Source organism: Mesorhizobium sp. M0040 (assembly GCF_040323505.1).
Lineage (GTDB): Bacteria > Pseudomonadota > Alphaproteobacteria > Rhizobiales > Rhizobiaceae > Mesorhizobium.
This window is the reverse complement of the sequence record NZ_JAMYVA010000011.1, coordinates 115,344-162,710: the sequence shown is the minus strand read 5'-3', so window position 1 is coordinate 162,710 and position 47,367 is coordinate 115,344. Positions and strand designations below refer to the sequence as shown.

The following is a 47,367-nucleotide window of genomic DNA, read 5'->3' as shown; positions in this document are numbered from 1 at the left end:
AGCCCGTTCTTCATCCTATCGGAGGACAGCCAGCCGGCCAGATGTTCGAACATCGCCGCCACATCTCAGGTGGCCACCGCTTCCGCGATTACTTCATGTTCGTGCATGCGGCGCAAAGCGGTCACTTTAGGGTATGTTCCGAAGTGATGTCACACCATCGATCGCCATCAAGGTAACGTTCAGGTCGATAGCCAGCGTTCGTTACAGAAAAGCCTTGGGTCTAAAGCTCGATCTGACACGGCGCGTTCAACAAGCGGTTCTGTTGTTCGCTCAACCGCTCGCCCCGTGGTCGCTCAGACAGGAGGGACCCTGAGCGCGCTCAGGATTTGAACCTGCGACCCCATCGTCCCGAACGATGTGCGCTACCGGCAAAGCCGCAGGTTCCTGGGTTCCTTCGTCACGCTCGCTCCGCAATGATTGCATTTCCTTTCGGGCTTTGTGTGGGGAACCTGTGGTGCGATCGGGCCAAGTTCACGTTTTCATCGTCACCTATCCTGAGCGAGGTTTTCGTCGCCTTGGCGGCGACGTGCTTCTTCGCGATCTTCTCGGCGGCGTCTGCCTGGAAGTCGGGATGATGGTGACCATAAGTATCGACCAGAACATCCACGGTGATGCCGAGAAAGCCCGCGGCCTGCCACATGTCGGCGCCGGCCCGCATCAGCCAGGTCGCAGCGGTGTGGCGAAGCGTGTGCGAAGTGACGTCGGGACCGAGGCCGGCAGCGTCGCGAGCTCTCCTAAAGCTCTTCTTGACCGACCCCACCGGCTTTCCATTCCACTCCACCACAAAGTCTTGCGATATCTTGCGACCAATATTTGCGCTCTTGCCGCGCGCCTTGGTCCTGATATCGAGATCTGTGCACGCCCAGCGGCGGAGATGCGCCAACAGCCTGTCCGGCAAGCGCACAGGCGGCTGGCGTTTTTTGGTCTTCTTTGCGCTATCGGCGCGGCGGTAAAAGATGCCGCGGTCGAGGTCCACATAACCACGCCCTTTGGTGGGACGGATGGCGGCACCGCAAACTGCGGCAGAGCGCGTTCCTGTATAAAGCGCGACAAGCATGAAGCGGGCGAGGTGTCGCCCGGTACGCCGGTCGCTCTCCTGGCCCTTCCATTTCTGCTTCATACGCCACGCGGCCCAGATAAGGGCGGCCGCCTCACTGCGCGTCAACCAGCGCTCGCGCGCACCGGCCTTGTCAGGCAGGACAATCGTCGGTGCGGCAGTCGTGTGGCCTTCCCTGCGGTAGTAGTTGATGGCCGCACGAAGATCCTCGAGTTGGCGGCGCGCAACGGCTTCGGTGGGACAGAACGCGACGTAGTCGCGGCAAAGCTTGCCGTTGATAGCGGCGAGCGTCTTTTCACCAAAGAAATCGAGGATGTTGTCCAGCCGAGCCGCCGTCTCTTCCGGCGCGGCATGCTTCGGTGCAACCTCTCTCAGGTAGACGCTGACGACATCGGCTATCAAGACATCTTCGGCACCGCGCGCTCGGTGGTACTTGCCGGCGATGTAGACCGCGAGCGCCTTTTCAGCTTCAGGTCCTGGATGGCCTTTTTCGCCGCTGCCAGCGCTGATGAACGTTGTTCGATCGCGGATAAACCATCCAGCTTTGTTTCGCAGTGTTCCGTCCTTTTTCCAGCTTTCGCCGCGCCAGACGAGGCGTGGCCCTTTCGACGCCCGCGGCATAGTTCCCTCATTCTGGTGATCGCCAGCAAGGTGACGTACTCCTTTCCTGCGATTAGCTCGGTTTCAAGTCGGCCGGCGTCACGTTCCTTGCGTAGGCCTGCTGCGCACATCGAGCCATCGGGAAAGGCAATTCGCGCTGCAATCGCGACGCGCAGGGGCGTGGTCTCGTCGAATTGGTCGGGGATTTTCAAAACGGAGCCCTCAGCCAATCTCTATGGTCCGATAGTTTCGCTCGGAAACAGACGGATCGCGGGTCGCATTGAGCACACTTTCTCTCTCGCCATTCCGGATGCCCTGCCACACGATCTTTTCTCTGAATATACGGCTGCGAAAAGCGCCGGCTGGAGCACCTGCGGCAAAGATGCTCCTTTGACCTGCTAATCGGAACGGTTGCGCCGACGCGCACTCCACGAGCCTTTCGGCTGGCTCCCCGTTTCCGTGGCCGGTGAAACCGCTCCCGACTGGGCTTCGGCTGCGCGGCTTACTCACTGGCCGGCTCCCTTGGGCCGGAACTCCCGCGCGCCGCTTTAGTGGGTTCGGCTGATCGCGTCACGCACCAGTACAAGCACGCCTCGATCGCCATGTTCGAGGGCTATGCGGGCTCGACGCAGGCCGACTTCCGCCTCGCCGTCGAGCGTGAGCGCGCACTCGGCCCGCTCGACGATATCGTCGCCCATTACGAGGCGTTTCTTCGCGATGAGGGTCCAGCGGGACCGGGCGCCACGCGGTTGCGACGCGAGTTCGCGCGTGTGCAGAACGAGCTTGGCGATCTCCCGGGCCGCATCATGGATCGCAAGCGACTGCGCACCATGCTCGCCCATCTTGGCCGGACCTTACACGTTGGCTTTCTCAGTGATTGCCTCTTCGATGCCGCGACCGCGCTCTGCCTGGCCGCCTCGCCGGAGACCGAGCGACCAGCGCCGGCCTTGTCCCGATGCAGCCCTGATCGATGCCCGAACGCCTGTCTGACTACCCGGCATCGCGAGCCCTGGCAGGCCTCGATCGCAGAAGGCGAAGCGCTGCTTGCCGATCGTCGCCTGTCACTGCTTCAGCGCACAGCGATCACGAAGGACAACGAACGCAAGCGCCGGCTGATCGCGCCTCTCATGGACGATGATGCATGACCGCGTCCGGTCCGAAGAGCGAAGCCGCGTTGAGGGCGGCCATGGCAAGGCTGCTCGACGGCCGGCCCGAGCGCACCGACGGCGCGCTCACCGTCGCCAACCTGGCGCGCGAGGCCGGCGTCAGCCGGGCAACAGCGAACCGTGCGGTCGATCTTCTCGCCGCGTTCCGTGCTGCCGAAGCCCGCCACCGGCGATCATCTCCTCAAGCATTGAAGGACCGCGTCCGCTCCCTCGAAGCCGAGCTCCGGGCCATGCGCGGTGCCGAGATGGCCGAACTGCGCGCGCTCACCCGCACGCTCGCGCAGCACATCCAGGTGCTGACGTTGCGGGTTGCCGAGTGTGACGCGGTGATTGCCGGCTTGCAGGATGAACTGGCGCGACCGAATGAGGCCAAGGTCGTTCCGCTGCGGCGCCGGCCGCGAGACGGCGCTGGCTGAGAGCCACGCAATTCCTCACCGCCGGCCGGTCCTGCGGCCATCGTTCATGGCCGACGTCTCCTGAGCTCGCCCGTCGAGGCAGGGGCTCGGTTGTGGCAGACGCTGCCGGCCCGTCAACCCTGTTCCGCACCAGTAGCCGAGAACAGGGTGTGACGGCCCGGCTCGCCGCGTCTGCCCCTGCCCGCTTCGCCCTCGACGGAGAGGGCGAGCACAGGAGGCATCCATGACCATCGATCGCAACAGCCAGGCCCGGACCGTCAACGATATCTACGAGCGCGTCACCAACCAGATCATCGCCGCCATCGAGGCCGGCGCAGGAGAGTACCGCATGCCCTGGCATCACGACGGGTCGGCCATCACCACGCCCGTTAACGTCGCCTCACGCAAGACCTATCGCGGCGTCAACGTCATCACCCTCTGGGTTGCGGCGAATGCGGCCGATTATCCCGCCGGCATCTGGGGCACCTATCGCCAATGGCACGAACTCGGCGCTCAGGTTCGCAAGGGCGAGCGCGGCCAGCTCGTCGTATTCTGGAAGACGAGCGATCGCAGCGCCGACACAGATCGTCAGGACGATGACGAAGATCACGACAAGCCCGCACGGCGCCTGTTTGCCCGTGGCTACACCGTCTTCAATGCCGCCCAGGTCGACGGATACACACCGCCCGAGATGCCGCTGCTCCCGATGGCCGAGCGGATCGAGCACGCCGAGCGATTCTGCGCCGCCCTTGGCATCGATGTCCGCCACGGCGGATCGCAGGCCTGTTACATCCCATCCAGGGATCATGTGCAGATGCCCGAGTTCGCCTGCTTCCGGGATGCCGTCGCCTACTACGCCGTGCTGCTCCACGAATGCGGACACGCCTCCGGCGCCAAGCATCGCCTCGACCGCGATCTCGCCGGCCGGTTTGGCTCGGCCGCCTACGCAATGGAGGAATGCACGGTCGAGCTCTTGAGCGCCATGATCTGCGCCGACTTGAACCTCAGCGTCGAGCCGAGGCCCGATCACGCCCGCTACATCGCCTCCTGGCTCGAGGCGCTGCGGTCCGACAAGCGCGCCATCTTCACGGCAGCTAGCAAGGCACAAGAGATCGCCGACTGGATGCACGCCCGACAGGCCGATGCTCAGCACGACAAGATCCGGGGCGCCGCATAGGCGCCCCAAGCTGGGCATTTCAGGGAGTCCGACCGGGCGCAATCAGTTGACCGCACGCTCCCGGAACAGCGTCTCGATCAACGGGCATTCCGGCAACGTGCCGTCTGCGCATTGCGCGACCACGTCCTTCAACACCCGCTCCATGCGTTTCAGATCGGCAATCTTTGCCCGCACGTCGTCGAGGTGCGCGGCAGCGACGGCGCGCGCCTCGGCGCAGGGCCGGTCACGCTCGTCGACGAGACGCAACAGTTCACGGATTTCATCGAGAGAGAAGCCGAGCTCGCGCGCCCGCAGCACGAAGCGGAGGCGCCGTTCGTGCGTGGAGTCGTAACTGCGATAGCCGCTCGTCGTGCGCGGCGGCTCGGGCAGAAGGCCAACCTTCTCGTAATAGCGCACGGTCTCCAGATTGCAGCCCGTCCGCCGGGCGAGCTCGGCCCGCTGCAGGCCCGTCACCACGGCGTGATCGCGCATCGCAAATTATCCCTTGACCCTGTAGGAACTACAGACCGCATGGTACGGCACAGTGAGGATTTCGGCAAGGAAAGAGAGAGCAGACATGGTTGCATCGCGATCCGGAACGGCGGGGATCACAACGGCTTCGACAGACTTGCCCGCCTCTGAGCGGGGCGAAGCTGGCCGGCAGCGTCTGATCGCCGTTGGCGGTATTCTCGGCGCGCTTGCCGCCTCGTCTTGCTGCATCGTGCCGCTGATCCTGTTCAGCCTCGGTATTGGCGGCGCCTGGATCGGCAACCTGACGGCGCTTGCGCCCTACAAGCCCTTCTTCGTCACCGGCACGGCAGGCCTTCTCGGCTACGGCTTCTACCTCGTCTACTGGAAGCCCAGACGCGCCTGCGCCGATGGCGCAGCCTGTGCCCGCCCGATCCCTAGCCGCTTCGTTCAACTCGCGCTCTGGATCGCGACGGTGCTCGTATTGGCCGCCTTCGCCTTCGACTACATCGCGCCGCTGCTGCTTCGCGCCTGAGACAAAGGAGTTTCATCCATGACCAAGTATTTGAGCGCGCTCACCCTGATCGGCTCCGTTATCGTGGCTCCGGCCGCGTGGGCCGGCGAGCGTACCGTCACCTTCGCCGTCGACAACATGACCTGCGCCTCATGTCCCTATATCGTGCAGAACTCAATGGCGGCGGTCCCCGGCGTTGCGAAGGTGGCTGTCTCTTTCGAAGCCAAGACCGCGACCGTGACCTTCGACGACGCTAAGACGAACCCGGATACTATCGCGACCGCCAGCATGAATGCCGGCTATCCGGCCCATCCGACACAGCAAGGCAGTTGAGATGAGCGACCGCGCCCTGGTCCGCGCCGGCGTGGCCGGCGCCATCCTCGCCGCGATCTGCTGCGCGGCGCCGCTCCTCGCCGTGGGTCTGCCCCTGGCCGGCCTTGGCGCGTGGTTGGCAGGCGCCGGTCTGGTGGTGCTTCCCCTGATCGGCGCGGGCCTCGGCCTCGTCGCGTGGGGCGTCCATCATCGCCGGGCAACGGTCGCGGGCTGCGAGACGAAGATTCACAAGGAAGGCGTGAAGCCATGAACGATTGCTGCGCATCCCCCTTGCCTGGGGACAAGGCTGCGGCCTCCACATCCGCGGCACCGCCGAGCTACCCCGTGCGGCCAGGCGTGACGTTTCCGGACTGGTCCGTGGTCACATCGCCGGTGGTCCAGGATGCCCTGCTGACAATGGTCGGCTCCGAATACGTGTTCGATCGCTGGAGCGGCTACGAGGCCACCACGGACTGCGTGCGTGTTGCGTTGCTTCAGCTCTACACCGAACATGGTCGAGCCCCGACGCTGGGCGCGCTCGCCAAGCGTGCGGGACTGAGTGCAACGGCCGTCCGGCCTCTGCTCGACGAGCTTCGCAGTCGCGATCTTGTCGTGCTCGACGGCGACGGGATCGTCGGCGCCTATCCCTTCACCGACCGGGACACCGGCCACCACGTCACGCTGGATGGATGCACGCTCAATGCCATGTGCGCGGTCGACGCGCTGGGCATCGGCGCCATGACCGATCGCGACATCAAGGTCGCATCGCTCTGCCGCCACTGTGGCATGCCGATCCGGATCGCCACGCGGGATCGGGGCCGGGGTCTGGCCGGCGTTGCACCGGAGGCGGCGGTCGTGTGGCTCAGCGTCCATTACGAAGGCGCGTGCGCGGCGAACTCACTATGCGCGACAACGGCGTTCTTCTGTTCGGAAGACCATCTATCCGCCTGGCGCCGCGAGCGCAACGCGGACGAGCCCGGTTTTCGGCTGTCGATCGAAGAAGGACTGGAGGCGGGTCGGGCTCTCTTCGGACCCAGCCTCGCTGGCCTCGAGATGGTACCACACGCGTCGATCGGCTCGACATCGAAGAGCGCTGCAGCAACAGACCGCCCCGTCCGCGCGAACGGTCGCAATGGTGGCGCCTACGATCTCGTCGTCATCGGCGCGGGCTCGGCCGGCTTCTCGGCTTCGATCACGGCCGCCGATCAGGGTGCGCAAGTCGCCCTCATCGGCCACGGCACCATCGGCGGCACCTGCGTCAATATCGGTTGCGTCCCATCGAAGACGCTGATCCGCGCCGCCGAGACACTTCACAACGCTCGCGTGGCAGCACGTTTCGCCGGCATCATGGCCGAAGCCGAACTGACCGATTGGCGCGGAACCGTCCGCCAGAAGGACTCGCTGGTTTCCGATCTGCGCCAGGCCAAGTACATTGACCTGCTGCCGGCCTATAACGGCATCGCCTATCGCGAGGGCGCGGCGCGGCTCGTGGAAGGTGGTGTCGAGGTAGACGGCGCGCGCATTCCCGCCGGCAAGATCATCATCACGACCGGCGCGCGACCGGCGGTGCCCGCCATCCCTGGCATCGAGACCGTACCCTATCTGACCAGCACGACCGCGCTCGACCTTGAGGAACTCCCGCGATCGTTGCTCGTCATCGGCGGCGGCTATATCGGGGCGGAACTCGCCCAGATGTTCGCTCGGGCCGGCGTCGGGGTGACGCTCGTGTGCCGGTCTCGCCTGCTACCCGAGGCCGAGCCCGAGATCAGCGCAGCGCTGACAAGGTATTTCGAGGCCGAAGGGATCGCCGTGATCTCTGGCATCGCCTACCGTGCGATCCGCAAGACCGAGGACGGCATTTCGCTCGACGGCCAGAACACGACGATCGACGCCGATCAGGTGCTGATCACCACCGGTCGCACGCCCAACATCGGAGGCCTTGGGCTCGCCGAACACGGGATCGCCGTTTCACCAAAGGGCGGCATCGTCGTCGACGAGCGCATGCGCACCACCCGGGCCGGCATCTATGCCGCCGGCGACGTCACCGGTCGCGACCAGTTCGTCTACATGGCTGCCTATGGCGCCAAGCTCGCCGCCAAAAACGCCCTCAATGGCGACAGCCTGCGCTACGACAACAGCGCCATGCCTGCCATCGTGTTCACTGACCCGCAGGTGGCGAGCGTCGGCCTGACCGAGGCGGCGGCGCGCGCGGCCGGGCATGCCGTCCGCGTCTCGACAATCGGTCTCGACCAGGTGCCGCGCGCGCTCGCAGCTCGCGATACCCGTGGGCTCATCAAGCTCGTCGCCGACGCCGGCAGCGGCCGGCTGCTCGGGGCGCATATTCTCGCGCCGGAAGGCGCCGACAGCATCCAGACCGCGGCACTCGCGATTCGGCAGGGCCTCACCATCAACGATCTCGCAGATACGATCTTTCCGTATCTTACTACAGTCGAAGGTTTGAAGCTCGCGGCGCTCTCGTTCGACAAGGACGTCGCCAAGCTGTCCTGCTGCGCCGGTTGAGCGAGCACGATCAGGACAACCACCGTGATCAGACTGTCTCAACGATGTCGCCAGACCTTGAGCGCGCTGACGAGCAGGATCGTCGCCAATAGCGGCAGCAGCACCGAACTCGGCGCGATGCCGAGCAATCGCGCGCCGATGAAGCTGCCGACGATCGACCCGGCCGCCATCACGAGCACGAACCGCTTGTTGCGGCCGAGCACCGTAAAGCTCCGGTCGCGGCTGTAGCGTGTGAAGCCCATCAGCATCGTCGGCAGGCTCACTGCGAGCGAGAGGCTCCCGGCTAGCTTAATGTCGCAGCCGAACAGGAGGACGAGCGTCGGGATCAGCAGTTCGCCTCCGGCCACTCCGAGGAGAGCCGCGACCACCCCGATCACCGCGCCGGCAGCGACACCGGCGATGAACTGGGCAGGCCCTTCGAGCAACGGATGGCCGCCACCATGCGGATCGTGCCCGACCAGGAGCACCAACGCGATCAAGACCAGCAGGACCGCGATGATCCGGTAGAGTGTGCCGGATCTCAGCCGCGTCGCCCATCCCGCACCGAACCACGCTCCGGCCAGGCTTCCTGCCAGCAGGTTGGCGATGATCGTCCAATTTGCCGCGACGGCCTCCCAGGGAACGGCCGCCGTTCGGAACGGCAGCGCCGAAGCGACCACAACCAAACTCATCGCCTTGTTGAGGATCACCGCTTCCAATGCAACGAACCGGAACGCACCGATCAGTAAAGGAAGCCGGAACTCAGCTCCGCCGAGCCCGATCAGTCCACCGAGGGCGCCAATGCCAGCGCCTCCGCTAAAGGCACCGAGGATGCTTCGCTGCGCAGCGGCAGATTGCGTTCCGACGTTATCTGCTGGCGTGGCGGCTTCGTCCATCTGCATCCTGGCTTCCAATCTCGATGTAGCCACACGACTATAGCCGGACAGTGTCGAAAGTGTCTCACGGTAACGCCCGACCGAACTAACGCGTGGAATCAGCGAGCTCGCAGCTATGGCGCTGTAATGAGACAGCTTGACTGTTCAGATAACGCGCCGAGATATGTGCGGCTTTCTGCTGCGCCTCGCTGGGCATCACGCCGACCGTGCGTCACGCCGACTATATCGGCTCGTGGCTGGAGGTGCTGCGCGAGGATAACCGTGCGATCGTTCGCGCCGCCTCTCTGGCAAGCAGGGCTGCGGATTATCTCTTGGGGTTCTTGCCCGACAAAGTGGCCGCTGACGACGATCGGCGGGAGGCAGCGTAATGGCCGCCCGCTTCCAGTTCGGCGTCTTCCTGCGGATGCGTTCATGACCGAAGTCTGCCTCGATGCCGGACCCCGCTGCGGCGAAGTCGTTGCAGAGCGCCAGGACCGACCTGCTGCTCCGCGACAAGTGTCGCGTGGCTGCCGAGCACATCAGGGGGCGAGGAGTGACGGAATTCTCATGACGGGTTTGGAGGTCGAGAGAGAGGCTCTCGGCCGCCCGTCGCGGAGTACATCCCGATGGCTACTGCCGTTCAGAAGATCACCCTGTCGTCCTCGCGCGACATTCCGTTCAACAAGCTAGTGCTCTCCCAGTCCAATGTCCGGCGCGTCAAGGTCGGCATCTCGATCGAGGATCTTGCGGCCTCGATCGCCCGCCGCGGCTTGATCCAGAGCCTCAGCGTCTTGCCCGTCGTCGACAGCGACGGCAACGAGACTGGCATGTTTGAGGTACCTGCCGGAGGCCGGCGCTTCCGCGCGCTTGAGCTGCTGGTGAAGCAAAAGCGCCTCGCCAAGACCGCCCTCGTGCCCTGTGTCGTGCGCGCCCGTCACAGCGCGATCGTTGCCGAGGAGGTGTCGCTCGCCGAGAACATTGAGCGAGCGCCGCTGCACCCGCTCGATCAGTTTCGCGCCTTCCAGGACATGCGCCAAAAAGGCATGAGCGAGGAGGAGATTGCCGCAGCCTTTTTCGTGCCGGTCAACGTTGTTAAGCAACGGCTTAGGCTGGCTTCTGTCTCCCCAGTGCTGCTCGATGTGTATGCCGATGACGGGATGACGCTGGAGCAACTCATGGCTGTGCGGCGTGAAGCTGCGTAAGTGATTGTTTTGCTTGTCGTCTAACGGCGACTCGACAAAACCTGCCGTTCCTCCGGCAGTAGCCTAGGGATGCAGGCATGACGGGAGACTGCTGTGTCTGAAGCCATCCTGACAATGTACTCCGATCCTGAAAGGGTGAAGCAGAACCCGTGAGGGCGAACGCGAAGCTGCAAGCATTATGTGGCAGGAGGCTAGGCTTGGAAGTAAGGTGAACATATGTGAATCGGCGTTAAACCTCGTTAGTTGTAACGTGCCAAAGATGCTGTCAGGCACGAACCAAAATGGTAAGTGGGTTGGACTTCGGATTTGCCATTTCCGAAGCGAGGACTTCGAACCCACCGGGGAAAAGCCGGCACCTAACCTTCCATCGTCACTTACGTGGAACACGATAAGCCCGTATCTCTGCCTAGCAGTGGGCAGGCCGACCGCAAGGAACGCTGTTGGGGGTGCGGGTATGGGAGGTCGGAGAAAGCAAATGCCGCGCTGTAATGGCGTGGATAGGGGTTGCGGTTCGCCAACATCACCCCGCCCGAAAGGGAGCAGACTTCCGACTGGTCTCTCGTCGCGAGAGAGTTTGTAGAACCCTCGACAGGAGGACAGGCAAATGACGGTCATATCCATGACTGGTGCGGCCTCCGGCGGTGAGGTCGACTGGCACCAGATCGACTGGGCTAGCGCGCACCGAACCGCTCGGCGGCTGCAGATGCGTATCGCGAAGGCAGTTCGGGAAGGCCGCTGGGGCAAGGTGAAAGCTTTGCAATGGCTGCTGACCCACTCGCGTAGCGGCAAAGCCATTGCCGTGAAGCGTGTCACCGAAAACCAAGGAAAGAAGACACCCGGTGTTGACGGAGAAATCTGGGATACACCGGGTAAACGTGCCAGAGGAATGTTGTCGCTCGCACGGCGAGGCTATCAGCCACAGCCGTTGAGACGGGTGTTCATCCCGAAAGCGAACGGAAAGATGCGTCCATTGGGCATCCCGACGATGCGGGACCGGGCGATGCAGGCACTCCACCTGCTCGCATTGGAACCGATCTCGGAGTCCACGGCGGACCCGAACTCCTACGGCTTCCGGCCGGAGCGAGCGAGCCGCGACGCGGCGGAACAGTGCTTCCAGGCACTGCGCCAACGTGTATCGGCCCAGTGGGTTCTCGACGCGGATATATCCGGTTGCTTCGACAACATCGGTCATGACTGGCTCATCGCCAACGTCCCCACGGACAAGGTGGTGCTTCAGAAATGGCTGAAATCCGGGTTCGTGCAGAATGGCGAACTGTTCGCGACGGAAGCGGGAACGCCGCAAGGCGGCATTATCTCACCGACGCTCGCGAACATGACCTTGGACGGGATGGAAAGGGTGTTGCGCAAGCGCTTCGCTCCCAGCCATCCGCAATGTCGAAAGAACAAGGTCAATCTGATCCGCTATGCGGACGACTTCGTCATCACCGGCGCCTCGAAAGAGCTGCTGGAGGAGGCAAGGTCGTTGATGGAGGACTTCCTGCAACAGAGGGGGCTCGCCCTCTCGGAGGAGAAGACCAAAATCGTGCATATCGAGGAAGGCTTCGACTTCCTCGGCTGGAACGTGCGCAAATATGATGGGAAGCTTCTCATCAAGCCTGCCAAGAAAAGCGTTCAGGCTTTCTTGCGCAAGGTCCGGGCGATCATCAGGGACGCCAGAACCGCGAAACAGGAATATGTGATAGGCCGCCTCAATCCGGTCATCCGGGGATGGGCGAATTATCACCGCAATCAGGTGGCGGCGCAGACCTTCCAAAAGGTCGATCACCTCATCTGGAAGCAACTCTGGCAGTGGGCTTGCCGCAGGCACCCGCATAAGCCGCTAACTTGGGTGAAGGATCGTTACTTCGCTCGGGAAGGCACGCGAAACTGGGTGTTCCGGGCAGAGGTGAATGACGACGAAGCGAACAGCAAGTTCGTGCGGCTCGTAAAAGCCGCCGACGTTTCTATCCGGCGTCATCGCAAGATCAGAGCCGAGGCCAACCCGTTCGACCCGTCATGGGATAGGTACTTTGCCGACAGGCATGGTCAGCTCATGGATCGGCAAGGGCGGAACTTGGCGCCCAAGCTCTGGAAGGCGCAGGGTGGTATCTGCCCTATCTGTCGAGAATACATTACGGTGAACACCGGGTGGGAAATCCACCACGTCGTTCCCCGTGGTCTCGGCGGATCGGAAGCAAGATCCAACCTCACGCTGTTGCACACCAACTGCCACTGGCAGGCTCATAGCTATACTTGGAACGGTGAACTGGCGGCTCCGGTAAAAGGGAGTTTTGTAGAGGCTTGAGCCGTATGCGGGGAAACTCGCACGTATGGTTCTTAGGGGGGAATGGCCCAGCAATGTGCTGTTCCTACCCGACTTCACGGTCTCTGAAGACCGCGCTCGCCAGGAGCAGATCTGGGAGGCAATCAGGGATGCCTGGTCGAAAGAGCCCTATCAAATCCGGCGCATGCTGACCGAAACGACGGTGCACGCCTCCGACAAGCGCGCCGTCTTCGTGGGGACCGACGCCTATGAGGCCGCGGGTGGTATCGTCATGCACGACCTGTTCCAGTCGGATGACGGGGGCTGGCTGCAGGATGCAGCGCTGCTGGACCGCCTAGTGATAGAGAAGCTCAAGGCGGCTGCCCAGGAAGTTGCAGCCGAGGGCTGGAAGTGGGTCGAGGTCGCTGTCAGCTTCCCCTACGACGCAACGCGTGGGCTGTATCAGCTGCAGAGTGACCCGCTCGATCTCTCTGCCGAGGAGCAGGCTTCCATCGATGCCCTCAACGCCGAGCATGCCAAGCTTGAAACCGAATATGAGGGTGCTGACGAGCTGCCCGAAGACGTCGATCAGCGACTCGGTGAAATCGAGACCGCGCTCGCCAATTTCGACAAGCGCCCAAAGCAGTTCGATCCGGCCGACATCGCCATCGCCGGCGCGTTCGTCAGCATCGACACTGACGGCTCGCTCTCGGTCGACCGCGGCTTTCTCCGGCCTGAGGACGTGCCGCCGATGTCATTTGACGGCGCGAATGAATCGAAAAGGGACGGCGGGTCCGGGGCTGCCGACTCGTCGGTGCACCGTGCCGTTGTCACCATTGGCGGCCAGGCAGTCGAGTGCGAGGAAGACGAGGACGATGCGGTCAAGCCCCTGCCGGACCGACTGATGACAGAGTTGACCGCACACCGGACACTGGCGTTGCGCGATGCGGTTGCCGGCAACCCTCACGTCGCCATGACAGCGCTCTTGCACAAGCTGGTCACTGACACGTTCCAGCACCGCACCACGAACGGGTGCCTGGAGGCCTCGATCCGTCACGTCTTCTTCCCTCTGCAGGCAGGTGACCTAAAGGACAGCCCCTCGGCGAAATCGGTGGCCGAACGCCATGAGGCCTGGAAATCGGACCTGCCGACCGAGGACAATGCACTTTGGGACTGGATCGCCTCACTTGATGAGACCAGCCGCGCGGCGTTGCTCGCCCATTGCGTCAGCTACGGCGTGAACGCGCTCCACGAGAAAGGCGACCGCTATGGCGGCGCTGTCTCGGCACACGGCGTTCGGCAGCGGATCGCGCAAGCTGATCGACTGGCACGCGCGGTCGGTCTCGATATGGTTGACGCCGGCTGGACACCGACAGTCGAAAACTATCTCGGCTGCATCACCAAGTCTCGCATTCTCGAGGCGGTGCGAGAGGCGAAGGGCGAACAGGCCGCGCAGCTGATCGAGCACCTGAAAAAGGGAGATATGGCGAAGGAAGCCGAGCGCTTGCTGACGGATAGTGGCTGGCTGCCCGAGCCACTGCGCCTGGTCGACCTCGACGGCAGTGCTGGCGCTGATAGCGGCGCCGGCGCCGACGGCTATGGGGAAGAGCTGCCCGAATTCCTCTCAGACGACGATGCGCAGATTGAAGACAGCGAACCGCACATGGCCGCTGAATAGATCGCCTCGCGCGGAGGGGCTTCGGCCGCTCCGCGCCCTTTCCTACCCCTGCCGGACGCTCACTTTCTCACACACGGGCAAAGCCAATTGGCCGCTTCTGCCGCGTCCTTCTCGCTCGGCGGCTGCTGCCCCGCCGTCCCCACTGCGTGCCAAGATATCGCCCCCGGGCTGCCAACCGCGTTGCCGCTGTCGTCGTTGGACTGACGGCGGGTAGCGGCGCAGCGCCTGGATCGAAGAAGGATCGTTATCGGCAGGACCGCAGTCCAGAGGGGAGGCCAGGGCGGATTTGAGCCGGATTGGTCGAGAGAGAGGGCCGCCCGGTTCATTCCCGTTCCGCTCTCCTCGAGGTTTTTCTCCATGCTTGATGTTTCTTCGAAGACTGCCGCTCCGGCAGTGCCGCTTCCGCTTGTCTCATCCCCGGCTGTCGAACCAGCTGCCGCCATCCACCGCGCGGCGCAGTTTCTTCTGCCCCATCTCGAACGCGGTCAGCGTGTCGACGCCTCGAACCTTCGCTCGGCCATGGAAGCTGCCTTCGGTGCCTCCGATGCGTCCGGCGCATGGGACTGGAAATCAGCCTATGACGCTTGCGAAGTCGCGACGGTGCTGTTCCTGCGCAAATACGGAAAGTCGCTTTTCCGCAGAGCCGGTTCTGCGGCCGCCGCACTTCCGATGCTGGGCAAGATCGCCGGCCTGTTCCCAACTCACACGCGTCGCTCCGAAGAGACCGAAGCGCTTCAGCAGTTCAGCACCCCCATTCCGCTCGGTCTGGCGGCCGTGACTGCCGCGGCAATCACCCCTGCCGACCGCGTGCTTGAGCCCTCCGCCGGCACCGGGTTACTTGCTATTTTGGCCGAGATCAGCGGCAGCACGTTGCTGCTCAACGAACTGGCCGAGGCCCGCGCCGGGCTTCTCTCATTGCTCTTTCCGGCTATCCCCGTCACTCGCTTCAACGCAGCGCAGATCGATGATTATCTCGATCCCGGCATTGCACCAAGCGTCGTGCTGATGAACCCGCCGTTCTCGGTTCTGGCCAATGTCTCGGGTCGCGTGTCCGACGCTGCCTATCGTCACGTCGCCTCTGCGCTGGCCCGGCTCGCCGAGGGCGGGCGGCTTGTCGCAATCACTGGCGCAAATTTTTCCCCAGAGCTGCCCATCTGGCGCGAGTCCTTCGTCAGGCTCCAGGAGCGCGGTCGCGTGGTGTTCACCGCCGCGATCGACGGCGCCGTCTACGCCAGGCATGGCACCACCGTCGAGACGCGGCTGACCGTCATCGACAAACTGCCGGCCGACAATCCAGGCACCTTTCCAGCATCAGCCGGCACGGCGCCCGATGTCGCCACACTGATCGCCAGGATTGGCGAGCACGTTCCCGCACGGCTGCCGGTCAGCGCTTCGGCTTTTGCGCCCGCCGTCAAGGCACTGGGGCCCACAGCGCACACGGTGCGCGGTGATCTCGCCAGATCCGCCGCTTCCTCTCCGGTGCGCAGCCTCGCCGACCCGGAAGGCGCCGAGCTTGCCTACGAGACTTTGGACTGGAGGCCTGCCGAAAGCAGGCACATCACCGATGGCATCTATGAGGAGTACGGGTTGCAGGCGATCCGCATTCCGGGCACCCATCCGCATCCGACCAAGCTGGTTCAATCGGCGGCGATGGCATCCGTTGCTCCGCCGAAGCCGAGCTACCGGCCGATTCTTCCTGCCAAGGTTGTCAGCGACGGCCTCTTGTCCGACGCGCAGCTAGAAACAGTCATCTATGCCGGCGAGGCCCATTCGGAGTTCCTCGCCGGTTCCTGGATGGTGGACGAGACCTTCGATCTTGTCTCTGCCGCGCGCGACGATGCTGCGCACGCCGTGCGATTCCGCCGGGGCTTCATGCTCGGCGACGGGACGGGCGCCGGCAAGGGCCGCCAGTCGGCCGGCATCATCCTGGATAGTTGGATGCAGGGCCGCCGCAAGGCGGTGTGGATCTCCAAATCCGACAAGCTGATCGAAGACGCCCAGCGCGACTGGTCTGCTCTCGGCATGGAGCGCCTGCTGGTCACGCCGCTGTCGCGGTTCCCGCAGGGCAAGGCCATCCGCCTCGATCAAGGGGTCCTATTCACCACCTACGCCACGCTGCGCTCCGACGAACGCGGTGAGAAGGTCTCGCGCGTGCGGCAGATCGTCGAATGGTTGGGCACCGACTTCGACGGAGTGATCATTTTCGACGAGAGCCATGCCATGCAGAACGCCGCAGGCGGCAAGGGAGAACGCGGCGACGACGCCGCCTCACAGCAGGGACGCGCCGGGCTCCGCCTCCAAAACGCCCTGCCGAACGCCCGCGTCGTCTACGTCTCGGCGACGGGCGCAACCACCGTCCACAACCTCGCCTACGCGCAGCGTTTGGGCCTATGGGGTGGTGAGGATTTGCCCTTCGCGACCAGGGCCGAATTCGTCGAGACGATCGAGGCCGGCGGCGTTGCCGCCATGGAAGTGCTCGCCCGAGACCTTCGCGCACTCGGTCTCTATACGGCCCGATCGCTCTCGTACGATGGTGTCGAATACGAGCTGGTCGAGCACCAGCTTACCCCCGAGCAGACCCGCATCTACGACGCCTATGCCGGAGCGTTCAGCGTCATTCATAACAATCTCGACGCCGCGATGCGGGCCGCCAACGTCACAGGCGAGACCGGGACACTGAACCGTCGGGCAAAGTCGGCTGCACGTTCGGCATTCGAGAGCACGAAACAGCGCTTCTTCGGGCATTTGCTCACCGGCATGAAGACGCCGACCCTGATACGCTCGATCGAGCGCGATCTCCATCAGGGCCATGCCGCCGTCATCCAGATCGTCTCGACCGGCGAGGCACTGATGGAACGGTGCCTCGCGGAAATTCCAACCGAGGAATGGAACGACGTTCGCGTCGATATCACGCCGCGCGAACATGTCCTCTCGTATCTGCAGCATTCGTTCCCGGTGCAACTCTACGAGCCGTTCACCGACAGCGAAGGCAATTTGTCGTCACGTCCGGTCTATCGCGACGGCCAGCCCGTGGAGAGCCGCGAAGCGGTCGCCCGCCGCGATCGCCTCATCGAGCAACTCGCTTCACTGGCCCCCGTGCCGGGGGCACTCGATCAGATCGTACAGCGCTTCGGCACCGACCTCGTAGCAGAAGTGACAGGCCGGTCGCGCCGAATCGTGCGCAAGACCAGCACTCGAGGCATCGATCGCCTTGTCGTCGAAAACCGCGCCGGATCGGCCAATCTCGCCGAGGCACAGGCATTCATGGATGACTGTAAGCGCATATTGGTGTTTTCCGACGCCGGTGGCACTGGCCGCAGCTATCACGCTGATCTCACTGCGAAGAACCGCCGCCTTCGAGTTCACTATCTGCTCGAGCCGGGCTGGAGGGCCGATGCCGCCATCCAGGGCTTGGGGCGCACCAACCGCACGAACCAGGCGCAGCCGCCGCTGTTCCGGCCGGTTGCGACCGATGTGAAGGCTGAGAAGCGCTTTCTCTCGACGATAGCCCGGCGGCTCGACACATTGGGCGCCATTACGCGCGGCCAGCGCCAGACCGGCGGCCAGGGCCTATTTCGCCCTGAGGACAATCTGGAGTCGCACTATGCCCGCGACGCGTTGCGGCAGCTTTACCTGCTGCTGGTTCGCGGCAAGGTGGACGGCTGCTCACTCCAGATGTTCGAGGAAGCGACCGGCCTCACACTGACGGATTCCACCGGCATCAAGGACGAGCTGCCGCCGATCACGACCTTCCTCAATCGGCTGCTGGCGCTTACCATCGCGCTTCAAACCGCCCTGTTTACGGCCTTCGAACAATTGCTAAATGCGAAAATCGAGGGCGCCATCGCCTCCGGTGCCTACGACATCGGCTTGGAAACACTGCGTGCGGAGAGCTTCGTCGTCACCGAGCGACGCGTCATCCATGTCCATGCCGCCACCGGTGCGGAAACGCGACTGCTGACCATCGCGCAGCGCAAGCGCAATCGACCCGTTTCACTTGCCGATGCCCTTGCCCAGCTTCACGATCCCCGCGCGAAGCTCCTGGTCAACAACCGATCCGGCCGCGCCGCCGTACAGGTGCCAGCGCCCGCACTCATGCTCGACAACGGCGAGATCGAATGGCGCGTCCGGCTGGTCCGGCCGATGGAGCACCATCAGGCCTCATTGAAGATGATGGCGGAGAGCCACTGGGTTGAGGCTGAGCAGGCTGCATTCGCTGACGCCTGGAGTGTCGAGACGGCTGACGTGCCCGAATTCACGGACAGCACTATCCATGTCGTCGCCGGCATGCTGCTGCCGATCTGGAAGCGTCTGCCCAGGGAATTCTCACGTGTGTACCGGCTCCAGACTGACGATGGCGAGCGCATCATCGGTCGTCAGGTCCCGCCAGCATGGATCGCGGGCGCACTGGCAACAAGCTCGCCTTCGATCACAGCCAGTGATGCTTTCGTTGCGCTTCTGGGCGGTCGAACGATCCTCGACCTCGCCGATGGTCTGCAGCTTCGGCGCAGCCGCCTCATGGGCGTCAGCCGAATCGAGCTGACGGGCTTCAACGACACTATGCGTGACCGTCTTTCGGCTTACGGCCTCTTCCGAGAGATCATCTCCTGGAAGCTGCGCATGTTCGTGCCCGCCGACGCATCTGGACCCGCAATTCTGGGCAAGTTGCTGAAGGGCTATCCAGTCCAGCGCATCGACACGCGGGAGGATGCGTGATGGCCCGCCACGATGCGTCAGAACTGGCGCACCGCCTCGGCCAGCAGGCTGAGGCGGTTTGTCGCTACTATCTTTCAAACGGGCATCGCGAGGGCCGCTACTGGCTTGTCGGCGATGTGCAAAACACGCCGGGCCGCTCAATGTTCGTGCGTCTCGTCGGGTCAGCGAACGGAAAAGGAGCCGCCGGCAAGTGGGCCGATGCGGCGACTGGCGAGCATGGCGACCTTCTAGACGTCATCCGCGAAAGCCGCGGCTTCAGCAACTTCAAGGACGTTGCGAATGAAGCAATGACGTTTCTCGGCTTGCCGCATCCCGAACCAGAGCAGATTTCTCCCCGGCCGAAATCGGTAGACACGCCATCCGGATCATCTGAAGCAGCGCGTCGGCTGTTTACGATGTCGCAGCCGATTGCGGGTACGGTCGTAGAGGCGTATCTGCGCAACCGCAGTATTACCGCTTTGCACGGGACCGAAAGCCTGCGTTTTCACCCGCGCTGCTACTACCGGCCCGACGAACACGCGCCGACTGAGACCTGGCCGGCGATGATCGCTTCCGTCACCGATCTCGACGGCCATTTGACTGGCGCACATCGCACCTGGCTTGATCCTTCCGGCAGAGGCAAGGCATCGGTCGGTACGCCGAGGCGCGCGATGGGCGATCTTCTCGGTCACGCGGTTCGCTTTGGCCTGCCGGGCGACGTCATGGCGGGCGGCGAAGGCATCGAGACCGTCTTGTCGCTTCGGTGCATCCTGCCCGATATGGCTATGGCAGCGGCACTCTCGGCCGCCCATCTTGCTGCCATGCTGTTCCCCCTCACGCTGAGACGGCTCTACATCGTGCGCGACGCCGATCCAGCCGGTAACGGCGCGCGTGACACCTTGATCGAAAGAGCGAATGCTGCCGGGATCGAGGCGGTCGTGCTCTCGCCGGCACTTGGGGACCTCAACGAAGATCTCTGTACGCTAGGCGTGCATGCCGTTCGAGCAGCAGTCCGTGTTCAGCTCGCCTCGCAGGACATCGCCCGGTTCATGGCAGTGGCGGGATAACTCGGAACGAAACAATCTGTCCGCTGTCGCTTGCATCGCTCGGATGCCTCCGAAGTCGGAGAGAACCGCGCCTGAGGGCCTTCGAGAGGGCGATCGGCCAGCAAACGACCCGGACCCGCAATGTCTTTGGCCGACTATTTTCCGGCGCGCTCCCCAAGGGAGCGCTTTCCATCGCGAAGCAAAATAGCCGGCCTTCACCCTCCTCCGCTGACACTCCGGCCCTTCGCTTCGCTGCGGGTGCAGGTCCGTCCCGTCCGCCGGCTTCCGTCGCCATGAAGGCCGCGAGGGTCGCGGTCCAACCGGCGGAGCATCCAATGAGCGAGCATGACGACTACGAACCACAGCACTCGTCTTCACCCATCGACCACGTCCTCACCGAACTCCAGCTCTATGGCTACCGACCCTTCGCGGATGAGCCTGATCCTCGACCGCTTCCAGAGGGCCACTGCGTCGCCGGCGCGATCGCCGACATCTTCGACGCTCTCATCGTGGCACTGCAAGACACTCGCCTCGAGCCCGATCTCGACGATCTTCTGTGGTCGACCGTCAACATCTTTCACCGCGCCGCAGATCGGATCGAGCGCGAACTCGATCACAACGAGCAGGCGCAACGCCGCAGCCAGCGTGAGCAGGACGGCAGCGAAGTGAAATCCGTCGAGCTGGAACGCCTGACGGCCGAAGGGCAGACGCTGATCGAACGCCAAAGCGCCTTCGAACTGATGCGTGATCAGGCCGCGGATCACTACGAGCGCCACACCGGATCGAGTTGGCGACCGCGCAGCGGATCGATGGTCAACCACCGCAACATGACCTCTGCGCTGATCGACAGCCGCGACTTTCTCAGCGCCAAGAAACGCGCCTCGCAGGAAGTCCTTCTGCCACCTGGCCCGAAAATCGCCTTCACCGCTGGGCTCGACTTCAATGACCACCAGCTGATCTGGGCCAAGCTCGACCAGGTCCACGCCAGGCATCCCGACATGGTCTTGATGCATGGGAAATCGCCGAAGGGTGGCGAAAAGATCGCCTCCTGTTGGGCAGACCACCGCAAGGTACCCCAAATCGGCTTTGCCCCTGATTGGACAAAGCATGCCAAAGCCGCCCCGTTCAAGCGCAATGACGCAATGCTGGAGGTACTGCCGATAGGCGTCATCGTCTTTCCCGGGACCGGAATTCAGGACAATCTTGCAGACAAGGCAAAGAAGCTCGGCATCCCAGTCCTCGACTTCCGCCCCAAGGGAGGCGGCGCGTAAGCGCTGCCCGCCCCTACCCTTTTTTCGATTGTACGATACGGCCGCGATCGGGCAGCGCGTACTGTATTTGCAGCTCGCTGGAGTGCTTGGCCCGGGATGCCGGATCTCAGGCTCCCAGCGCCGCCCGTCTTTTTGCGATACTCAAGTCCGCGCCCTAGCAAAGGCGCGCGACGCCGTCACGCTTGCCGTCAACGTTTCAGCTGCGTCGCAGCTGGCATCACAGCTGCGAATAACGACGCCTGTTTAACCGAACAGGGCCTGGATCTGGGCGAACTCACCGAACAACCGGCGTGGGCAGGATGCTTTTTTCGGCCGTCGCATTGTTAGCGTCGTCGCTGACTCGGCATCGCGCGACGCACAGTTCGAATCCACCACGGCGTGCCGTCTCGTTCCAAAGATAGCGCATATCCGGTGGTGCACGTCAGCCGTGACTTGAACCATCACGTGCGTGTCTTATGCGCGTTGCTGACACAGCTTGCGACTTCGCGATGCCTGTACAGAGGAGCATCGACGCCGGTGATCGTCGTAGCCGGGATTTCGCCAGCGACGGTATCGCCAGGTTCTCCGTTGATGTCTCTATCTGGTGGGCCGCTCCAAACGGCCTCTTTAATGGGCTGATCTGGCCGAAGGTCGGCTGCGCCTCGATCGCCTAAGCCGCAATGGCGCCGATCGACTTTCTTCCCCTGCCGGCTGCGCCGTCATTCCTCGCCAAACAACAAAGTCGCTTGGCTGCCATCCTCCGCTGGCGCTGCGGTCGCAAGCGATGCGGCGTCGATCGCCTCCGGCCCGCCGATCGCCATCGAGGCCGCAATGGTGCGGGCTCGAAACAGAGTTCAAGGAGAAAACTCATGGCGATAATCGGAATCTTCAAGAGGACCGGCAACAACGAGTTCACCGGCGAAATCGTCACTCTCTCGCTCCAGACCAAGAACGTCCGCGTCGTGCCCGAGACCAACCGCTCTGGCGACAGCGCCCCCAGCCACCGTGTCTTCGTCGGGCGGGTCGAGATCGGCGCCGCATGGTCCAAGCGCTCCAATGACGGCCGCGACTATCTCGGCGTGAAGCTGGACGATCCGAGCTTCACTGCTCCGATCTACGCCAACCTCTTCAACGATGAGGAAGGCGAAGGCTACAGCCTCATCTGGTCGCGCCCCAACGGCCGCCGCAACGCGGAGTAAGGCCCCGACCAAGGCTCCGCCCGGACGAACAGGGCGGGGCCGTCTTTTCACGACAAGATGAGCGCAGTCGCTGCGCAACGAGCTCCGTCGGACTTTGGGGCGACTACCTGTCGTGTTCGCGACTGGAGACTTCATTCCTGCATGTCGCCTCGCCGATAATCGAAAATTCGCGGTGTTTCCCGCGTCAACTCACGGTGCCGATTTTCTGATCAACTCGCATGGGTCCACATTCAGCGCAGTTGCGATCCTCCCAAGAACACTGATGCTGGCCGAGACCCGAGCGCGCTCGATCGATCCGACGTAACGCATGCTCAGTCCAGAGCGGGCGGCCAGTTCCTCCTGCGTCACGTTCTGGTCATGGCGCAGACGACGCATGTTGGCCGCCATGATCTCCTTGAGATTCATGACGGATTAGGGACCAGAAAGGGAACTATCGTTCTAGGAATGATCGTTCCTATTCGCTATGATTGGTGCTCGATCTAAAGGACGGCTCCTTCGAGATCGCGATCGAAATATGAACGGTCAAATACAATGCTTAAACCGCTGCTCGATCCTGATGTCGCCGACATTGCGCCGGATGCCCCGGTCCTGACCGGCTATGACGAGGAGCGTCTGCTCACCTACATTCGCCTGCTTGACGCGGCAGCGGAAGATGCCGATTGGCGAGAGGTGGCCAGGATCGTCTTGCATATAGACCCGGAGCAGGAGCCGGAACGAGCGTTCCGGTCCTGGGAGACCCATCTTGCCCGCGCGCGATGGATGACGACCAGCGGCTACCGATATCTTCTCGCTGGCGGCGCTCCGCACTGACGCGGCCGGCGCTCCATTTTGCTGAATCGGCATAGTGGTTTGCCGACTCTCAAACTATCCAACTTCCTTATCCCCCTGAATGTTGACGCCGACGCCTCACATCCGGGTACGCGGAGAGGACAGGAACAGTGCAAGGCGATTGGACCGATCCGGCGGCGTATTCACACATGTGCAGCTACCAGGCTACGGAGTTCGCTGCCGAGTATCTGATCCGGAATGACGAATTCGTGGCAGAGTGCAGCCAGCTTGCATCGCAATTCGCTGGTTCTGGAGAACCTGCCGGTCAGCCCGATCTCGCCGCCCGTTGGGGCGCGCGATTTCAAAACTGCCGGTGCCGGACTTCCGAAAGCTGACAATATCATCTGGACAGAACAGGCCTCGCCGCGCGTGCTCAGGGTCATGCGGGTATCTGCATCCCATCAGACAGTTCGACCTTCCAGCCTTGGCGGAGCCAGCGTTTGGCCGCAGGACGAAGGCCTTCACATTATTTGGTCTACCTTAATTGGGAAAAGTCGTCTCGTCGCTGACGACCGCGCCGGTGAATTCAACGCTATCCTTCTGCCGCTCGATGCTGCATTCGAGACGCGGCTCGATGCAGCGCGCCGGTTCTGGCGCGCACTGAACGGCCGGGCAGGCAGTCCATCTTACGGCGCGCTGCCGCAACAGACCAAGACCAGGCATATCCTCAATTTACGCGCACATGATGGTCACCGCACGGGTGCAACCTATCGTCAGCTCGCGGAGGTGCTGTTTTCGCAGGAGCCGATTGTGCCGCGAGATTGGCGTGATCATCATCTCCGCCACAAGGTCCGAGCTATCTTACGCCGTGCAGCTTTTTTAGTCGCCGGCGGCTATCGCGATCTTCTCTTCTACCCCCACAACCGCAGCGAAAAGTCCGGCCGCCGAAGTCCTTCTTCGGGGTAGCAAAAACGCGCCCCCCAATCTTTGCCCTCCCTCGCCTTTCCTCATTTCGATCATGGTCCACTTCGCGCGTCCCGGCAGGCCAGGACGACAGCAGAACCGAATGGAGATCGAGCGATGTCGAAGGGTCCCGCGGACGCGCCCCAAAAGTATTTGCGCACGAAGGAGGCAGCACCCATCGTCGGGCTCTGCGCCCGCACACTCGAAAAGCACCGGACCTACGGCACCGGCCCAAAATACCGAAAGGTCGGCGGGCGCGTTCTCTACGACATCAACGACCTGCACGCCTGGATAGAGTTGGGCGCACGCACTTCCACCAGCGATGCCAACGCGACCTATGTTCCGCCGGCAAAACCCCATGCAGCCCGCGCGCCCGCCTATGTCGGCAGGCGCGACCGCAGCTCCTGATCTGTGGCGCACCGAAAATGCAGTATCGCGAGACCGTTCAGCAGCAATTTGCGCTGCCTCATGTCCCCTCATCCGACTTCCCTCCACGCAGCACGCGGGACGTCGTGGCGTGGCAGCTCGTCTTATTGGTGAAATCCCGCCGCCTGACACCGATCCACTCTCCTACGGGCGGAGAATCGACCTGCGTTGAGGCGGCAGGTGTGCACGGCATGGCAACGATTTGGAACGCTGCCATCCTGGTCTGGGCTGTGTCGCAAAACATCCACGCGCAAGCCAGGAGATTGCAACCGCGCTGCCTGGTAGCGGCGAAACAGCAGCAAACCCTGACCTTCATGTCGCCGCGTCAACGACGGCACGTCCACAGCCGGATAGCCGCACGCGAGCAGCCGAGTCCATACACGGGCAAGCGTCTTAAAGCTTGCCTGCTGCGCCCCGGGATCGAGTCATGAGCAAGCGCACAAAGATCATCGCCACCATGGTTGGCGGCGCAGTGCTCGCCGCGGCGCCGGCATGGATTAGCCATCCGCCGATATCCATCTGGAACGCATCGGCGAGCATCCCCGTCGGGCTCTATCGCGTCCAGCCGGCCGACAAAATCGGTATTGCCAATATCGCCGTCATCATGCCGCCCGAGCCATTGGCGGCCTTCATGGCAAGACGCGGGTATCTGCCGAAAAATGTGCCGCTCCTGAAGCGTATTTTGGCACTCGGGGGCGCAACCGTCTGTCGCCAAGGCACAGCCATCATCGTCAACGGCAAGACGTATGGACATGCGCGCGAGCGTGACAGTCGCGGTCAACCCCTGCCCATCTGGCAGGGCTGCCGCGACATTGCCGAGGCCGACGTCTTCCTTATGAACCCGGGTGCAGCCGACAGTTTTGACAGCCGCTATTTCGGCCCGCTCCCGCTCTCATCGATCGTTGGCCGTGCGGTTCCCGTCTGGACCACGGAGCGCACCACTCCGGTGCTGGATATCACCAACGATCCCCTCGCTAGCGAGCCGTGACGGCTCGGCTCGACGCGCACTAACACTCAGAAAGGAGCACTGCAATGACCCAGATCGGAACCTTCACGCGCAATGATGACGGCTTCTTCGGCAATCTCTCCACGCTAACAATCGAGGCGAAGATTGCCATCCTGCCTGCCGAGAAATCCAAAACCGAAAACGCGCCCGACCATCTGATCTATTGCGAAGGGATGGCGGTCGGTGCGGCTTGGGACCGCGCCGGAGACAAGGCTGGGGATTACCTCTCCGTCTCAATTGACGACCCGTCCTTTACGCAGCCGATCCGCGCCAAGCTGTTCCGGTCCGATGCAGAGAACAGCGTCTGGAGCCTGCACTGGAACCGATCATCGAAGCGCGACGGGCGAGGCTGAACAGATGCTTCTGGAGCCCTTTGACGAATCTTTCTCGCCAACCCTTTTGATCCATTGCGCGCCGGTCAAACCCTTCGACCCGACCGCCCGCGAGGCAGCCCAGAGGGGGCCGGACACTTGCTTGTGGCCGCGGACGCCGATTTCATCACAGTTTTGGCAAAGCCGGTTCGATCGGCGAGCCCCTGCCCTTAACGGAAGCGAACACCGTCGCAGGCTGGCAGCGCATCGGTTCTGCGGTCTGCGGGATGCAGCCCACAGAGGCATGACGACGTTTGCCGCATGTGTCATGCTCGGCTTCGTGGCGCCCGAAACTGGTGCAGCGGCTTCCTCTGCTGGTGAACGGCCGGCGCACTCCGAGTCGACGATCTTGTCGGCTGGCCCGTGGTCGCGGCATATCCGGGAAGCGTCAAAACGCTTCGCCATTCCAGAGCGGTTGCTGCGCGGCGTCATGCATGTTGAGAGCGTCGGCGATGTTCGTGCGCTTTCAAGCAAGGGCGCAATGGGCTTGATGCAGATCATGCCGGCGACCTGGGAAGAACTGCGCATCAAATACCGTCTCGGTGACGATCCCTATCAACCGCGTGACAACATTCTTGCAGGTGCAGCATATCTTCGCGAAATGCTCGACAGCTTCGGGCGCAGCGGCTTTCTTGCCGCTTACAATGCCGGTCCTGGTCGGTACACGGAACATCTCATAACCGGCCGTCCGCTGCCACGCGAGACGGTCGACTACGTCAGGAAACTCGCGCCGCTGCTCGATGGTGCAGTTCTCAGTCCGCGGCGCGCGCGGCAGGGAAGGGGCAGAGCCAGCTCGCTCCGTGCAACGATCTTTGCGCATCCCCATGACATTCGGAACGCCACTGCATCGGATGGCTATGGTTATGGCGAGACGATCTTTGCGGCGATTCATTCGTCCGCAATGCGGTCGCCAATGGGCAATCCTGTTGCGGACCTGACCGCGATCGAGCCACGGCCGGGTGAAACCGATTTCCAATCGAACCACGCTGTTTCCGGCCTATTCGCTCAGCCCTCTTTAGCCATATCGCGATGATCGCCACGTTCCTCCTCAATTGCATTCCGGCCTGTTCCGTCGCGGAAATTGCGGCGGAAGGGTTGGCTGTGGATGAGAACAGAGAGATTGGCAGGATAAAGGGCCGCGAGGTCCGGCTCGGTTCGGCCGATTGTTTTCCTTACGATTTTCGTCTCATTTCGCAATGTGCTGGCACAATCAGCGATGTGCGCTATTCCCAATTTTTCAGTCTTTCAATGGAAACCGCACCTCGTGGCCGTCTAGCATGAAGCGTGACGATAGCTTTCGCGTCCGCCCCGGTCGCATCCGCTCCCGCGCCGGCCAGCGCGCACGACCCTTCATCTTCCAGGCTCTTGCGGCCACACAGCGCGCCGGCGGGCACCTTACACGCGAGGGTCGGATCACCTCCCCGCGAGCTTCAACGTTTGGCCGCGGCAGGTCAGCGAGCATCCGCGCCAGTCGCCTCATCTCTGACAGCTCACGCGGCGCCGTCGTCAAGACCCGTGTGGTACGGCAGTTCAGAGGGTCTGCGCCACTCGCCACCCATCTCAAATATCTTCGCCGCGAAGGTGTTACACGTGATGGTGAGAAGGCGAGGATGTTCGGTCCCGACACCAAAGATGCAGATCATGACGCCTTCTGCGACCGCTGCAAGGATGATCGGCATCACTTCCGTTTCATCGTTTCGCCGGAGGATGCAATGGAGCTCGGCGACCTCAAGAACTTCGCTTGTGACCTGATGGTCGACATGGAGCGCGATCTCGGCACGAGGCTCGACTGGATAGCCGTCGATCACTGGAACACCGAACATCCGCACGTTCACATCCTCGTTCGCGGCGTTGCCGACGATGGCGAGAGCCTTGTCATCTCGCGCGACTACATCCGCCAGGGCATGCGCGATCGGGCGAGCGACATTCTCACCCAGACGCTTGGGCTCCGCACGGACCTCGACATCCGCCAGGCCATCGAGCACCAGGTCGACACTGAGCGCTGGACGCAGCTCGATCGCCAGCTTGTTCGTGACGCCGACCGTCATGGTATCATTGATCTCGCGCCACACCCTGATCGCCGGCCCGACGAGTTCCTGGGGCTCAAAGTCGGCCGGCTGCGGCAACTGGAAAGCCTGGGCCTCGCGAACGAGATCGGTCCCGGCCAGTGGATGGTGGTCGAAGAGGCCGAGGCCACTTTGCGCGCCCTCGGTGAACGCGGCGACACCATCAAGCGCATGCACCGCAGCCTCACTGTGCATGGGCTAGAAAAAGGGACGGCCGACTATGTGCTGGCCGCCGAAAAGATTGATGCGCCCGTGATCGGCCGACTGCTCGAACGCGGCCTTGATGACGAACGGCGCGGCGCGGCCTATGCCATCGTCGATGGCATTGATGGACGCACGCACCACATTCGCTTCCATGACCCTGATGCGGCCGGAGACTCCGACCCGGGCTCGGTCGTGGAGTTGTGCCGCGATGCGAGTGCAAATGGCGGTGGCCGGGTCACGCTCGCGGTCCGCTCCGACCTCTCAATCGAACAGCAGGTCCATGCTTCCGGCGCGACTTGGCTCGATCGCCAACTCGTTGCACGCGAGCCTGCCGAATTCGGTGACGGCGGCTTTGGCAGGGACGTAAGACAGGCACTGCAAGATCGGGTCGACCACCTTGTCAGCCGCGATCTGGCCAGGCGCGAGGGACAGCGCGTCATTCTTGTGCGCAATCTGATCGATACTCTACACGATCATGAGGTGGAATCGCTCGGTGCCCGCCTCGCCGCCGAGACGGGCCTCTCATTCACGAAGGCTGCCAACGGCGATCATGTGGCTGGGATTTACCGGCGGCGTTTCTCGCTGGCTTCAGGCCGGCTCGCGATGATCGACAATGGGCTCGAATTCAAGCTCGTGCCCTGGTCGCCGTCGCTCGAAAAGCGATTGGGTAATCAAGTCATCGGGGTCGTGTGCTCGGATACGGGGGGCGTGGATTGGAACCTGGGAAAGAAGCGCGGCATCGGGCTATGAAGGTTACAGGCGTATGCTCTATCCTGATGCTGGGAAGTCAGCACGGTCGCACATTCTATTTGTACCCGCACAGTGAAGCGCCGATTGCCTCGCAAAATAGGGACTTTGCGCATCCTCGATTCAGTCTGGCGCCCGCGATCGCGGCACTGGCGCTGTTTGCCTTCGTCTATCATTGGAACAGCTATCTGTGGCCGCTGACAGTTTTGCAGGGGCAATGCAGAGGATTATCCGATCGTCATTAGCCTCAGCCGCCTGCTCAGCTACAACAGAGGCGCCCTCAATACAGGACTGGTCATGGCCGGCGCCACGCTCGCCGTGCTGCCGCCATTGATGCTCTTCGCCTTCCTGCAGCGCTTCTTCGTGGATTCGATCGTCGGCTCGGCGGTCAAGGGATAATGGACCAGCGCGACGCTCTGTGCTAAGGTGTACACAGATCAACACAAGACACCGCTATGGCCGCTAGCACCACTATGACAATTCGCGTCAGTCCCGATGTAAAGGAAAAGCTCGACCGGATCGCAACCGACACCCGGCGTAGCAAGTCGTTCCTCGCAGGTGAAGCCGTCGCAGCGTATGTCGATCGCGAGCTTGAAATCATTGAAGGTATCAAGCGCGGCCTTGCTGATGTCGAAGCTGGGCGCATCGTGTCTCATGATAAGGCCATGGCAGAAATTTATGCCGCGATTGATGCCGGCATGGGCCGCAAGGTGTGACGCGAGCCGTTCAGTGGTCTCGCGGTGCGCTGGACGACATCAAGGAACAGATCGCCTATATCTCGCAGGATAATCCGCGCGCTGCGCGCCTGGTCGCAGACCGGATTCTGGACGCAGGGGCCGCGCTTGGGGAAATGGCAACCGGGCGACCCGGCCGTCTATCCGGCACCTATGAAAAGCCTTTGAGTCGCCTGCCCTACATCATCGCTTATGCCGTGACCGCCAAGGGCGGCCGGGAAAGCATTTCAATTTTGCGGGTGATCCACGCAGCGCGCGATTGGCAGGACGAGGAATGGCCGAGCTGAGCGAAATCTCGCGACGAAGGGGCTTTAATCGCGAGCGGATTTGCTGCCAACAATTTTGACAGCAAGCTGCCGGTATTGCTCCCGAGTTTAACCGGAGACCTGGGTGGGAGCATATACGTCGAGCACGTTCTGAGTTTCGTCCGTTCGCAATGAGTTATGGCTACTAACGATCTGGCAAAACCACGATTCAGTCCGCGGTCAGCACGACCTTGACACTCTGTGAACGGTCGGCGGCAAGTCGGAAGGCATCGGGGGCGCAAGAAAGCGTGCGCTCCGCTGTCATCAGCTTCAGGACGTCCACCTCCCCCGACACGATGAGATCGACCGCCCGGCCGAACTCCGTGCCGAAGCGGAATGTGCCTTTGAGGTCGATCTCCTTGGCCATCACTGCATTGGCAGGCAGCGGGATCTGGCCACCGGGAAGATTGCCGACCTGGACCACCGTGCCGCCGCGCCGGACACTGGCGATCGCCGCGGCAAGGCCGGCCGCGCTGCCAGAAATCTCGAACGCCACATCAAGCGAACCGCCGGCAGCAAGCCCCTGGAGCTCGGCGTCGCCGCCGGAAAGGTCGATCGTCCTGTCGGCGCCCAAACTGCGGGCGAAGGCGAGCGGCGCGGCGGCGATGTCGGCGACGGTCAGTTCAGCGCAGCGGGCAAGCCTGGCCGCGAGCATGGTCAAGAGACCGATGGGGCCGGCACCGAACAGGATGACGTTGCGGCCCCTGATGTCGCCCGCCCGCGCGATGGCGTGCAGGCTGACCGCCAGCGGCTCGACAAGTGCGGCCGCCTGGTAGGCCACATCAAATGGAACCTTGAAACATTGCGCGGGCGTGGCGTCGAACAGACTGGCGAAGCCGCCGGCCGTGGCGGCGCCGATACGATGGTCGGCTATGGCGGCAACGACACTACTATGTCGACAACGCTGGCGACAGGGTGTGTCTCGGGTCGCTCAAGGGTCCGTTCCGGACATATCGGCAGGAGGCTGCACCGCTCTAACGGCCGAGGCCCAATCAATCCGAACGACCGAGTTCGATCTCGATACGTCGTCGATGAAATGCCGCCTAAAGACCGACGCTAGCCAGAGCCGAACCTATCAATTCAACGCTTCTCGGGTTGGGAAATGGCCCGAAATTGTTTCTGATTTTCTGGCTGGCGATATCAGGGTCCTTCGTCCGAAGCTGGCCGAACAGTTCGCGGGCCTCGTCCTTGAGGCCGAGATGCGCCAACGCAGCCCCATAATAGCGGAGTGTCGGGGGATACGAAATCTCGCGCCCCCCCGGTTCAAGCGCGAGAGCGCGACGCCCCTCGCGGGCGGCCGCTTCGAAATCACCCGACATCGCCTCAATCATGCACAGTGACGTCGCGAAGCAATATCGAAACGTCAAGTTCTTTCCAAGTATCTCTGCCTTCTTAGCCGCTGCCCTAGCCTCTGAATAACGTCCAGTATAGAAGTTTAGCATAGAGAATGCGTCGTAGTACATGACATTTTGTGTACCCGTCTGCCTTGCTTTTTCCAAATATTCTCCGGCAGTAGTGAAATCTTGAAGGAGGAACGCGTGTACGTGGGCGCATAGAGACAGGGCTGCGCCATTAAATGGATCAAGGTCCATAGCCACGCGCATGTCGTCCTTGCACTCTTCGATCGTAAGGCGATAGTCGTAGGCATGCGAACGGTCGTAAAGAAATACAGCCTGATACGCGCGCCAAGCATGAAAGATGCCCTGGCGGCTGAGTCCATTTGCTTCGGTCAGCGTCGCACGGCTGGTTCTGACGTCGGACGGGCTAAGGCTGAACATCTGCGCTGTAGCAGTCAGAAGCCGTTTTCGGCTGAGATGGGAATCGTCCAGCGCATCGAGCGAGAGAATGTTCCGGTGCAGGAGACGGTCAACACAGTTGGTTGCGAAGGCCTGAAGATCCCGCTCCAGTGCCAGCGTCTTTCCGCCAAGCTTTACCACCGTACTCATGCTGACCATAACGTCCCGGTTGGTCGAACCGACGCACATAATGGCAACCGCCAGAGTATCGTAGGCGCTCTCCGTCTTGATCAGCAGATCCAAGTCCTGCGCGTCGGCAGCACTTCGCGGCCCGTTGCGAGCGGGATCCGGGACGGAAACCCGAAAGCAGCCCGTTTCCTCAAGGCCGGAGATGACGGCCTGCCGAAAGAGTTCAGGCAAAATCATGGCGCCGACCGCACCATTGTGCCAAGCATCCAAGCCGATGCTCACGACCAGACGCCTGTCGGGCTGCGCGCCACTGCGTCGAGTGTCGTCGGCCCCCGGACTGGTCACTCTCGGCGCCGCCGTTTGCCGCTGGCTTCGCCTCTCGCGCAGCCATTCCTCGAACCCTTCCTCTCCAGCAATGTCGAGGCCTTCAAGAAGCGTTCCGTTCGTCTGAGCGCTTTCACCCTCGCCCAATGCGTCGACGTCACACCGGTCGAGCCGAAGGCAGACGGTTTCGCGATCGATATGAAGCAGATCGGCCAAGTCCCCCGCGAGCAGCGCGCGCAACGATGACAGCTCGCGTCGAAGGCTGTTTTGAGACTCCGTCTTCTCGCATCGCCCCCATAGCATGTCCTGCAGCGAGGCTCGGGAACGCTCCCCGTTCCGGGAAAACGCAAGAATCGCAAGCAAGGCACGTGCCTTCTTGCTCGGCACGGCAATCTGACGGCCGTGCATATCCTCAAGTCGAAAGATGCCCCGCAGCGTAAGCCGCGCGATGAGTTGCATGGCCATTTCCAGCCTACCCTCGAAACCCCGGCCATCTCTATAGCATAGACCGCAAAAGAATACACAATCTCACTCGATCGCGCGTTCAGTGATGGTCTTTTCACGCATTTTTCACGCAACAACGACGGAAATTCGGACGGTTTTGGAACGCGGGCATGGTCATTTCCCGCGTCGGCAGCGCACTGAAATCAAACCTTGCTTGCGCTGCCAAGATGGAGGCTAAAAAATGTTAGATCAATTTGATCCGATCTTGTTCTGGAGCAGGGCTTCACTCGAAGCGCAACGCCAGGACTATACGTTCGGCGATGGAACGGGCATCGACGAAGCCGGAAAAGGCCGAACAAAGCTTGAACCGAAAGTGGGCGGGCCGACGCGTGCGTCCCGCGCGCTGGCAATCGTGCATATCGCCATGTACGACGCCCTGCTGATGGCCGATCCGGCTTCATTCCACAACAACCATCATCGGTTTGCTCGGCTGGCCGCATATCAGCCCATGCTCCCTGCCGCGCCTGCCGTGATCAGCCGTGAAGCCGCTGTCGCCGGAGCGGCGTCGGTCACGATCCGGCTGTTGTTCGAAGACGCCTTCGTTGAGCAGCTCGTTACGGAATACCGACTGCATCTGTATGAAAAGGGCCAGTCGGCGCAGGCGATCGAAAACGGGCTCGAGTATGGCGCTGCCATCGGCCGGATGCTCGCGGACGCTCGGTCCGCCGACGGTTCGGGAACACGGGATAGGCAATACCGCGCCTTCGGCCTACCAGGAACCTTCAGCCTTGACCCCTATTCGCCCCTGGGCGCCGCCGTGCTGGGTGCGACATGGGGTTTCGACGTTAGGCCCTTCGTCACCTACCCTGCCGGCGCGATAGAGTTTGTCGGGCCAAGCGAGGCCCTTGGAGAGCGGCCGCCGCAGCCGGGCCAGACAGAGCCCCTGGGGTCGTTTCTCGAAGCAATGAACTGGCCGGCGGATCGCGACCTGGTCGCCGGCAAAGGCGCTGCTCCAGGGACCGACCGGTTGACACGAACAGCCGAGGAAACGCTCATCGGAACCTTCTGGGCCTATGACGGGGTTCGCGGGATCGGCTTGCCGCCGCGCCTCTACAATCAATGTCTTCACGCGATCGCGGAGCAGGCGAACTTCTCGACGGAGGCGTTGGCCGTTCTGCTGGCCATCTGCAACCTGGGAATGGCCGATGCCGGCATTGCCGCGTGGCGCGAAAAATTCACCTATCATGTCGCACGGCCGGCAACCTTGCTTCGCACCAACGAGGCCGGATTCAGGGAGGGTACCGCGTCCGTGCCGACCTTCGATCAGGCCAGGCTCTCAATGCCCGCCGGAGAGGCCGGCAAACCGGACTATACCTCCATCAAGGCATGGCTCGAATTGCCACCCGACACACCTTCGCTGGTCGAATCGGATGCGCATTGGGCCCCCCTCGGGGCACCACAGACGAATTCCGTCCCGCGTGGCGGCGATGGTCCGAAGTCACGAACGCCGCAGTTTCCGGCCTATCCATCGGGGCATGCGACCTTCGGTTCAACCTGCTTCGGGCTCGCAAGCGAGCTGCTTGAAGCTCTGGGCGGCGGCAAAGATCTCGTCTTTGCCTTCGTATCCGATGAGTATGATGGCCGCGCCATCGACCCGGACGGTTCCGTGCGTCCCCACCATGTCCGCCAGATGACGCTTGCCCAGGCAATCCATGAGAATGCCGTCAGCCGTCTGTATCTCGGTGTGCATTGGCAGATGGACGCTGTCGAAGGTGTGCGTCTTGGCCGCAACCTGATCGACGTCATGAAGTCCAACCCCGTTGGGCCTCTGCACGCGATCATCCCCGACGATCCTTTCGAGCCTGAACTCGCCGCCAAAGCAAAGGAGATGATGTGATTAACAACTTTCGCACGCGTATGGCGAACCAACTTAGTCATAGCCGCTGTGAAGATCCGGCTCGGCCGATCGCGCCGGCCTCGTCAGAGACGTTAATCGTCGAGCTCAAGGACGACACGCTCTCGATCAGCGACACGCATCTGTTCGACTTCCCGAACAGCAAGCATGGGCTATTTGCCGCCAATAACCGCATTCACGCACGCAAGGTCAAACAGGACGGCGACAACACCGTGTTCGAAATGCTGGAAAAAATCGATCAGCCGGACGCCAAGCCGTTTCTAGTCCTTGCAGGCCGGCCGCATGACTGCCGCCTAAGCATCGGGGCCGACGGGATTCGCCGATTGCGAGCCTACGGCACCGATGACGGAAACGGACGCCTGAACTGCGGCGGGTGGATATTCGACGCCCTGCAGTCGTCTTCCGCCTGACATTCCCCAAATCAATGGACGCCATCGGTTGCGGTGGCGTCCACACCCGAAACGTGATCACTCTGTGGGAGAAATAACATGGACAATTATCCGGTATGGGGACTTTTGATCGCTTTCAACGGAGCGACTATATTTCTTCTGCGCTCGGTATTCACAAGCATTGACTACAAATCGATTATGTTGGAGAAGAATATCCAGGACGACAATGGCGTAGCTCCTGTCGAGAGCTACAGTCGTGTAGCCGGCATGCTTGGGGCATCTTTGATGGTTACGCTATTCTGGGGCGCGAGCAACGTCGTCCTCTACTTTGCGATCGTGCGGCCCGATCAGGTTTCTGGAATCGTCACCAGTGTCGGGAATTTTCTTTTCTACGGCGCATCGCTCTTTCTTCCATACGCGGCCAACCAACTGAAGGCGATGTTCCAGAAGCCGGCATGACGACCGCTTGCAGAAATTATAACACGGGGCAGCCTTTTCGAAGAAGGCTGCCGGGCAAATGGGGGACAAAGAGATGGGACTTCAACCTGTTGACCAACTGGATTTTAGGATAAGTTCGAATATCGTCCTGACAAGACGCGGCGAAATCGGCTTTCTTCAAACAGACAACGCTCTCTTCACGGAATTTTTTAAAGATCTGCCCAATGCGAACAAGTTTGCTGCGGCCTTTGCGGGATCCCTATCGCGTTCCCGCAGCAGCTTCGAAGTCCTTTCGCGCTCACGGTCCCGCTCGCGGTCAAGATCGCGATCGCGATCACGTTCAAGATCAACTGCGCAGGTGGAGCGCGGCGGCGGCGCAGTCGGCGAGGTTCTCGCGTCCTGGGACGTCGTGAGGCGGCTTTACGCTGCGGGGATGTTGGACGGGACTTACCCTTTCGAGGCCCTGCAGATAAAACCGCCGCCGGGTCCGTCGGAAGCTGCCGCCGAAATTGCAGCGCTTCACGTTCACCAACTGAGCCTTGTCAACGATCGCGCCAGGCAGGAAGAGATCCTGTCGCAGGCCGACACATCCAATCTGTCGGACATCTTTGCCCCTCTCGGCATCGAAAGCGGCGGCTTCGACAGTACTGAGAGGATGATCGAACTGATCCTGCAGGTCGCCGAGCGCGTTGGCTACTTTTACAAGGCCGTCTTCAATCGCCAGCGACCGAACCAGGTGGACTCCCGGTTGAGGCCATTCATCCCCGTTCCGCCTCATGCGGCATTTCCAAGCAACCATTCGTTTCAAATGTTCTGCATCGCCGAGGTTCTCACGCGCCTGATACCGGAACATCCCGGCACAACCGAACTGTTCTTCGTTGCCGAGCGCGTCGCCGAAAACCGTGAGCACGCGGGGCTACATTACCGTTCGGATACGGAGGCCGGCCAGGCTCTGGCCAGGCAGTTCGCACCGTTTTTCATCAATTTGTGCAGCCGCGAGATGCGTCAAGCTCTCCTGGAATGGCACTGAGGGAGGGGAGCTATGGAACCGGACACTGCACCAGGACAGGAGCGGACCGAGTCCCCTCTTTTCTATCTCTGGCATCTTGCCAGCATCGGCTTGCTCGACGCGCAAAGACCAGGCGTTGTGCCGCCAATCTGGTCAAAGGGCCTGCCTGAGAGCCGGGTCGCCATTATCGACAGTGGCTGCACATCGAGGCATCCAAATCTGCCAGCTGGCTGCATCGAAGCCCGGCTGGACGTGGCGGTGTCGACCGATGGAGTAGTCTATCGCGAGGAGGACCGGCGCGCCGCCCGGGATGGCTGGCAGAACCTTGAAGCGACGATGGCTCCGATATTGAAAACGATCGCCGACGACGCCATTCGCGATGATATTGCCCGGCGCATCAAGGTGATGTCCGAAGGGGAGCCCCGGCTTGTCAACGCTGCCGATCCGGCAGAGCGTTTTGCCGGACACGGCACCTCTTGCGCCGGTCTTATAGCAGGCCGGACACTGAAGGAGCCGCCGGCGGGGTCGGTGCCTGCGCTCGATGGCGCCGTTTTGCCGTACTTTGGCGTGAATCCGTTTGCGACAATTATTCCGGTCGCCACCCCCTACAGCCATGAAATCGCTCCACTTGTCACCGCGCTTCTGCACGCAGTCGCCTGTCGCGCCGATGTCATTCTGCTGCCGCGATCGGTGAACGATCTCGGCAGGTTGGCCAGAGGGAAGAACGCGTCTGGGACGGGTGTTCGCATGACGCGGTTCGACGACGACGAGGCGTTGGCCACCGACAAGAAGATCTTTGAGCATCTCCTGGCAGCGATCGCAGCGGATCGTCCGGTCATTCTCGCGGCCGGGAATGACGGAATGGCCGAACCGGCCTATCCCGCGGCATTGGCGACTGCGACGGACGCACCCTTCGGAGCGACATCTCTGATCGTTGTTGGCGCGGGCAATCAGCTGGGGTGGCGTTCCGCCTACTCGAGCGGCACCTACGCTTCAGGCGTCACGATCTACGGCCCGAGTGACGACGAGGCTATGATCACCGACCAGGTCGTACGAATTGACCTCGCCGCTGAGATGGGCAGCGCAATTGCCAGGTCGGTTGGGCCAGCACGTGCGAAGGCCGGAGCCGAATATTCACCCTTCAGTGTTCTGGCGATTGACGTACCTTCCCGCCTGGCCGGCGATGCGGACGTCATCGACGAAACAACACCCCTGCCGACCGGGCTTCTCTATACCCGCTTCGGCGGAACCTCGGCCGCATCGGCGCTGATTGCAGGTCTGGCTTCGTTGATTCAAGCGAAGGCACTTGCCGACAGCAGCAAACGACACTCCGGCAGCCAATTGCGCGAGCTGCTGCTGAGCAAACGTCCAGCTGAACTGGTGCTTACCTCATCAGGCTCGTCGCGCTCGAAACTTAATAAGGGAGACCAGCCACCCCCTTACGTCCAGATCAGCGACGTCGTGCCAAACAAACCATGAAGGCACGACTGTAAGTCGCGATTATTTGGAGGCAAGCATGGAAGACGGCACAGAGAAGGCAACGGCAACGGCCGACCCGAGATCTGTATTCCCCGGCTCTGGGAGGCAATGTCCGAAATGTGACGAGCCGATCTCCTTAAAAGCCATTCGATGCCCTCACTGCCTGGCAGATCTCGGTAGAGGGGCAACCAGATGGCAAAAGGTGACACTTGGTGCAAAACTCGTACGCGACTGGATCGGGTTTCCTGCGGCAGTGGCTGCACTATTAACTGCATTCTTCACCCCGACGGTCGCTGCCATGCTGAGTTGGTTCGACCAAGACAGAGCCTATGTGACGGCCGAGCTATTTAATCCCGACATTGTCAATGTAGGTTTAGACGATCGCGGAGTGAGCGACCAAACGGACAGGGTGACGCAATACATCTCTTTGATCCGCGTCGGCGGAAAGAATACCGGCTATTCTACCGCCTCGATCAGATCGAATTTTCGCTGCGCATTGCAGACCTCCGACGGAGCCGGCATGGATTATTATTTCGACTTCTATGACATTCAATCCCAGAGGAAGTTTTTTCCAACCTTGGACGCCGGACAGTCGATCATCACTTTCGGAAAGCTTACTGGTTCTCAAGAACACGATTCAGCTACGGGTATGAATACCTGTGAATTTTCTTATGTTGACCGGTACGGCCCGCGGCCCCCTTACATCGTGTCACTTTCCGACCGCGCAAGGTCAGAGATTGCAGGGCTCGCAATCGGAGATGAGCAAGCGGAACTACAGTCGCAATTCTGTGCTGGAATGGTGACGCAGATGCGGCTGAGCGACAAAACCATAGCCGACTGTGTAAACGACACACATGCAATCGCGATTGAGCCGATATATTTGTGGAAAAGCGCGGTCGCACGCGCAATGCAATTCTCAACGGCGTTCGGCACGATGACCGGCCAGCAGTCGAAACGTGCCGCGGGCGCTATCCTCGTCTGTAACGACAGCCCAGACAACTGCAAGCAGACAGATGCGAACATGTTGTCCGAAATGGACACGGCACTTAGTCGCTTCCAGCCGCCCATAACAACTTGGTTCTGCAGTTCAAAGCCAGGACTATCTTTGGCGGACTGCACACGGCGTGATTTCCCTCTTCCCTGAGCAGGCGTTCCATCTGAGCGACCCGTTCCACGAAACGTCAGCACAGAACAAGTGATTGAGTTTGACTGCCAACGTTCTCGCGCGGCTCAATGCGTTTGGGGCGTTTCTCGATCAGTCCGCAGTGAGCACGACCTTGACACTCTGTGAACGGTCGGCGGCAAGACGGAACGCGTCTGGGGCGGAGGAAAGCGTGCGCTCCGCCGTCACGAGCTTGAGGACGTCCACCTCCCCCGACACGATGAGATCGACCGCCCGGCCGAACTCCGTACCGAAGCGGAAGGTGCCTTTGAGGTCGATCTCCTTGGCCATCACTGCATTGGCAGGCAGCGGAATCTGGCCGCCGGGAAGATTGCCGACCTGGACCACCGTGCCGCCACGCCGGACGCTTGCGATTGCTGCGGCAAGGCCGGCCGTGGTGCCCGAAATCTCGAACGCCACATCAAGCGAACCGCCGGCAGCAAGCGCCTGGAGTTCGGCGTCGCCGCCGGAAAGGTCGATCGTCCTGTCGGCGCCCAAACTGCGGGCGAAGGCGAGCGGAGCGGCGGCGATATCGGCGACCGTAAGCTCAGCGCAGCCGGCAAGCCTGGCCGCAAGCATGGCCAAGAGACCGATGGGGCCGGCACCAAACAGGATGACGTTGCGGCCCCTGATGTCGCCCGCCCGCGCGATGGCGTGCAGGCTGACCGCCAGCGGCTCGGCAAGTGCGGCCGCCTGGTAGGCCACATCAAATGGAACCTTGAAACATTGCGCGGGCGTGGCGTCGAACAGACTGGCGAAGCCGCCCTGCATATGTGGCGTCTTCGATGCCGAACCCATGAAGTAGATGTTTTCGCAGAGATTGGCGCGCTCTTCCAGGCATCGCGCGCAATGCCCGCACCAGCGTGACGGATTGACCGCGACATGGTCGCCGACGCCCAGGCCGGGCGCGGCGCCGTTGATCTCGACGATTTCGCCCGAGATCTCGTGGCCGAGGACAAGCGGCGAAGTGACGACGAAGTCGCCGGTACGGGCATGGCGGAAATAATGCAGGTCGGAGCCGCAGATGCCCCCTGCCCCAAAGCGCACCCGCACCATACCTGGTGCTAGCGGTTCGAGCGGACGCTCCACGACGCGCAGGTCCTGCGGGCCGAACAGCGTCGCGGCAATCACCTGGCCACTCACCGGATCAAGCCCATCTCGGTCGGCAGCCAAAGCGTGATGGCGGGTATGAAGGTGATCAGAAGCAGCGCCACGATAAGCGGCACCAGCCACGGCAGGATCGCCATGGTGGTGCGCTCGACCGAGAGCTTGGCGACGCGCGACAGCACAAAGAGCACCATGCCGAGCGGCGGGTGCAAAAGCCCGATCATCAGATTGAGCGTCATGATCAGCCCGAAATGCACAGGGTTGATGCCGTAGACGGCAGCGACCGGCAGCAGGATCGGCACCAGAATCGTGATCGCGGCGATCGTATCGAGGAAGCAGCCGACCACCAGCATCAGGATGTTGACCAGGATCAGGAAGACCCACTTGTTTTCGGTGAGCGCGAAGATGAAGTTCGAAAACAGCTGTGCTGCCTGGCTGACGGTGAGCAGCCAGGCGAAGATCGATGCTGCGGTAACGATGAAGAGCACCGAGGCGGTCGTTTCGATCGTGTCGAAGCTGGCCTTGGCAAGCAAACGCAGCGTCATCGTGCGGTAGCGCACCAGCCCGAGGAAAAGCGACCAGATCACAGCCGCCATCGCCGCTTCGGTCGGCGTGAACCAGCCCATCGTCATGCCACCGATCAGGATGACCGGCGTCATCAGGGCCATGACCGCAGAGAAATCGAAATACCAGTCCGCCACGATCAGCACCAGCAGCGCTATGCCGACCGCGATATTGATCGACAGGCCAAGTTGCACCAGCACATAGCAGCCAATCGGAAAGGCAGCCACCACCAGCACCTCGCCCGCCGCTTCGGCCAGCCGCCGAAGCTCGAAGGATGTGTCGGAGCCCCAGCCGCGTCTGTAGGCGAAGATGGCGACCGTGATCATCATCAGCACGGTCATGACCACGCCGGGCAGGATGCCGGCCATGAACAGCGCGCCAATAGAGACATTGGCCATCATGCCGTAGATGACGAAGGGCAGCGAAGGCGGGAAGATCGGTCCGAGCGTGGCTGAAGCGGCGGTAACCCCGACCGCGGCGTCGATAGGATAGCCGTGATCCTTCATCGCCTTGATCTCGATTGTGCCGATGCCGGCGGCGTCGGCGAGCGCGGTGCCCGACATGCCGGAAAAGATCACCGATCCGATGATGTTGACCTGTGCCAGGCCGCCTTTCATCCAGCCGACCAGGGCAAGGGCGAAGGAATAGATGCGCCCGGTGACCCCGGCGATGTTCATGAGGTTGCCGGCCAGGATGAAGAACGGAACGGCGAGCAGCGGAAAGCTCTCCACCCCGGCGATCATGCGCTGGGCCGCGATGATATCGGGCGCGACGCCGTAGATGACGAGGTAAAGGATCGACGCGGCCGCCATCGAAACGGCGACCGGCACGCCGATGAGCATCAGGACAAGAAAGCCCCCGACCAGAAGCAGCATCGCTCAGACCCCCGCCGTCTCGAACGCACCGGGACGCTCGAGTACCGAATAGCCGCGCCGGTAATTGCCGATGAAGACCTGGATCGAGCGCAGAAGCATCAGCACGAACCCGGCCAGTACGGCGTAGAAGAACCAGCGGCGCGGCAGGTTGACGGTGACCATGCGCTCATGCGCCACGATCGTGACGTAGCGCCACATCAGCCACGATCCGTAGGCGAAGAATGCGATGCGGATAACATCGACGGCGAGCGCCAGCCAGCGGCCGACGCGCTCCGGCAGATAGTGGTAAAGCACGTCGACATGGATATGACGCGAAAGGCGCACGCACATGGCGGCGCCCAGAAAAACGACGACCACGAGCGCGTTGATGGCGATCTCCTCGGTCCAGGCAAGGCTGTTGTTCAGCGCATAGCGGGTGAAGAACTGCAGGAAGACACAGACGACCATGCCCCAGAAAACGGCAAGCGTAATCCAGTCCTCGATGCCGTGGTCCGACAGGTCGACGTGCACCGGCACCTCCTCGAAGGCGTGCGCGATCTCTTCGACGGTGATCTCGGTGTGGTGTTCCTCGGCCATCGGCGCGGGCTCCCGAAGCTGGTGGGTCGTCAAGGATTGAAAAGGCCGTCCGGCGCAATTTGGAGCCGGACGGAAGGGCAGGTTAAAGCAGCAAATCCGATTGCCGCTCTGTCTTCTTGATTAAGCACCCGATTTCCGGATGGCCTACTTGATGGCGCGGATCGCTTCCCAATCGGACTTGTTGTAGCCGAACTCCTCGAAGGTGACCTTCTCCAGGACATTCTTCTCGAAATCGGCGCGGTCGACATCTGTTACGGTGATGCCGCGGTCCTTAAATACCTGCACCAGTTCCTTTTCGCGGGCGACGATCTTTGCCGTGGCGCGGGCGGCAGCCTCCTGCATCACCTCGGTGAAGATCTTCTTGTCCTCGTCGGAAAGCGAGGCCCAGCGCGACGCCGATATGATGGTGTTGAGATGATCGACGATATGGCCAGTGAGCACGATGTTCTTCTGCACCTCGTAGAATTTCTTCGCCTCGATGGTGGTCAGCGGGTTCTCCTGGGCCTCCACGGTGCCGTTCTGCAGGGCCAGATAGACCTCGGCGAAGGCAATCGGCGCCGTGTTGGCGCCGCAGGCACGCGGCATGGCCAGATAGGCCGGCACGTCGGGAACGCGCATCTTCAGGCCCTGCATGTCGGAGCACTTGGCGATCGGCCGGTTCGAGGTGGTCTGCCGCGTCCCGTAATAGGTGGTGGCTGCGATATGATTGCCGGTCTTGTCCTCATAGCCCTTGGTCAAGGCCTTGTAGACGTCGCTTTTGGTGTATTTCAGCAAATGGTCGGCATCGCGGAAAGTGTATGGGAAATAGGTGACGCCGATCGGTGGATATTCGCGCGCCGCGAAGCTCGATCCGGAAATGATGATGTCCACGGTGCCGAGCATCAGGCCCTGGTTGATGTCTGCTTCCTTGCCAAGCTGCGAGGCCGGATAGACGTCGATGGCATAGCGGCCCTGGGTGCGCTTCTTGATCTCGTCGGCAGCCCACACGGATTCGGTGTGGAAGGGCTCCGTCGTCTCGTAGACATGTGCCCATTTCAGGACTGTTTCAGCCGAGGCCGACGCCATGGGTATGGCAATCGCGGCGATCGCACCGAGCAGAACTGCATATTTTCTCAACATCTAATTCCTCCCTGGTTGAACTTGACGGCCGGATCTCCCCCCGGCCAACTGCTATTCCGCAACCTCCTTGGCTGCGGCTCTCTCATCGAAATTGCGTGAGAATCTGATTTGCGACTGGCGCAGATGCTGCTGCATGGCGGCCTTGGCCCGCTCGGGGTCGCGCGCGGCAATTGCATCGCGCACGGCACGATGTTCCTTTGCCGCGACCTGCCAGGAATCGCTGGTCTCGAAATAGATCGACAGGCGTTCGAAGTACGGGTTCATGCGCTGGTCGAAAAGCTCGCCGATGAAGCGCACCAGCACCGCGTTCTCGAGAATGCCGGCGACTGCAGTATGGAATTCCCGGTCGAGCGCAATGGTCATCTTGTTGGGGTGACGCATGGCCTCCATCCGGCGCAGCACGTCGTCGAGCCGTTCGACATCTGCAGGCCGGACATGGAGAGCCGCTTCCGCGGCGATCGCGCCTTCGACGAATTCGCGCGCGCGCAACAGCTCGAACGGGCCTTCCTCCATTTCGGGTTCGGAGGCGGCGGCGCTCGGCGGATCGGTGACGTAGATACCCGAGCCGACGCGGATGCGTATGCGGCCTTCGACCTCCAGGGCTATCAGCGCTTCACGGACCGTCGGGCGGGAAATTCCGAGCTGGTCGGCCAGATCTCGCTCGGTCGGCAGACGGTCGCCGACGGAAAACTCGCCGGCATCGATCAGCTGCCTGAGCTGATCGGCGACCTGTCGGTAAAGCCGGCGTGGTTCAACGGCCTGGATCGGCATCGGCGTTTGCTTCCTCCCGGGCCACCCCCTGGTACATTGGTCTGACCCATTGACCACAGCCTATACAGACGAGAAAGGGAGTCAAGCTGGATAACAAGGCAGATGAGGCGGCCTGCCCACCTATGTCTCAGATCACTCACCGGGGCGGGCGCAGCGGAAGGTGGTGCATTGCGAAGTGCTGCAAGCGTCAGCGCCGTCCTCCGCGAATGACCAGGACGTTTCCTGCGGCGACGAGGACGAGCCCGATGATTGCGTAAGCGGTCCAGGCATAGCCTTCCAGCGCCGTGGAGATCAAAAGCGCAAAGACGGGAAATATGACGGTCGCATAGCCGGCGCGGGCGCCGCCAATGCGTCCGAGCAGTGTCAGGTAGGCGGCGAAAGCCATGACGGTCGATATGACGGCGAGGAAGACCAGCGAGCCGATATAAGAGGCGGTCGTCGCGAACACGAACGGCTCACCAAGCAGGAAGGCCATGAACGCCGACCACAGAGTGCCATAAAGCATGCCCCAGGCGCTCGTTGAAACGAGCGGCAGGCCGCGGCGCTGGTTTGCGACGGAGACGAGATTACCGGCGCAGAAGCTCAGGGTGCCGCAGAGGCACAGAAGAAGGCCCATCAACGTGCCGCCGGAAAGCCCGTTCGCGGCGATTTCGGGAAAGAACATCAGCGCTATTCCGGCGAAGCCGATGATGCCGCCGGCGAGAATGCGCGGTGCCGGGCGCTCGCCGATGACCAAGGCACCGAGCAGCATGTTGATGACCGAGGCGAGCGAGAAGACGACCGAGAGCAAGCCGCTGACGAGATAGCCGGCGCCATAATAGAAAAACAGGAAGTTCGACGAGAAGATGAGGATGCCGAGCACAGCAAAGCGCAAATGATCGCTGATCGGAAAGCGGAGCTGCCGGCCGGAGAACCCCGCCCAGGCAAACATCAGCAGCGTGGCGATGGCGAAGCGCCAGACCAGATTGACCTCGTTCGACACGCCGCTGCCGACCTGAAGTTCGATCGCGAACCACGATGCGCTCCAGGCAATGACCGTCAGCGCGTAAAGCCCGTAGTCGACGGCTTCGAAGGGGCGGTCGCGCGTCGTCATGCCCATTTCCGCGTTAGCCGGTTCCGCGGCGCCGTTTCGTTCTCTTGTTACGGACATGCTGGCCAAGACTCTTCCGCTGATAAGGCGCTTACAGACCGACTGTCCGCCTTCGCCGCTTTTGAACCCAAAAGACGAGACCGAGCAATAGCAAGGCTGGGACCGCGAACCAATAACGCGATGGCCGGTCCGCAGGGACGAGCACCTGGTTGATTTCGTCGCCGGGCTGCAGGCCGAATTTGGCCGCCTGGCTGCCAAGTCGCACGACGCCGACCGTCACGCTGTCGCCAAGGGCACTGACGTCGAGGCCCGCAGCCTTCAGGCGTTCGGCCGATGAATTCCCGGGCCCGAGCTGTAGCCGAACCAGCTTCGATATCTCATCGCCGTTGAGGTTCAGTGTCGTCAGGCGCAAGCGAACCGCGCCTCCCTCGGCCGTCTCGTCGACGATACGGCTGAGTTCGGAGGCGGGCACTGCCCGATAGGGCTCGCTCACCTGATCGAGCAACAATCCCGGCCTGAACAAGATGAAACAGGCCAGAAGCAACGCAATCGTCTCGTACCACCGATTGCGCACGAGCAACCAATTCTGCGTCGCGGCTACAAACGAGACCATGGCCAGCGCCGATGTCACCACCATCGCGACGAAATCGAACGGACCTTCGAGATCGATCATCAGCAGGCCGGTGTTAAAGATGAAGATGAACGGCAGCAGGCCGGTACGGATCTCGTACTTGAAGCCCTGAATCCCGGTCTTCACCGGATCGGCGCCGGAAATCGCGGCAGCGGCATAGGCCGCCAGCCCCACTGGCGGCGTCACGTCCGCCATCAGCCCGAAGTAGAAAACGAACATGTGGACGGCGACCAGCGGCACGGCAAGATCGTTCTGCGCCGCCAAATCGACGATGACCGGCGCCATCAAGGTGGCGACAACGACATAGCTTGCAGTGGTCGGCATGCCCATCCCGAGAATAATGCAGATCACTGCGGTGAACAAAAGCATGACGATGAAGCTGCCGCCCGAGATGAATTCGACCAGTTCGGTCATCACCAGCCCGATGCCGGTGAGCAGAACCGTGCCGACGATGATGCCGGCCGTCGCAGTGGCAATGCCGACCGTCGTCATGTTGCGTGCGGCAGCGGACAGGCCACCGACCAGATCGTCGAAACCGTGAAGCCAATGCCGTGCCAGCGCGCGGTCCTTGCGGAAAAAGGCGGTGAGCGGCCGTTGCGTCACGATCAGCGCCATCAGGGCGACAGCGCCCCAGAATGCCGAAAGACCGGGCGACAGCTCCTCCACCATCAGGCACCAGATCAGCAAGATCACCGGCAGCAGAAAATGCAATCCGGTGCGCGCCGTTTCGCCGAAGTGCGGAATCCTGACGATCTCGCCCTCCAGATCCTCCAGCGGCAGGTCGGGATAGCGCGCCCGGTAGGCGACAAGGCCGATATAAACGGCGATCAGCGCAGCAGTGATCATCCAGGTCGCGGCCGCGCCGAAAACGATCTTCGTCCAGCCAATGCCGTAATAGACAAGCCCTGCGAGGACGATGAAGCCGCATATGCCCATCAGCCCGCGCAGCGCACCCTGAAATGCGGAGTGCGTGCTGCGTGACGGCAAGCCCTTCATCCCCGTCTTCATTGCCTCGATATCGACGATGTAGAACAACGAACCGTAGGTCAGCAGCGCCGGATAGAAGGCGTGCTTGACCACCTCGGCATAGGAGATGCCGACATATTCCGCGATCAGGAACGCGGCGGCGCCCATCACCGGAGGCATCAGCTGACCATTGACGCCGGCCGCGCATTCGATGGCGCCCGCCTTCACCGCAGAATATCCGACCCGGCGCATCAGCGGAATGGTGAAGGTTCCGGTGGTCACGACATTGGCGATCGACGAGCCGGAAATCATGCCGGTCAGGCCGGAAGCCACGACACCGGCCTTGGCCGGACCGCCGCGGTATTTGCCGAGCAGCGAGAAGGCAAGCTGGATGAAAAAGCCGCCGGCGCCGGCGCGCTCCAGCAATGTTCCGAACAGAACGAACATGAAGACGACGTTGGTGGACACACCGAGGGCAACACCGAAGACCCCCTCCGACGTCAGCCACATCTGCGAGGCTGCGCGCGATAACGTCGCGCCCTTGTGGCCGAGCAGGCCAGGTAGGTGAGGCCCGGCGAAGATATAGATCAGCATGATCGCCGCGATGACGGTGATGGC

Annotated in this window: 44 protein-coding genes and 3 pseudogenes (1 of these 47 cut by a window edge); 33 read left to right on the top strand and 14 right to left on the bottom strand. The window is 62.0% G+C overall.

Translation table 11 applies throughout. The features are described from left to right. Positions 1–397: 397 nt before the first annotated feature. Complete coding sequence (locus NKJ91_RS13050; RefSeq protein ID WP_352455869.1) at positions 398–1,459, bottom strand: tyrosine-type recombinase/integrase; 1,062 nt, start codon at positions 1,457–1,459, stop codon at positions 398–400. Beyond that, positions 1,456–1,887 carry an excisionase gene (locus NKJ91_RS13045; RefSeq protein WP_352455867.1) on the bottom strand — a complete coding sequence of 144 codons (432 nt, stop codon included), beginning with the start codon at positions 1,885–1,887 and terminating at the stop codon, positions 1,456–1,458. The genes NKJ91_RS13050 and NKJ91_RS13045 overlap by 4 nt, the downstream gene beginning before the upstream one ends. Before the next feature lie 321 nt (positions 1,888–2,208). Here NKJ91_RS13045 and NKJ91_RS13040 point away from each other — a divergent pair, with 321 nt between their 5' ends. From NKJ91_RS13040 to NKJ91_RS13030, 3 genes are all read left to right on the top strand, one after another. Further along, entirely contained in the window at positions 2,209–2,802 is a 594-nt protein-coding gene (locus NKJ91_RS13040) for a hypothetical protein (RefSeq protein WP_352455866.1), read from the top strand. Beyond that, positions 2,799–3,239, top strand: coding sequence for a hypothetical protein (locus NKJ91_RS13035; protein WP_352455865.1), 441 nt, complete (start codon positions 2,799–2,801; stop codon positions 3,237–3,239). The genes NKJ91_RS13040 and NKJ91_RS13035 overlap by 4 nt, the downstream gene beginning before the upstream one ends. Before the next feature lie 223 nt (positions 3,240–3,462). Continuing rightward, positions 3,463–4,395 (top strand): ArdC family protein, encoded by a 933-nt coding sequence (locus NKJ91_RS13030; RefSeq protein WP_352455864.1) that lies wholly within the window; start codon positions 3,463–3,465, stop codon positions 4,393–4,395. A 42-nt stretch (positions 4,396–4,437) separates the two neighbouring features. Here the strand turns inward: NKJ91_RS13030 and NKJ91_RS13025 are convergent, their stop codons facing one another. After that, entirely contained in the window at positions 4,438–4,866 is a 429-nt protein-coding gene (locus NKJ91_RS13025; protein ID WP_352455863.1) for a MerR family transcriptional regulator, read from the bottom strand. An 85-nt stretch (positions 4,867–4,951) separates the two neighbouring features. On the opposite strand from NKJ91_RS13025, the gene NKJ91_RS13020 reads away from it, so the two are divergent. From NKJ91_RS13020 to merBA, 4 genes are read left to right on the top strand one after another with little or no spacing between them, the layout of a single operon-like run. Beyond that, positions 4,952–5,377, top strand: coding sequence for a mercuric transporter MerT family protein (locus tag NKJ91_RS13020; protein WP_352455862.1), 426 nt, complete (start codon positions 4,952–4,954; stop codon positions 5,375–5,377). Between the two features lie 18 nt (positions 5,378–5,395). Next, entirely contained in the window at positions 5,396–5,689 is a 294-nt protein-coding gene (locus NKJ91_RS13015; protein ID WP_352455861.1) for a heavy-metal-associated domain-containing protein, read from the top strand. 1 nt (position 5,690) lies between these two features. Further along, positions 5,691–5,939, top strand: a complete 249-nt coding sequence (locus NKJ91_RS13010) for a mercury transport protein (RefSeq protein WP_352455860.1) — start codon at positions 5,691–5,693, stop codon at positions 5,937–5,939. Further along, positions 5,936–8,188 carry a bifunctional organomercurial lyase/mercury(II) reductase MerBA gene (gene merBA / locus NKJ91_RS13005; RefSeq protein ID WP_352455859.1) on the top strand — a complete coding sequence of 751 codons (2,253 nt, stop codon included), beginning with the start codon at positions 5,936–5,938 and terminating at the stop codon, positions 8,186–8,188. The genes NKJ91_RS13010 and merBA overlap by 4 nt, the downstream gene beginning before the upstream one ends. Positions 8,189–8,226: 38 nt before the next feature. Here merBA and NKJ91_RS13000 read toward each other — a convergent pair whose 3' ends face one another. Continuing rightward, complete coding sequence (locus NKJ91_RS13000; protein ID WP_352455858.1) at positions 8,227–9,069, bottom strand: TSUP family transporter; 843 nt, start codon at positions 9,067–9,069, stop codon at positions 8,227–8,229. Positions 9,070–9,218: 149 nt separating this feature from the next. On the opposite strand from NKJ91_RS13000, the pseudogene NKJ91_RS12995 reads away from it, so the two are divergent. From NKJ91_RS12995 to NKJ91_RS12960, 8 genes and pseudogenes are all read left to right on the top strand, one after another. Next, positions 9,219–9,431, top strand: a pseudogene (locus NKJ91_RS12995) (zincin-like metallopeptidase domain-containing protein); the annotation flags it as partial. 237 nt (positions 9,432–9,668) lie between these two features. Beyond that, a pseudogene (locus tag NKJ91_RS12990) lies at positions 9,669–10,223 on the top strand (ParB/RepB/Spo0J family partition protein); the annotation flags it as partial. Between the two features lie 625 nt (positions 10,224–10,848). After that, positions 10,849–12,549 carry a group II intron reverse transcriptase/maturase gene (ltrA, locus tag NKJ91_RS12985; protein ID WP_352455857.1) on the top strand — a complete coding sequence of 567 codons (1,701 nt, stop codon included), beginning with the start codon at positions 10,849–10,851 and terminating at the stop codon, positions 12,547–12,549. A gap of 25 nt (positions 12,550–12,574) precedes the next feature. After that, complete coding sequence (locus tag NKJ91_RS12980; protein ID WP_502903581.1) at positions 12,575–14,185, top strand: DNA-binding protein; 1,611 nt, start codon at positions 12,575–12,577, stop codon at positions 14,183–14,185. 357 nt (positions 14,186–14,542) lie between these two features. Further along, positions 14,543–18,901 carry a strawberry notch-like NTP hydrolase domain-containing protein gene (locus NKJ91_RS12975; protein ID WP_352455856.1) on the top strand — a complete coding sequence of 1,453 codons (4,359 nt, stop codon included), beginning with the start codon at positions 14,543–14,545 and terminating at the stop codon, positions 18,899–18,901. Further along, positions 18,901–19,947: a DUF7146 domain-containing protein gene (locus NKJ91_RS12970; protein ID WP_352455855.1), complete on the top strand. Its 1,047-nt coding sequence runs from the start codon at positions 18,901–18,903 to the stop codon at positions 19,945–19,947. The genes NKJ91_RS12975 and NKJ91_RS12970 overlap by 1 nt, the downstream gene beginning before the upstream one ends. A gap of 314 nt (positions 19,948–20,261) precedes the next feature. Then, on the top strand, positions 20,262–21,197 hold the full coding sequence (locus tag NKJ91_RS12965) for an SLOG family protein (protein ID WP_352452161.1): 936 nt from the start codon (positions 20,262–20,264) through the stop codon (positions 21,195–21,197). 848 nt (positions 21,198–22,045) lie between these two features. Further along, positions 22,046–22,375 carry a DUF736 domain-containing protein gene (locus NKJ91_RS12960; RefSeq protein ID WP_352455854.1) on the top strand — a complete coding sequence of 110 codons (330 nt, stop codon included), beginning with the start codon at positions 22,046–22,048 and terminating at the stop codon, positions 22,373–22,375. A gap of 189 nt (positions 22,376–22,564) precedes the next feature. Here NKJ91_RS12960 and NKJ91_RS12955 read toward each other — a convergent pair whose 3' ends face one another. Further along, the gene (locus NKJ91_RS12955) at positions 22,565–22,780 is read right to left on the bottom strand and encodes a helix-turn-helix domain-containing protein (RefSeq protein WP_023674290.1); all 216 of its coding nucleotides are present in this window, start codon (positions 22,778–22,780) and stop codon (positions 22,565–22,567) included. A 126-nt stretch (positions 22,781–22,906) separates the two neighbouring features. Here NKJ91_RS12955 and NKJ91_RS12950 point away from each other — a divergent pair, with 126 nt between their 5' ends. The 12 genes from NKJ91_RS12950 (at position 22,907) to NKJ91_RS12895 (ending at position 29,947) form a co-directional block, all read left to right on the top strand. Continuing rightward, positions 22,907–23,185, top strand: coding sequence for a DNA -binding domain-containing protein (locus NKJ91_RS12950; protein ID WP_023674289.1), 279 nt, complete (start codon positions 22,907–22,909; stop codon positions 23,183–23,185). Positions 23,186–23,352: 167 nt separating this feature from the next. Further along, on the top strand, positions 23,353–23,538 hold the full coding sequence (locus NKJ91_RS12945; RefSeq protein ID WP_352455880.1) for a transcriptional regulator domain-containing protein: 186 nt from the start codon (positions 23,353–23,355) through the stop codon (positions 23,536–23,538). 46 nt (positions 23,539–23,584) lie between these two features. Beyond that, positions 23,585–24,109, top strand: a complete 525-nt coding sequence (locus NKJ91_RS12940) for a DUF2285 domain-containing protein (RefSeq protein ID WP_352455879.1) — start codon at positions 23,585–23,587, stop codon at positions 24,107–24,109. A gap of 114 nt (positions 24,110–24,223) precedes the next feature. After that, positions 24,224–24,514, top strand: a complete 291-nt coding sequence (locus NKJ91_RS12935; RefSeq protein WP_023674287.1) for a helix-turn-helix transcriptional regulator — start codon at positions 24,224–24,226, stop codon at positions 24,512–24,514. A 17-nt stretch (positions 24,515–24,531) separates the two neighbouring features. Beyond that, the gene (locus NKJ91_RS12930) at positions 24,532–24,963 is read left to right on the top strand and encodes a replication initiator protein A (RefSeq protein ID WP_352455853.1); all 432 of its coding nucleotides are present in this window, start codon (positions 24,532–24,534) and stop codon (positions 24,961–24,963) included. Beyond that, positions 24,960–25,520 (top strand): S26 family signal peptidase, encoded by a 561-nt coding sequence (locus NKJ91_RS12925; protein WP_352455852.1) that lies wholly within the window; start codon positions 24,960–24,962, stop codon positions 25,518–25,520. Before NKJ91_RS12930 ends, NKJ91_RS12925 begins: the two co-directional genes overlap by 4 nt. A gap of 44 nt (positions 25,521–25,564) precedes the next feature. Then, positions 25,565–25,891: a DUF736 domain-containing protein gene (locus NKJ91_RS12920; protein ID WP_023674284.1), complete on the top strand. Its 327-nt coding sequence runs from the start codon at positions 25,565–25,567 to the stop codon at positions 25,889–25,891. Positions 25,892–26,177: 286 nt separating this feature from the next. Beyond that, on the top strand, positions 26,178–26,942 hold the full coding sequence (locus NKJ91_RS12915) for a lytic transglycosylase domain-containing protein (RefSeq protein ID WP_352455851.1): 765 nt from the start codon (positions 26,178–26,180) through the stop codon (positions 26,940–26,942). After that, positions 26,939–27,190 (top strand): hypothetical protein, encoded by a 252-nt coding sequence (locus tag NKJ91_RS12910; protein WP_156937256.1) that lies wholly within the window; start codon positions 26,939–26,941, stop codon positions 27,188–27,190. The genes NKJ91_RS12915 and NKJ91_RS12910 overlap by 4 nt, the downstream gene beginning before the upstream one ends. Further along, complete coding sequence (locus tag NKJ91_RS12905) at positions 27,187–28,929, top strand: relaxase/mobilization nuclease domain-containing protein (RefSeq protein WP_031211113.1); 1,743 nt, start codon at positions 27,187–27,189, stop codon at positions 28,927–28,929. Before NKJ91_RS12910 ends, NKJ91_RS12905 begins: the two co-directional genes overlap by 4 nt. 452 nt (positions 28,930–29,381) lie before the next feature. After that, the gene (locus NKJ91_RS12900; protein WP_031211112.1) at positions 29,382–29,642 is read left to right on the top strand and encodes a CopG family ribbon-helix-helix protein; all 261 of its coding nucleotides are present in this window, start codon (positions 29,382–29,384) and stop codon (positions 29,640–29,642) included. Beyond that, the gene (locus tag NKJ91_RS12895; protein WP_352455850.1) at positions 29,639–29,947 is read left to right on the top strand and encodes a type II toxin-antitoxin system RelE/ParE family toxin; all 309 of its coding nucleotides are present in this window, start codon (positions 29,639–29,641) and stop codon (positions 29,945–29,947) included. The genes NKJ91_RS12900 and NKJ91_RS12895 overlap by 4 nt, the downstream gene beginning before the upstream one ends. Positions 29,948–30,134: 187 nt before the next feature. Here NKJ91_RS12895 and NKJ91_RS12890 read toward each other — a convergent pair. Next, a pseudogene (locus NKJ91_RS12890) lies at positions 30,135–30,806 on the bottom strand (zinc-binding dehydrogenase); the annotation flags it as partial. Positions 30,807–31,008: 202 nt separating this feature from the next. Then, positions 31,009–32,673, bottom strand: a complete 1,665-nt coding sequence (locus NKJ91_RS12885) for an AfsR/SARP family transcriptional regulator (RefSeq protein ID WP_352455849.1) — start codon at positions 32,671–32,673, stop codon at positions 31,009–31,011. A gap of 226 nt (positions 32,674–32,899) precedes the next feature. Between NKJ91_RS12885 and NKJ91_RS12880 the strand changes: the two genes are divergently transcribed. From NKJ91_RS12880 to NKJ91_RS12855, 6 genes are all read left to right on the top strand, one after another. Next, entirely contained in the window at positions 32,900–34,555 is a 1,656-nt protein-coding gene (locus tag NKJ91_RS12880) for a vanadium-dependent haloperoxidase (RefSeq protein ID WP_352455848.1), read from the top strand. Continuing rightward, a complete protein-coding gene (locus NKJ91_RS12875; RefSeq protein ID WP_352455847.1) occupies positions 34,552–34,983 on the top strand; it encodes a hypothetical protein in 432 nt (143 codons plus the stop codon). The genes NKJ91_RS12880 and NKJ91_RS12875 overlap by 4 nt, the downstream gene beginning before the upstream one ends. Positions 34,984–35,061: 78 nt before the next feature. Beyond that, a complete protein-coding gene (locus NKJ91_RS12870) occupies positions 35,062–35,421 on the top strand; it encodes a hypothetical protein (RefSeq protein ID WP_031213365.1) in 360 nt (119 codons plus the stop codon). A gap of 73 nt (positions 35,422–35,494) precedes the next feature. Next, positions 35,495–36,430 carry a phosphatase PAP2 family protein gene (locus tag NKJ91_RS12865; protein ID WP_198023675.1) on the top strand — a complete coding sequence of 312 codons (936 nt, stop codon included), beginning with the start codon at positions 35,495–35,497 and terminating at the stop codon, positions 36,428–36,430. Positions 36,431–36,442: 12 nt separating this feature from the next. Then, positions 36,443–37,888 carry a S8 family serine peptidase gene (locus tag NKJ91_RS12860; RefSeq protein WP_352455846.1) on the top strand — a complete coding sequence of 482 codons (1,446 nt, stop codon included), beginning with the start codon at positions 36,443–36,445 and terminating at the stop codon, positions 37,886–37,888. A gap of 37 nt (positions 37,889–37,925) precedes the next feature. Next, positions 37,926–39,032: a hypothetical protein gene (locus tag NKJ91_RS12855; protein WP_156937508.1), complete on the top strand. Its 1,107-nt coding sequence runs from the start codon at positions 37,926–37,928 to the stop codon at positions 39,030–39,032. Between the two features lie 111 nt (positions 39,033–39,143). On the opposite strand, the gene NKJ91_RS12850 is transcribed toward NKJ91_RS12855, so the two are convergent. From NKJ91_RS12850 to NKJ91_RS12820, 7 genes are all read right to left on the bottom strand, one after another. After that, a complete protein-coding gene (locus tag NKJ91_RS12850) occupies positions 39,144–40,193 on the bottom strand; it encodes an L-idonate 5-dehydrogenase (RefSeq protein WP_352455845.1) in 1,050 nt (349 codons plus the stop codon). Further along, positions 40,190–41,596 carry a TRAP transporter large permease gene (locus tag NKJ91_RS12845; RefSeq protein ID WP_352455844.1) on the bottom strand — a complete coding sequence of 469 codons (1,407 nt, stop codon included), beginning with the start codon at positions 41,594–41,596 and terminating at the stop codon, positions 40,190–40,192. Before NKJ91_RS12845 ends, NKJ91_RS12850 begins: the two co-directional genes overlap by 4 nt. Before the next feature lie 3 nt (positions 41,597–41,599). Next, positions 41,600–42,172 carry a TRAP transporter small permease gene (locus NKJ91_RS12840; protein WP_352455843.1) on the bottom strand — a complete coding sequence of 191 codons (573 nt, stop codon included), beginning with the start codon at positions 42,170–42,172 and terminating at the stop codon, positions 41,600–41,602. Between the two features lie 144 nt (positions 42,173–42,316). After that, positions 42,317–43,291 carry a sialic acid TRAP transporter substrate-binding protein SiaP gene (locus NKJ91_RS12835; RefSeq protein ID WP_023674274.1) on the bottom strand — a complete coding sequence of 325 codons (975 nt, stop codon included), beginning with the start codon at positions 43,289–43,291 and terminating at the stop codon, positions 42,317–42,319. A 51-nt stretch (positions 43,292–43,342) separates the two neighbouring features. Next, entirely contained in the window at positions 43,343–44,062 is a 720-nt protein-coding gene (locus NKJ91_RS12830) for a FadR/GntR family transcriptional regulator (protein ID WP_352455842.1), read from the bottom strand. A gap of 187 nt (positions 44,063–44,249) precedes the next feature. Next, complete coding sequence (locus NKJ91_RS12825) at positions 44,250–45,155, bottom strand: DMT family transporter (RefSeq protein WP_352455841.1); 906 nt, start codon at positions 45,153–45,155, stop codon at positions 44,250–44,252. A gap of 88 nt (positions 45,156–45,243) precedes the next feature. Further along, positions 45,244–47,367 carry the 3' portion of a TRAP transporter permease gene (locus NKJ91_RS12820; RefSeq protein WP_352455840.1) on the bottom strand. Its footprint extends 477 nt past the window's final position, so 2,124 of the gene's 2,601 nt are visible here — the last part of the coding sequence; the start codon falls outside the window, past its right edge — the gene reads right to left on this strand; its stop codon occupies positions 45,244–45,246.

Bases quoted from the DNA above. Each gene is read 5' to 3' on its own strand.
- NKJ91_RS12830 (WP_352455842.1), bottom strand. From the start codon at position 44,062: ATGCCGATCCAGGCCGTTGAACCACGCCGGCTTTACCGACAGGTCGCC.
- NKJ91_RS12975 (WP_352455856.1), top strand. From the start codon at position 14,543: ATGCTTGATGTTTCTTCGAAGACTGCCGCTCCGGCAGTGCCGCTTCCG.
- NKJ91_RS13020 (WP_352455862.1), top strand. From the start codon at position 4,952: ATGGTTGCATCGCGATCCGGAACGGCGGGGATCACAACGGCTTCGACA.
- NKJ91_RS13035 (WP_352455865.1), top strand. From the start codon at position 2,799: ATGACCGCGTCCGGTCCGAAGAGCGAAGCCGCGTTGAGGGCGGCCATG.
- NKJ91_RS12885 (WP_352455849.1), bottom strand. From the start codon at position 32,673: ATGCAACTCATCGCGCGGCTTACGCTGCGGGGCATCTTTCGACTTGAG.
- NKJ91_RS12965 (WP_352452161.1), top strand. From the start codon at position 20,262: ATGAGCGAGCATGACGACTACGAACCACAGCACTCGTCTTCACCCATC.
- NKJ91_RS12920 (WP_023674284.1), top strand. From the start codon at position 25,565: ATGACCCAGATCGGAACCTTCACGCGCAATGATGACGGCTTCTTCGGC.
- NKJ91_RS12860 (WP_352455846.1), top strand. From the start codon at position 36,443: ATGGAACCGGACACTGCACCAGGACAGGAGCGGACCGAGTCCCCTCTT.
- NKJ91_RS12960 (WP_352455854.1), top strand. From the start codon at position 22,046: ATGGCGATAATCGGAATCTTCAAGAGGACCGGCAACAACGAGTTCACC.
- NKJ91_RS12825 (WP_352455841.1), bottom strand. From the start codon at position 45,155: ATGACGACGCGCGACCGCCCCTTCGAAGCCGTCGACTACGGGCTTTAC.
- NKJ91_RS12845 (WP_352455844.1), bottom strand. From the start codon at position 41,596: ATGCTGCTTCTGGTCGGGGGCTTTCTTGTCCTGATGCTCATCGGCGTG.
- NKJ91_RS12925 (WP_352455852.1), top strand. From the start codon at position 24,960: ATGAGCAAGCGCACAAAGATCATCGCCACCATGGTTGGCGGCGCAGTG.
- NKJ91_RS12840 (WP_352455843.1), bottom strand. From the start codon at position 42,172: ATGGCCGAGGAACACCACACCGAGATCACCGTCGAAGAGATCGCGCAC.
- NKJ91_RS12900 (WP_031211112.1), top strand. From the start codon at position 29,382: ATGGCCGCTAGCACCACTATGACAATTCGCGTCAGTCCCGATGTAAAG.
- NKJ91_RS12880 (WP_352455848.1), top strand. From the start codon at position 32,900: ATGTTAGATCAATTTGATCCGATCTTGTTCTGGAGCAGGGCTTCACTC.
- NKJ91_RS13015 (WP_352455861.1), top strand. From the start codon at position 5,396: ATGACCAAGTATTTGAGCGCGCTCACCCTGATCGGCTCCGTTATCGTG.
- ltrA (WP_352455857.1), top strand. From the start codon at position 10,849: ATGACGGTCATATCCATGACTGGTGCGGCCTCCGGCGGTGAGGTCGAC.
- merBA (WP_352455859.1), top strand. From the start codon at position 5,936: ATGAACGATTGCTGCGCATCCCCCTTGCCTGGGGACAAGGCTGCGGCC.
- NKJ91_RS13000 (WP_352455858.1), bottom strand. From the start codon at position 9,069: ATGCAGATGGACGAAGCCGCCACGCCAGCAGATAACGTCGGAACGCAA.
- NKJ91_RS13025 (WP_352455863.1), bottom strand. From the start codon at position 4,866: ATGCGCGATCACGCCGTGGTGACGGGCCTGCAGCGGGCCGAGCTCGCC.
- NKJ91_RS12970 (WP_352455855.1), top strand. From the start codon at position 18,901: ATGGCCCGCCACGATGCGTCAGAACTGGCGCACCGCCTCGGCCAGCAG.
- NKJ91_RS12945 (WP_352455880.1), top strand. From the start codon at position 23,353: ATGTGCAGCTACCAGGCTACGGAGTTCGCTGCCGAGTATCTGATCCGG.
- NKJ91_RS12870 (WP_031213365.1), top strand. From the start codon at position 35,062: ATGGACAATTATCCGGTATGGGGACTTTTGATCGCTTTCAACGGAGCG.
- NKJ91_RS12950 (WP_023674289.1), top strand. From the start codon at position 22,907: ATGCTTAAACCGCTGCTCGATCCTGATGTCGCCGACATTGCGCCGGAT.
- NKJ91_RS13030 (WP_352455864.1), top strand. From the start codon at position 3,463: ATGACCATCGATCGCAACAGCCAGGCCCGGACCGTCAACGATATCTAC.
- NKJ91_RS12955 (WP_023674290.1), bottom strand. From the start codon at position 22,780: ATGAATCTCAAGGAGATCATGGCGGCCAACATGCGTCGTCTGCGCCAT.
- NKJ91_RS13010 (WP_352455860.1), top strand. From the start codon at position 5,691: ATGAGCGACCGCGCCCTGGTCCGCGCCGGCGTGGCCGGCGCCATCCTC.
- NKJ91_RS12855 (WP_156937508.1), top strand. From the start codon at position 37,926: ATGGAAGACGGCACAGAGAAGGCAACGGCAACGGCCGACCCGAGATCT.
- NKJ91_RS12905 (WP_031211113.1), top strand. From the start codon at position 27,187: ATGAAGCGTGACGATAGCTTTCGCGTCCGCCCCGGTCGCATCCGCTCC.
- NKJ91_RS12915 (WP_352455851.1), top strand. From the start codon at position 26,178: ATGCTCGGCTTCGTGGCGCCCGAAACTGGTGCAGCGGCTTCCTCTGCT.
- NKJ91_RS12910 (WP_156937256.1), top strand. From the start codon at position 26,939: ATGATCGCCACGTTCCTCCTCAATTGCATTCCGGCCTGTTCCGTCGCG.
- NKJ91_RS12940 (WP_352455879.1), top strand. From the start codon at position 23,585: ATGCGGGTATCTGCATCCCATCAGACAGTTCGACCTTCCAGCCTTGGC.
- NKJ91_RS12930 (WP_352455853.1), top strand. From the start codon at position 24,532: ATGCAGTATCGCGAGACCGTTCAGCAGCAATTTGCGCTGCCTCATGTC.
- NKJ91_RS12835 (WP_023674274.1), bottom strand. From the start codon at position 43,291: ATGTTGAGAAAATATGCAGTTCTGCTCGGTGCGATCGCCGCGATTGCC.
- NKJ91_RS12865 (WP_198023675.1), top strand. From the start codon at position 35,495: ATGGGACTTCAACCTGTTGACCAACTGGATTTTAGGATAAGTTCGAAT.
- NKJ91_RS12980 (WP_502903581.1), top strand. From the start codon at position 12,575: ATGGTTCTTAGGGGGGAATGGCCCAGCAATGTGCTGTTCCTACCCGAC.
- NKJ91_RS12935 (WP_023674287.1), top strand. From the start codon at position 24,224: ATGTCGAAGGGTCCCGCGGACGCGCCCCAAAAGTATTTGCGCACGAAG.